This window comes from Lactococcus hircilactis (assembly GCF_009601015.1).
Taxonomy (GTDB): Bacteria; Bacillota; Bacilli; order Lactobacillales; family Streptococcaceae; genus Lactococcus; species Lactococcus hircilactis.
The window spans coordinates 1-57,671 of the sequence record NZ_WITJ01000011.1 but is presented as its reverse complement, the minus strand read 5'-3'; the positions used below and the strand labels follow the sequence as shown (position 1 = coordinate 57,671).

50 protein-coding genes and 1 other RNA gene (1 of these 51 running past the window's edge) are annotated in these 57,671 nt (G+C 37.5%); 4 read left to right on the top strand and 47 right to left on the bottom strand.

Annotated features, from left to right (window positions below; translation table 11 throughout):
* The 5 genes from GHI93_RS08660 to GHI93_RS08640 all read right to left on the bottom strand — a co-directional run.
* Nucleotides 1-204, bottom strand: the 5' portion of a protein-coding gene (locus tag GHI93_RS08660) for a Veg family protein (protein WP_153496662.1). The gene continues 45 nt to the left of window position 1, outside the view; 204 of the gene's 249 nt are visible here — the first part of the coding sequence; it begins with the start codon at nucleotides 202-204; its stop codon lies off the left edge, out of view.
* Between the two features lie 137 nt (nucleotides 205-341).
* Nucleotides 342-1,712, bottom strand: a complete 1,371-nt coding sequence (dnaB, locus tag GHI93_RS08655; RefSeq protein ID WP_153496661.1) for a replicative DNA helicase — start codon at nucleotides 1,710-1,712, stop codon at nucleotides 342-344.
* Nucleotide 1,713: 1 nt separating this feature from the next.
* Entirely contained in the window at nucleotides 1,714-2,166 is a 453-nt protein-coding gene (gene rplI / locus GHI93_RS08650) for a 50S ribosomal protein L9 (protein WP_153496660.1), read from the bottom strand.
* 43 nt (nucleotides 2,167-2,209) lie between these two features.
* The gene (locus GHI93_RS08645) at nucleotides 2,210-4,183 is read right to left on the bottom strand and encodes a DHH family phosphoesterase (protein ID WP_153496659.1); all 1,974 of its coding nucleotides are present in this window, start codon (nucleotides 4,181-4,183) and stop codon (nucleotides 2,210-2,212) included.
* Nucleotides 4,184-4,252: 69 nt separating this feature from the next.
* A complete protein-coding gene (locus GHI93_RS08640; RefSeq protein WP_153496658.1) occupies nucleotides 4,253-4,909 on the bottom strand; it encodes an HAD family hydrolase in 657 nt (218 codons plus the stop codon).
* 224 nt (nucleotides 4,910-5,133) lie between these two features.
* Here GHI93_RS08640 and GHI93_RS08635 point away from each other — a divergent pair, with 224 nt between their 5' ends.
* Nucleotides 5,134-6,486: an aspartate kinase gene (locus tag GHI93_RS08635; protein WP_153496657.1), complete on the top strand. Its 1,353-nt coding sequence runs from the start codon at nucleotides 5,134-5,136 to the stop codon at nucleotides 6,484-6,486.
* A 21-nt stretch (nucleotides 6,487-6,507) separates the two neighbouring features.
* On the opposite strand, the gene thrB is transcribed toward GHI93_RS08635, so the two are convergent.
* From thrB to GHI93_RS08595, 8 genes are all read right to left on the bottom strand, one after another.
* Nucleotides 6,508-7,386: a homoserine kinase gene (gene thrB / locus GHI93_RS08630; protein WP_153496656.1), complete on the bottom strand. Its 879-nt coding sequence runs from the start codon at nucleotides 7,384-7,386 to the stop codon at nucleotides 6,508-6,510.
* Nucleotides 7,383-8,774: a threonine synthase gene (gene thrC / locus GHI93_RS08625; RefSeq protein ID WP_153496655.1), complete on the bottom strand. Its 1,392-nt coding sequence runs from the start codon at nucleotides 8,772-8,774 to the stop codon at nucleotides 7,383-7,385. The genes thrB and thrC overlap by 4 nt, the downstream gene beginning before the upstream one ends.
* A 17-nt stretch (nucleotides 8,775-8,791) precedes the next feature.
* Nucleotides 8,792-10,066: a homoserine dehydrogenase gene (locus tag GHI93_RS08620; RefSeq protein ID WP_153496654.1), complete on the bottom strand. Its 1,275-nt coding sequence runs from the start codon at nucleotides 10,064-10,066 to the stop codon at nucleotides 8,792-8,794.
* 131 nt (nucleotides 10,067-10,197) lie between these two features.
* On the bottom strand, nucleotides 10,198-11,622 hold the full coding sequence (locus GHI93_RS08615; protein ID WP_153496653.1) for a flotillin family protein: 1,425 nt from the start codon (nucleotides 11,620-11,622) through the stop codon (nucleotides 10,198-10,200).
* A 128-nt stretch (nucleotides 11,623-11,750) separates the two neighbouring features.
* Nucleotides 11,751-12,107, bottom strand: a complete 357-nt coding sequence (locus tag GHI93_RS08610; protein WP_153496652.1) for a hypothetical protein — start codon at nucleotides 12,105-12,107, stop codon at nucleotides 11,751-11,753.
* A 50-nt stretch (nucleotides 12,108-12,157) separates the two neighbouring features.
* Nucleotides 12,158-12,409, bottom strand: a complete 252-nt coding sequence (locus GHI93_RS08605; protein WP_153496651.1) for a hypothetical protein — start codon at nucleotides 12,407-12,409, stop codon at nucleotides 12,158-12,160.
* Nucleotides 12,410-12,502: 93 nt separating this feature from the next.
* Nucleotides 12,503-13,552: an Rgg/GadR/MutR family transcriptional regulator gene (locus tag GHI93_RS08600; protein WP_153496650.1), complete on the bottom strand. Its 1,050-nt coding sequence runs from the start codon at nucleotides 13,550-13,552 to the stop codon at nucleotides 12,503-12,505.
* 165 nt (nucleotides 13,553-13,717) lie between these two features.
* Nucleotides 13,718-15,100, bottom strand: coding sequence for a Cof-type HAD-IIB family hydrolase (locus GHI93_RS08595; RefSeq protein ID WP_153496649.1), 1,383 nt, complete (start codon nucleotides 15,098-15,100; stop codon nucleotides 13,718-13,720).
* Nucleotides 15,101-15,290: 190 nt separating this feature from the next.
* Between GHI93_RS08595 and GHI93_RS08590 the strand changes: the two genes are divergently transcribed.
* Nucleotides 15,291-16,256: an asparaginase gene (locus GHI93_RS08590; RefSeq protein WP_153496648.1), complete on the top strand. Its 966-nt coding sequence runs from the start codon at nucleotides 15,291-15,293 to the stop codon at nucleotides 16,254-16,256.
* A 180-nt stretch (nucleotides 16,257-16,436) separates the two neighbouring features.
* Here the strand turns inward: GHI93_RS08590 and GHI93_RS08585 are convergent, their stop codons facing one another.
* The 18 genes from GHI93_RS08585 to ccpA all read right to left on the bottom strand — a co-directional run bounded on the left by GHI93_RS08585 (nucleotide 16,437) and on the right by ccpA (nucleotide 39,267).
* A complete protein-coding gene (locus GHI93_RS08585) occupies nucleotides 16,437-17,360 on the bottom strand; it encodes a DHH family phosphoesterase (RefSeq protein ID WP_153496647.1) in 924 nt (307 codons plus the stop codon).
* 67 nt (nucleotides 17,361-17,427) lie between these two features.
* The gene (locus tag GHI93_RS08580; RefSeq protein ID WP_153496646.1) at nucleotides 17,428-18,708 is read right to left on the bottom strand and encodes a DRTGG domain-containing protein; all 1,281 of its coding nucleotides are present in this window, start codon (nucleotides 18,706-18,708) and stop codon (nucleotides 17,428-17,430) included.
* Complete coding sequence (locus tag GHI93_RS08575) at nucleotides 18,684-19,301, bottom strand: GNAT family N-acetyltransferase (RefSeq protein WP_153496645.1); 618 nt, start codon at nucleotides 19,299-19,301, stop codon at nucleotides 18,684-18,686. Before GHI93_RS08575 ends, GHI93_RS08580 begins: the two co-directional genes overlap by 25 nt.
* Before the next feature lie 61 nt (nucleotides 19,302-19,362).
* The gene (locus GHI93_RS08570; protein ID WP_153496644.1) at nucleotides 19,363-22,359 is read right to left on the bottom strand and encodes a beta-galactosidase; all 2,997 of its coding nucleotides are present in this window, start codon (nucleotides 22,357-22,359) and stop codon (nucleotides 19,363-19,365) included.
* 229 nt (nucleotides 22,360-22,588) lie between these two features.
* Nucleotides 22,589-23,572 (bottom strand): UDP-glucose 4-epimerase GalE, encoded by a 984-nt coding sequence (galE, locus tag GHI93_RS08565; RefSeq protein ID WP_153496643.1) that lies wholly within the window; start codon nucleotides 23,570-23,572, stop codon nucleotides 22,589-22,591.
* A gap of 76 nt (nucleotides 23,573-23,648) precedes the next feature.
* On the bottom strand, nucleotides 23,649-25,130 hold the full coding sequence (gene galT / locus GHI93_RS08560; protein ID WP_153496642.1) for a UDP-glucose--hexose-1-phosphate uridylyltransferase: 1,482 nt from the start codon (nucleotides 25,128-25,130) through the stop codon (nucleotides 23,649-23,651).
* A 10-nt stretch (nucleotides 25,131-25,140) separates the two neighbouring features.
* On the bottom strand, nucleotides 25,141-27,321 hold the full coding sequence (locus GHI93_RS08555) for an alpha-galactosidase (protein WP_153496641.1): 2,181 nt from the start codon (nucleotides 27,319-27,321) through the stop codon (nucleotides 25,141-25,143).
* Nucleotides 27,322-27,340: 19 nt separating this feature from the next.
* The gene (locus GHI93_RS08550) at nucleotides 27,341-28,540 is read right to left on the bottom strand and encodes a galactokinase (RefSeq protein WP_153496640.1); all 1,200 of its coding nucleotides are present in this window, start codon (nucleotides 28,538-28,540) and stop codon (nucleotides 27,341-27,343) included.
* Nucleotides 28,537-29,574 (bottom strand): aldose epimerase family protein, encoded by a 1,038-nt coding sequence (locus tag GHI93_RS08545; protein WP_153496639.1) that lies wholly within the window; start codon nucleotides 29,572-29,574, stop codon nucleotides 28,537-28,539. The genes GHI93_RS08550 and GHI93_RS08545 overlap by 4 nt, the downstream gene beginning before the upstream one ends.
* Before the next feature lie 22 nt (nucleotides 29,575-29,596).
* Entirely contained in the window at nucleotides 29,597-30,430 is an 834-nt protein-coding gene (locus GHI93_RS08540; protein WP_153496638.1) for a carbohydrate ABC transporter permease, read from the bottom strand.
* On the bottom strand, nucleotides 30,427-31,296 hold the full coding sequence (locus tag GHI93_RS08535; RefSeq protein ID WP_153496637.1) for a carbohydrate ABC transporter permease: 870 nt from the start codon (nucleotides 31,294-31,296) through the stop codon (nucleotides 30,427-30,429). Before GHI93_RS08535 ends, GHI93_RS08540 begins: the two co-directional genes overlap by 4 nt.
* A 78-nt stretch (nucleotides 31,297-31,374) precedes the next feature.
* The gene (locus GHI93_RS08530; RefSeq protein WP_153496636.1) at nucleotides 31,375-32,682 is read right to left on the bottom strand and encodes an ABC transporter substrate-binding protein; all 1,308 of its coding nucleotides are present in this window, start codon (nucleotides 32,680-32,682) and stop codon (nucleotides 31,375-31,377) included.
* Nucleotides 32,683-32,804: 122 nt separating this feature from the next.
* Nucleotides 32,805-33,539 (bottom strand): MurR/RpiR family transcriptional regulator, encoded by a 735-nt coding sequence (locus tag GHI93_RS08525; protein ID WP_153496635.1) that lies wholly within the window; start codon nucleotides 33,537-33,539, stop codon nucleotides 32,805-32,807.
* 98 nt (nucleotides 33,540-33,637) lie between these two features.
* Nucleotides 33,638-33,952, bottom strand: a complete 315-nt coding sequence (gene trxA, locus GHI93_RS08520; protein ID WP_153496634.1) for a thioredoxin — start codon at nucleotides 33,950-33,952, stop codon at nucleotides 33,638-33,640.
* Between the two features lie 97 nt (nucleotides 33,953-34,049).
* A complete protein-coding gene (locus GHI93_RS08515; RefSeq protein ID WP_153496633.1) occupies nucleotides 34,050-36,377 on the bottom strand; it encodes an endonuclease MutS2 in 2,328 nt (775 codons plus the stop codon).
* A gap of 79 nt (nucleotides 36,378-36,456) precedes the next feature.
* A complete protein-coding gene (locus GHI93_RS08510) occupies nucleotides 36,457-37,017 on the bottom strand; it encodes a CvpA family protein (protein ID WP_153496632.1) in 561 nt (186 codons plus the stop codon).
* A 155-nt stretch (nucleotides 37,018-37,172) separates the two neighbouring features.
* Nucleotides 37,173-38,192, bottom strand: coding sequence for an NAD(P)/FAD-dependent oxidoreductase (locus GHI93_RS08505; protein WP_153496631.1), 1,020 nt, complete (start codon nucleotides 38,190-38,192; stop codon nucleotides 37,173-37,175).
* A gap of 79 nt (nucleotides 38,193-38,271) precedes the next feature.
* Nucleotides 38,272-39,267 carry a catabolite control protein A gene (gene ccpA, locus GHI93_RS08500; protein WP_153496630.1) on the bottom strand — a complete coding sequence of 332 codons (996 nt, stop codon included), beginning with the start codon at nucleotides 39,265-39,267 and terminating at the stop codon, nucleotides 38,272-38,274.
* Between the two features lie 258 nt (nucleotides 39,268-39,525).
* Between ccpA and GHI93_RS08495 the strand changes: the two genes are divergently transcribed.
* Nucleotides 39,526-40,614: a M24 family metallopeptidase gene (locus GHI93_RS08495; protein WP_153496629.1), complete on the top strand. Its 1,089-nt coding sequence runs from the start codon at nucleotides 39,526-39,528 to the stop codon at nucleotides 40,612-40,614.
* A gap of 60 nt (nucleotides 40,615-40,674) precedes the next feature.
* Here GHI93_RS08495 and GHI93_RS08490 read toward each other — a convergent pair whose 3' ends face one another.
* From GHI93_RS08490 to GHI93_RS08460, 7 genes are all read right to left on the bottom strand, one after another.
* Entirely contained in the window at nucleotides 40,675-40,896 is a 222-nt protein-coding gene (locus tag GHI93_RS08490) for a helix-turn-helix domain-containing protein (RefSeq protein WP_153496628.1), read from the bottom strand.
* Nucleotides 40,897-40,990: 94 nt separating this feature from the next.
* A complete protein-coding gene (locus GHI93_RS08485) occupies nucleotides 40,991-42,685 on the bottom strand; it encodes a cell division site-positioning protein MapZ family protein (protein WP_153496627.1) in 1,695 nt (564 codons plus the stop codon).
* 32 nt (nucleotides 42,686-42,717) lie between these two features.
* Entirely contained in the window at nucleotides 42,718-43,872 is a 1,155-nt protein-coding gene (locus GHI93_RS08480) for a THUMP domain-containing class I SAM-dependent RNA methyltransferase (protein ID WP_153496626.1), read from the bottom strand.
* A 115-nt stretch (nucleotides 43,873-43,987) separates the two neighbouring features.
* An RNA gene (gene rnpB, locus GHI93_RS08475) (RNase P RNA component class B) lies at nucleotides 43,988-44,384 on the bottom strand.
* A 25-nt stretch (nucleotides 44,385-44,409) separates the two neighbouring features.
* A complete protein-coding gene (gene gpsB, locus GHI93_RS08470) occupies nucleotides 44,410-44,802 on the bottom strand; it encodes a cell division regulator GpsB (RefSeq protein WP_153496625.1) in 393 nt (130 codons plus the stop codon).
* Between the two features lie 51 nt (nucleotides 44,803-44,853).
* Nucleotides 44,854-45,861, bottom strand: a complete 1,008-nt coding sequence (gene holA, locus GHI93_RS08465; protein ID WP_153496624.1) for a DNA polymerase III subunit delta — start codon at nucleotides 45,859-45,861, stop codon at nucleotides 44,854-44,856.
* 60 nt (nucleotides 45,862-45,921) lie between these two features.
* A complete protein-coding gene (locus tag GHI93_RS08460; protein WP_153496623.1) occupies nucleotides 45,922-48,186 on the bottom strand; it encodes a DNA translocase FtsK in 2,265 nt (754 codons plus the stop codon).
* 76 nt (nucleotides 48,187-48,262) lie between these two features.
* On the opposite strand from GHI93_RS08460, the gene GHI93_RS08455 reads away from it, so the two are divergent.
* Nucleotides 48,263-49,048, top strand: a complete 786-nt coding sequence (locus tag GHI93_RS08455; protein WP_153496622.1) for a Cof-type HAD-IIB family hydrolase — start codon at nucleotides 48,263-48,265, stop codon at nucleotides 49,046-49,048.
* Between the two features lie 72 nt (nucleotides 49,049-49,120).
* Here the strand turns inward: GHI93_RS08455 and GHI93_RS08450 are convergent, their stop codons facing one another.
* The 9 genes from GHI93_RS08450 to GHI93_RS08410 form a co-directional block, all read right to left on the bottom strand.
* Nucleotides 49,121-50,812, bottom strand: a complete 1,692-nt coding sequence (locus GHI93_RS08450) for an MFS transporter (RefSeq protein WP_153496621.1) — start codon at nucleotides 50,810-50,812, stop codon at nucleotides 49,121-49,123.
* Nucleotides 50,813-50,871: 59 nt separating this feature from the next.
* Nucleotides 50,872-51,249: a DUF3021 family protein gene (locus GHI93_RS08445; protein ID WP_153496620.1), complete on the bottom strand. Its 378-nt coding sequence runs from the start codon at nucleotides 51,247-51,249 to the stop codon at nucleotides 50,872-50,874.
* Nucleotides 51,246-51,671, bottom strand: a complete 426-nt coding sequence (locus GHI93_RS08440; RefSeq protein ID WP_153496619.1) for a LytTR family DNA-binding domain-containing protein — start codon at nucleotides 51,669-51,671, stop codon at nucleotides 51,246-51,248. The genes GHI93_RS08445 and GHI93_RS08440 overlap by 4 nt, the downstream gene beginning before the upstream one ends.
* 119 nt (nucleotides 51,672-51,790) lie before the next feature.
* Nucleotides 51,791-52,198, bottom strand: a complete 408-nt coding sequence (locus GHI93_RS08435) for a hypothetical protein (protein ID WP_153496618.1) — start codon at nucleotides 52,196-52,198, stop codon at nucleotides 51,791-51,793.
* A 92-nt stretch (nucleotides 52,199-52,290) separates the two neighbouring features.
* Nucleotides 52,291-53,259 carry a phosphate acetyltransferase gene (gene pta / locus GHI93_RS08430; RefSeq protein ID WP_153496617.1) on the bottom strand — a complete coding sequence of 323 codons (969 nt, stop codon included), beginning with the start codon at nucleotides 53,257-53,259 and terminating at the stop codon, nucleotides 52,291-52,293.
* Between the two features lie 124 nt (nucleotides 53,260-53,383).
* A complete protein-coding gene (locus tag GHI93_RS08425; protein WP_170272424.1) occupies nucleotides 53,384-55,078 on the bottom strand; it encodes a hypothetical protein in 1,695 nt (564 codons plus the stop codon).
* Between the two features lie 465 nt (nucleotides 55,079-55,543).
* Nucleotides 55,544-56,608: a PTS system mannose/fructose/sorbose family transporter subunit IID gene (locus GHI93_RS08420; protein WP_153496615.1), complete on the bottom strand. Its 1,065-nt coding sequence runs from the start codon at nucleotides 56,606-56,608 to the stop codon at nucleotides 55,544-55,546.
* 20 nt (nucleotides 56,609-56,628) lie between these two features.
* Nucleotides 56,629-57,456 carry a mannose/fructose/sorbose family PTS transporter subunit IIC gene (locus GHI93_RS08415; protein ID WP_153496614.1) on the bottom strand — a complete coding sequence of 276 codons (828 nt, stop codon included), beginning with the start codon at nucleotides 57,454-57,456 and terminating at the stop codon, nucleotides 56,629-56,631.
* Between the two features lie 18 nt (nucleotides 57,457-57,474).
* Nucleotides 57,475-57,671: PTS sugar transporter subunit IIB (locus tag GHI93_RS08410; protein WP_170272423.1), on the bottom strand; the 197-nt coding region annotated here is incomplete at its 5' end.

Sequence of the window (57,671 nt, the reverse complement as noted above, 5' to 3'; positions counted from 1 at the left end):
ATAAGATTCTGTGGTTTTTGGTCCACGCGCTGGAATATTTTCAATCACAAAGTGTGTCGCGTAAGCTTCAATCAAATTAACTTTATGACGATTTTCACGTTTCCGACCAAATTGAGAAGTTATTTCAATGGTTTGCCCTAAATGAGATTTGACTTGATTTCTAATATCAACGATTTTTCCGACTTCTTGATTTTGATTATCCATTTTCCCTCCGATAATTTGCAACGCAAATCTCTTTTGATTGAATATGCCTAGTTGGACCAATTAACATGTGATAAATCAAGTTAAGACGACACTTTTAGACAATTATATTTATTATAACACGAAAAGGCATAAAAAATCTAGTATGGCTCTCCATATCGCACATCAATATTATCAAAACTGCTATATTCTTTAATAAATGCAAGTTTCACTGTTCCACGACTTCCAGACCGGTTTTTTTCAATTATAACCTCAACTGAATTATCCGCAATCTGCTCCTCATCGTTTTCTTCATCCCCTTCACGTTCGTAATAATCTTCACGATACAAAAAGGCAACGATATCCGCATCTTGCTCAATTGATCCTGATTCACGAATATCAGAGAGTACAGGCCGCTTGTCTTGACGTTGTTCTACCCCACGTGAAAGCTGACTGAGCGCAATCACAGGAACATGCAATTCTTTAGCTAAAATCTTAAGTTGACGTGAAATTTCTGACACTTCTTGTTGTCGATTTTCTCGCCCTGTTCCTGAAATCAATTGTAAGTAATCAATCAAAATCAGTCCCAAATTTCCCGTTTCTTGCGCTAATTTTCGAGCACGTGCGCGAATTTCTGTAATCTTTATCCCTGGCGTATCATCAATATAAATCTCTGATTTGGAAAGTGCACCAGTTGCAATAAAAAGCGCATTCCACTCATCATCTGTCAATTGCCCAGTCCTGATGTGCTGAGAATCAATTCTTCCTTCTTTAGCAATCATCCGATTTACTAAACTTTCGGCCCCCATCTCAAGCGAGAAAATAGCGACAGCTTTATCTTGTTTAGTGCCAACGTTTTGAGCAATATTTAGTGCAAATGCTGTTTTTCCGACAGCAGGACGAGCAGCAATAATGATCAGTTCTTCATCATGAAGTCCTGTCGTCATCCGATCCAATTCGATATATCCCGTCGCAAGTCCTGTGACAACATTTTTTTCTTTGGAATGTTTATCAATCTCATCAAGTGACAGATTAATCACCTCAGAAATTTTACGAAAACCTGTTGTATTACGCCCTTGCTGGACATCAATCAATCCTTTTTCGGCTTCAGATAAAATCTCATCTGCAGAGGAGTCCTGTCGATAAGCTCTTTCTACACTAGAAGTTAATTTTGAGATGAGTTGCCGCAAAAGTGATTTTTCTGCAACAATTTTAGCATAATAAACGGCATTTGCTGCGGTAGGTGTTGCTTGTGCGAGCTGAGCAATATAAATCACTCCCCCGATATTTTCAATGTCTCCTTGACTCTCAAGTGCAGAACGGACGGTTAAAACATCAATGGCTTCTCGCAAATCAAATAACTTCTCCATCACCTTAAAAATAATTTGATGAGAAGTTTTATAGAAATCTTTGGAATTAATATGTTCTTTAACTTCAACCAACCGATCACTATCCAAAAAAATCGCACCTAAAACAGCCTGTTCAGCAGCTAAATCCTGTGGTGGAGCTTTTATTAAGTCAATTTCTGGCATCTTATTTTTCGCCGACCCTTACTTTGATTGTCGCAACAACATCTTTATACAATTTAATTGGAACTTCTTTTGTCCCTAACGCTTGCAATTTATTATTCAATTGAACTTTACGTTTATCAATTTCGACATCATATTGTACTTTTAGAGCTTTTGCAATATCAGCCTTGTCCACCGCACCAAAAGTGTGTCCTGTTTGACCTACCTTCATCCCGATTTCAACAATCACATCTTCTTTTTCAAGTTGAGCTTTTAAAATTTTTGCTTGTTCAAGTTGCTCAGCTTCTTCTTTTTCTTTTGCTTTTCTTTGTCCTTCTACTTGTGATACAGCTGCTGTTGTCGCAAGTTTGGCAAGGTTCTTTTTAATGAGAAAATTTTGTGCATAACCCGCTGGAACTTCTTTTATTTGACCTTTTTTTCCTTGTCCTTTAACATCTTGCAAAAATACAACTTTCATTTTATTTCCTCCATTTTTCAATCATTCTATTCTTTTATTATCATTAATGATTATCTTCGTTTTCAATTCTTTCTTCTAAAAAACGAATCAAATCTGCTTTCACTTCTGAAAGTGTTTTTTCGTAGATTTGGGTTGCGGCATTATTGAAATGTCCCCCTCCTCCCATTTGTTCCATCAAAGTTTGCACATTAAATCCATTACGAGATCGTGCAGAAATTGAAATGAATCCATTTGGATGAAGTGTCAATGCAAACGCTGCTGTCACACCTGCCATTTCGACCATTGTATCTGCTGCTTTTGCAGTTGTAATATTATCATATTTTTGATCTTTTTTGCCCATCCCAAGTACGATACCAGGAAAAACAATTTCTGAGTTGATGACAATTTCATTGACGATTTTGTATTTTTCAAAATCAGTCGCCATAATGACCTTGATCAAATCATTATCAGCGCCACGAGAGCGAAGATATGCAGCAGCTTCAAAAGTTCGTGCCGTCGTTGCTTTCGTGAAATTTTTCGTATCCATTTCGATTCCAGCTAAAGCAATACTTGCTTCAATCGTTGACATTTTTCTACGATTATTGTCGTGAAATTGAAGAATTTCAACGGTTAATTCACTGGCAGAGCTTGCGCTTGATTCGATATACGATAAAAGCGGTTGTTCTGGAAAGTCGTCATTTCGTCTGTGGTGATCAATGATCACTAATTTTTCAAAGGAGTGATAGAAATCAAAATCCAAGGTTTGTGTTGGTTTTGAGTGATCAACCATAATCAATAACGAATTTGGTTTTTTTAGCCGACGGGCAGTTTCTAATTTAACAATATGTGTGAACCCGTCTGCACTCTCATTCATCTTTTCGATTGCTCGAGCAACGTCTGGTAACAATTGTTTTTCATCATAAACAACGAAAGCCTCTTTTCCTGTCATATTGGCAAAAACTTTCATCGCAATCGCTGCTCCAAGTGCGTCCATATCTGTAAACCGATGTCCTACAATAAAAACATCTTCTGATTCAGAAATAATTGTACGCAATGCTGTTGAAATGGCACGCGCTCTTGTTCTGCTTTTTTGAGTACGTCCTTCAGAATTTCCACCAAAATAGACCGGCCTTGCTTGCTCGGAATTTTCACGCAAAACAACCTGATCTCCTCCGCGGACTTGTGCGAGTTCGAGGTTATTCATCGCAACATTTCCGATATTTGGGAAATCTTCCCATCCATATGATACTCCAATTGAGAGTGTCAGCGGGAATTCTTTTTCTGTTGATTTTGTTCTAAATTCTTTTAACACTTCAAATTTATCTTTAATCATTTGATCCAATACGCGATAATCACAGAAAAAAAAGTAACGACTGCTTGTGATACGGCGCAGATAAAAGGCATATTTATCGGAAAATTCTTCCAAAAAACTGGCGATAAAATTATTGATAACAGTCCGTCCACTATCTGAAATCAGATCTGTCGCATCATCATAATTATCCACATAAATCGCACCGATAACGGCTCTACTATCATTAAAATCTGATCTGAACGCGACCTCTTTTGTCGCATCAATCAAATAAATGAGATGTTTTTCTTCATCAACGTTCACCACATATTTTTGATTGCCAATGGTGACATACTGATCTTCAAGTTTCTTTTTCAAGATGAGTTTGATGTCTTCGCGTTTGATCACACTATCATTGCCTTTATAAATCATGTCAATGTATGGATTAAACCACTCTGGTTCTAGTGTTTTTTCATTGAATCGAATCACACCAATGGGCATATTATCAAGTGTCGCATTAAGGGAATTCTCAGCTTCATCATTGATTTTACGAATGAAATCATGCCTTCTCAAGGTATAATTTTTTGCTTGTGAAAGTAAGATAAAGGTGATGATTAAATTCAGGATAAACAAATATGCAATCGCCACATATCTTGAACTTGAACAAACTAAAAATAAACTTTCAAATAATTGAACAAGGATCATCATCACGATGATCATGCGTGGGGTGATTTGTTTTAAAAATTTCATATCAAACTCCTATATCTTATCATTTTACCATAGGATGAGACAAACATAAAGAGGAAAATGTCGTTTGTTTTAATTTTTTGGATGCTTAAGGATCTGAACAATTTCACGCAAGCTTGTAAAACGATAATCGGCCTTACTTTGGTTCATCCCAAAACGCGCGTCAGAAATAGCAAAAACGGTGGCTCCTGCAGCTTTTGCTGAGATAATCCCGTTTTCAGAATCCTCAATCACCAGTGTCTCATGTGGTAGAACACCTAATGTAGCCATCGCTGCTTCATAAATGGCAGGATCAGGCTTTGATTTTTTGAAATCTGCTCCAGATAATACAGCGTCAAAATAAGTTGCGAGATGATTCACAGATAAACATCGCTCAATGTCTGCTCGATTTGAACTCGAAGCGAGTGCTAATTTAACCTGCTGCTTTTTTAAAAACTCCAAAATGAAATGAGCATCTTCAAAAAGTAATTTTTCATAAGGAAGTGGGGTTTTCGCTTTAAAATCATTGTATTGTTTGATATAAGATTGGGCGCGCGTCGGTTCATATTGATCTTGTAAGATTCTTGGCCAAAGATCTTTCATGTTTCCCCCAATGAAATCACTTGGTTTAAGGTGTGCAATCGAGACATTAATCTGATCAAAAAATTGAGTTCGCCGCTTTGAATAATAATTTTCTGTATCGACAAGAACACCGTCCATATCAAAGATCACTGCTTTAAATTTTTTCATAACTCTATTATATCAGGATAAGGATGAAATAGGAGAAAAAGTTTTTTTCATTCTTATCTTTTGGCATTAAAAAATTAACATTTTTGTTATTTTATCCCTTCATTAGCACGTGAATCAAAAATCAACTTTTTTCATCTCGAGTTCATTAATTAATTGTAAATTATCAGAAAATTAGATATAATATATCGTATTATTGTATTTTTAAATAGGAATCAGGTCTTTTTATGAAAGTTGTTAAATTTGGAGGGTCATCTCTCGCGTCCGCTGGTCAGATTGAAAAAGTTTTTAACATTGTCAGTGCTGACAGCACAAGAAAAATTGTCGTCGTATCTGCGCCTGGAAAAAGAGAAGCAAAAGACACGAAAGTCACAGATGCGTTGATTGCTTATTACAATGCTTTTAAGCAACAAGACGTTCTTGATGCACATCAAGAATGGATTATTGAGCGTTATCGCTCGATTGCTTTGGCTCTTGGAATGGATGAGACAGTCATTGATCCAATCGCAGAAAATATCAAAGCGCTCGCTTCACTCGATGTCAAAAATAAGTTTACGTATGATACTTTTTTGGCAGCAGGTGAAAATAATAATGCAAAATTGGTTGCTCAATATTTTAAAGCGAAAGGTTTAAATTGTCGGTACATCCATCCTGCTGATGCGGGAATTATTGTATCGGCACAGCCTTCTAATGCCCGTTTGTTGAAGGATTCTTATAAAAAAATCAAATATTTGGCGGATTTGGAAGAAATCATCATTGTTCCTGGATTTTTTGGTGTGACAGAAGCTGGCGAGGTGTGTACGTTTTCACGTGGTGGATCTGATATAACAGGGTCAATTTTGGCAGCTGGTGTTAAAGCTGAGATGTATGAAAATTTCACAGATGTTGATGGGATTTTTGCTGCGCATCCTGGTGTGATCAAAAACCCCCACTCCATCAAAGAACTGACTTATCGAGAGATGCGTGAATTGGCTTATTCTGGGTTCTCTGTTCTTCATGATGAAGCTTTGGTTCCTGCCTATCGCGCCAATGTACCATTAGTAATCAAAAATACAAATAATCCTGATCATCCTGGCACGCGCATTGTCACTAAACGTGAAACTAAAGGTGCTCCTGTGGTTGGAATTGCTTCAAGTAACGGATTTGCTTCTTTGTTTATCAATAAATATCTCATGAATAAAGAAGTTGGTTTTGGACGAAAAGTTCTTTCTGCACTTGAAAATTTAGGCATTCGATTTGAACACATGCCTACTGGGATTGATGATATGTCCATTATCATTCGTGAAAAATATTTATCCAAACAGCTTGAAAAATCACTGTTGAAAAATTTGTCTGAGTCCCTTCATCCTGATGAACTTTACATTGAACATGGATTATCCATCATCATGTTGGTCGGGGAGGACATGAAAGAACACGCTGGAGTGACTGCACGCGCAGCACGGGCACTTGCGGTTCATGGGATTAGTATTAGCATGATTTCGCAAGGTTCAAGTGAAGTTTCTTTGATGTTTATTTTGGATGAAAAAGATGAAAAACAAGCGCTTCGTGCGATTTATGATGAATTTTATTTTGAAATTTAAAAAATCCCGTTTGGGATTTTTTTATACGATTCTAGCGCCATAAGGATCAACAGTCAACGTCAAAATATCTCCATTATGGCTGTGTTGAAATTCTTTTAGGGCATCAATAAAACTTGAGCTGTTATTTTGCGAGATCCACGTCATGATTGTTGATCCTGCACCTGATAAATATGTTGCAAATGCGTGGTGCTCATGTCCAAGCGCTCTAATTGCTTCAAGTTCTGGAATGAGTGACGCGCGATATTTTTCGTGAAAGAGATCAGATTCCATCATTTTACCAGCTAAAACGAGATCGCTCGTTGAAAGACTGGCAATCAAAACATTGGCTTTTGAAGACGCAAGTATGGCATCACTTTTTTTATACGCTTTAGGAAGAACACTTCTTGCAGCTTTCGTTGAGAGGGAGTAATCAGGAACAAACGCAATCATTTGACATTCAGGTTGTGGTAATGAAACAAAATCTAAATTTTTTTCCTCATCGTAAGAAGCAACTTGAAGACCACCTAAAAGTGCGGGAACCACATTATCTGGATGTCCTTCCATGTCACAAGCCAGTGCTAATTGTTCTGCAATCGTGAGCTTGACATCGCTCAATAAAAGTGCTAATTTGATGCCCGCAACGATGGCTGACGAACTTGATCCCAAGCCATGTTCAAGTGGAATCTGACTTGTCATCTTCAAATGATACGGTTTTAAATCTGTCACTACTGACAGCGCTGTTTTAATGATTAAATTTTGCTCGTCATTTGGAATATCTGCTCCCAAATCATGCTCTAAAAACCAGTGATCTAAAGGTTTAACAAGCTCGATTTCAAGGTAGCGATTGACCGCGATTCCAAGTGAGTCAAACCCACAGCCCAGATTAGCAGAAGTCGCAGGAACCATTATTTTTTTGCTCATAAGATCTCCTTGATGATGGTTCTGATCTGATCTTTTGTGACATGATAAAGTTGCGTGACGGGTTTTTTATCCAAACATTTCAAGGCATCAGGCATTTTATCTTCAGGAAGTTTTTGCTCAATCGCATCCTCCACAGTTTTTGCAAATTTATAGGGCGAAGCTGTTGCAAGAACGACTGTAAACCCGTCCAAATCTGCTTTTCTTGCTGCTGCATACGCAATCGCAGTGTGTGGATCCATCACATAATTTCTGTCAGTACTGACAGCTTTAATTTCTTCAATCGTTTCGTCATCATCACATTTTTCTGTGAGAAAATCCTTTTGTAATTGCTCAAAAACTTCCGCAGAAAGCTGATATTTTCCTTCTTTAACCAATTGCTCTTGTGTCGCTTGAGTGACTTTTGCTCCTGCAAGATGATAAATCAATCGCTCAAAGTTTGAAGAAACAAGAATATCCATTGATGGGCTGTTAGTAATGTAAAAATCACGATTACGATCGTATGTTCCTGTGGTCAAAACATCATACAAAACTGAGTTTTTATTCGTCGCACAAATGAGTTTTCCTACTGGCAGTCCCATTTTTTTAGCGTAATATCCAGCTAAAATATCGCCAAAATTCCCTGTCGGCACAGAAAAATTCACCAGATCACCACTTTTAATCTTGTCAGCACTGACAAGTTCACTATACGTCCAAAAATAATAAACAATCTGTGGTAAAAGTCGTCCAAAATTAATCGAATTTGCTGAACTAAAAATCTGATTTTCAGCGAATTGATCTGTGAATGCGTGATCTTGAAAAATTGATTTAACCGCGCGTTGTGCGTCATCAAAATTTCCTTCAACGGCGACTGCATGAACATTTTTCGCCGCTTGTGTCGTCATTTGTAAACGTTGTATGTCACTAATTCCGACTTCTGGATAAAACACGATCACTTGCGTTTGATCAACATTAGAAAAACCAGACATCGCCGCAGATCCAGTGTCTCCAGATGTCGCAGTCAAGATGATTGCTTGTCTTTTTTCACCGATTTTTTTTAATGACGTCGTCAATAAATAAGGCAAAAGTTGCAAAGCAACATCCTTAAAGGCAGCAGATTTACCGTGGAATAATTCAAGCACGGCCAAATTTTCTGTCAGTACTGACAGACTTACTGGCAACGCATTTTTGTATGCCGAATGAATCATCTCATCCAGATTTTCAAAATCAGGAAGATATTTAGATAAAATCAATCCCACCATTTTCTCATAATCTAATCCAAGAAATTCGTCAGTACTGACAGAAGGAAAAGTTGTGGGTACAAATAATCCGCCATCATCCGCTAAACCTTTTGCAATCGCTTGTTGCGCACTAAACGATACCTTATCGTTTCTTGTTGATGTAAATTTCATAGTATCCTCATTTCTTTCTAATTCATGACACGTAAAATGCACGCTACTTTTATTACTTCAGGTAATTTTTCTAATGCCAAAAGTGCTAATTCCAGTTTTTCACGCGCCACTTCATTTAGGATAAACATCATTTTAGCCGCATCTCCATTGACTTCTTGAGTTACACTTTCAATTGAAATACCATGCTGACTAAACGTTGTCGCAATTGCAGCTAAAACACCTGGTCGATTTGACACACTCAAGCGAAGGTAATAAGCGTTACTTCCCTCACCAAGATAAGTCAAATGCGAAGCCGAAATTTTGTTGACATAGCTATCAAATGCTGCATTCTTATCAATCGCGTTAGCAATTTCAATAATATCTCCAGCGACAGCACTTGCCGTAGGTAATCCGCCAGCTCCTTTGCCATAAAAGAGTAAGTCTCCTACAGCATTACCGTGAATAAATAAGGCGTTAAATTCATTTGCAACTGCTGCGAGCATATGATCTTTTGGCACCAATGTTGGTTGGACTGAGGCTTGTAATGATGTCTTTGATTTTTGTGCTGATGCGAGTAATTTTATTTTATAGCCCAAATGTGAAGCAAAAGCAATATCTTCTTTTGACAGCTTTGAAATCCCAATCGTTGCTATTTTTTCTATTGGAACGATTTCCCCAAAAGCAAGTGCAATCAGAATTGAGAGCTTATTGGCTGCATCAATTCCTTCCACATCAGCCGTTGGATCAGCTTCTGCGAATCCTTTTTCTTGCGCCATTTTGAGTGCTTCTTCATACGCCTGTCCTTGCTCAATCATCTGGGTCAAAATATAATTCGTTGTCCCATTAACAATCCCCGACACTTCTTCAATGTCATTTGAATTGAGTGGTGCTTGAAGCGCATCAAGAACAGGAATTCCACCCGCAACAGAAGCTTCAAAACGCAGCATCACATGATATTGTGCAGATGTTGAAACCAACGTTTCATAATTTGCCGCAACCGCTGCTTTGTTTGCTGTTACGACATGTTTACCAGCTTTCAGCGCTTGAAGCATGAAGCTTGACGCAGGCTCGATTCCACCCAAACACTCCACCACAATCTCAATATCACGCGTGTCTAATATCTCCTGATAATTCGTAGTCAGTAAAGATTCTGGGACAGCATAAGGTCTTTCTTTATCCCGCACCAAAATCTTACTAATTTCCAAAATTACACCAGTTTTTTGAGCAATTTGCTCTGCATTCATTTGCAAAATCTTATACGTTGCACCGCCGACTGTTCCACAGCCTAATAAAGCTATTTTTATTTTTTTCATTTTTATATTTTACCACAATTCCTTACAAATTCATACAATATTCTGACTATTCATTGTGAAAATAAAACCATCTTCTGATGATTTTATTAGATCACGTCAAATATCCAGTGCTTTTCTCGCCTATAAATGGATTACTCAACTTTTTCAGCTGTTTTCTTTCCAGTAAAATTATTGAGTAATTCTGGCACATCAATGCCCATTGTTCCCAAAACATCTAGCCCTTGTTTCAGACTTTCTTGAGACATTCCCAAGATTTTAGATGTTCCATCGCCACCATAAATATTGAGTGAATCAATCGATTTAAGATTATCAGATACGGATGCAACCACTTTAGGCAAAATTTCGAGTGCCATATTAAGCTTAGCCGCGTCATTCATTTTTGTCATGGCTTCTGCTTTTTTCTCAATCGATTCTGCCTCAGCTAGTCCTTTGAGTCGAATCGCCTCAGCTTCTGCCTTACCAGTAGCTTCAATCGCAGTAGCTTCTGCTAAAGCTTTAACTTCGCGTTCCCGTGCGTCAGCTTCGGCTTTTGCGATTTGTGCTGCTTTAGCAGCTTCTGCAGCTTTTACGACATTCGCTTCATTTTCTTGCGCTTTACGCAGTACTTCTTGTGTTTCAAGATCCGTCTCACGTTGTTTCTTGATGATTTCCACTTGCATTTCAGCTTCTGTGGTTTCTTTCTTTGAAATGGCTTCTTGAATGGCGTACGCTTGATCCGCTACAGCTTTCGCTTGATCCGCTTTCGCTTTCGCATCAGCTGTTGCAATGGCTTGATCTTGTTCATAGGCGGCCAAATTAATGGCTTTTTCTTTTTGAGCACTTGCAATTTGTGTGGCCGCTTCAGCTTCTGCTTTTTGTGCAAGTTGATCTGCATTCGCTTTTTGAATTCGCGTTTCTTTATCTGCATTCGCAACAGCTATCGCAGCTTCTTGTTGCACACGAGCGACTTCTTTTGCTCCCAACGCTTTAATATAATTTTGATCATCACGAATGTCATTAATGACAAATGAAACGATGGACAATCCCATTTTTGAAAGATCTGTCCCTGCTTGTTCTTGAACTTCCGTTGAAAATTTATTTCGATCTTCAATCAACTCAGAAACAGTCATCGTCCCAACAATTGCACGTAAGTGTCCTCTTAAGACTTGATCGGCCATCGCATCTCTTTGCTCATCTTTTTTCCCTAAAAATTGCTCTGCTGCAGTTGCGATATCTTGAAGTGTAGAGCCAACTTTGATCATTGCTGTCGCCTCAACAGTCACTGGAATTTTATCTTTTGATAATACTTTTTCAGTCTTAATATCAATCGCTGCTGATTGCAAGCTCAAATAGCGTGCATTTTGAAAAATAGGTAATACAAAAGTTCCCGATCCACGGACAACCTTCAATTTGTTGCCTTGAGAATCTTTATTGACTCCCTTAGCTCCCAGAGCTGAACCATAAACGATCAAAGCCGCTTGAGGCCCTGATTTTTTATAATTTGCAGCAACAATAGCAAACAAAATCACAATAACCACCACGATAGCGATGATTAAAATTTCTATGAAACCAAACATTTTTTTCTCCTTTTTATTTCTAAATTCCTGATTTTTATCAAAAAATCAAATCAATCGTGAACACTTTTGTAAATCATCCCTTTTATTTTATAAAAAGAGTGACTTGTCACTTTGAAGGCATAGCACCTTTAAAAGACCATTTCTTCATACGGAATCACATAAGCAATCCCATCTTTTGTTTCGACTATCAAAACGGATGCCCCTTTTTCTAGCGTTTCAATCCCTGCTTTATTTGGAATAAATAATCGAGCGGGCATGGTTTTTCGTGATTCTGTGACAAAAGTCGTCATGACTTCGCCTGTCGCTGTACGCGACGCAATGCCGACCGTCAATGTTCCTGTCAGCAGGTCTTTTTCATCTGCATGGTATGCTTTATCTGTCATCTTATTAAAAATCGCCATCCCTGGCAACAAAAAAAGCGTTCCAATGATTAGGACAATGACCACAAAAATGATAACCACAAAAATAAGTTGTATGGTTGACATTACTCCTCCTTTATTCAAAAAACTTTCCTTAAATTTTTTACTGCATGGACTTACAGCACCTGAAACTCTCGATGAAATCTTTTGCTATTGATTGCTTGAAAATCTTTCTCATCCGTTTTGATTAAATAAAAACCGATTGCTGCTGCACCACCAAAAATTCTTGGAAAGAGCAAAATGTGTTCATTGACTGCTGACCATTCTAAAATTCCCTGTTCAAAACATTGGACGACCCATGCTTCTTTTGGAGGATCGTGTGAAATTTTCCAGACTTCAAAGGTCTGATTTCCTCTTTGTGCTTTCATTCAGTCGCTCCTTTGAAATCTATACTCAAGCATCTCTTATTATAACATCTCTCTCACGTGTTTTTATCTTTTGTTTCAAGCTTGAAACAAAAATTATGTGATGTATTGATTTAATAAGCGACTGTACTTATCAGCTAAAATATCATCCCCTAAAAATCTAAAAATATGAATCACTTCTTTCATTTTTTCTAAAGCTTCTGTTGTCTGATGTTGCTTGTAATCAAGTAAACTTTCAGTAAATTTAAATAAACACCGCGTAAATTCATCTGTACTTTGCAAGATTTCTTTGGTTAAATATAAAAATTTTTCTGCTAAAGCAAGGTCATTTTTATCAAGTAAAGCAAAGCACGTCAAAACAACGGAGCGTACAATGCGAATGCGATATTCTCGATTATCTTGAAAATAAGAAAATTCCTTAAATAAATCAAACCAAATGGATTGAACCAGTGCATAACTGAGCTGAGAAACGGTATAATTAAAAACAAATAACTCCAAGTTTGTCCAGACTTCTACCCCAAACAAAAATCCTGAAACTTCTTCTAATTCTTCTTTTGTGAGCTGTTGATAGCACGCTTTTGTCGCAAGAGCAATCATGCGAAAATCATCATACAAGATTGCTTCCTCATACACGTTGACTAAAACTTCTTTATCGTCTGAAAAATAGGCATGATCGACTTTTTTATAGATTTCACTAAAATAATCCCCCTCTCCCTTATCTAAAAGGTAAGTGTATTCATAAAGTGGAATATGCATCATTTGAAGTGCGCTTTCAACTTGTGCAAAATCAAGCATAATCAACCCCTCTTCAAATTTTTGAATGGTCAGTTTTGAGAGATTGATGGTTTCAAAACTTTCCAACTCAAAGGCTCTTTGTTCACGTAAAAGTTGAAAAACTTCGCCATAACGACGATAAACAGGAACATTATCTGCCAAAAATAAAAAAGTGAAAATGGATAAATCCATGAGATGCAGCGCTTCTTCTAATTGATCAGGCGATAGTGTCGTTTGTCCTTGCTCAAAGCGACTTAACGTTGCTTTTGAAATGATGGATTTAAAAAAATCAAGCGAAAAACCTTGCTCTTCACGAATTGAGTGAAAAGCTTTTCCGTATCGCGGATTAATTAACTGTTTCTTTGCGACCATCTTTTCTCATTTCCATTCTGTTCTAAAAACAAACGATTGATATCGTTTGCAGTGTTGTTTCATGTTTTAGATTTCATCTTTTAATAGCTCTATTTTACGCTTATGCACAGCCATTTACAACTTTTTTTGAAGTAAATTCACTTTTTAATCGAACGCATTTCTTTTTTATCTCATTTTGCGTTCTGCCACTCGTTTTTGTCGTTCCAGTTCTTTCTTGATTTTTCCTTCTGGAGCGAATTTTTTTTCCCAATCTGAAGGTTTTAAAACTTTATGAGTGACGGGGTCAAAATGAGGGGATCCATCAGGAAAAATTTTTCCCATATTTGCTTCATGGACGCGATTGAAAATCTCATAAGGATCAATGCCCGATAAGACTAAACTCCCATAAGTAAGGTACAGTAAATCAATCATTGCATCTGCTTGTGCAGTCAGTGCATCTGTCTCTTTATCAGGTTTGGCATCAATTTTTTGAGTGGCTTTGTCTACATCACGATGCAGCTGCTCCACCAATTCATGAAAGCGTGCATCATCGCCATTGCTTGAAGCTTGGAGAAATTCAACGATTTCTTCCACTTCAAATCCTGCTCTAAAACCTGCCTCCATCGGTGTAAATGCTCTTGGAATCTGCTGCGTTTTTCCATCCATCAGCTGATGAAATGCCTTTACCTGATTAAAATTAGGATCTTTTGATACAAAATCTTTTCCATTCGTAAATTCAACGATCCCAAAATAATCAAATGCTTTTGCGATTCCGTCAGCATTATTATGATCGGTGACATAATTTGCTGCTTTTTTGACGGATTCTTGGGCATTTCCCATTGCAACACCTGTCCCAACACCTTGAATCATTGAGATGTCATTTTCAGAATCTCCAAAACACATGACCTCCTCTAAGGTAAAATCATAATGTTCGCCTAAAATTTGAATGCCTTTTAATTTTCCAATGCCTTGGGGAATGAGATCCACTGAATAAGGATTGGAGCGCGTGATTTGAAGTTCTGGAAATTCCTTTTCAAGCGTTGGAGTATCCGCTCTTGGTGCAATCATCATGACTTGATACACGGGTTCTTTGAAAATTTCTGAAAAATTGGCTTGCGGAAATACACGTCTAAAAATGTGTTTCATCCCAGATTTTGCGACATCAGAGGTTCCTTTTGGAAGGATTTTAGCTAATATTCCCGCAGTTCTTGTTTCACCAAATTTTAAAAGTCCAGAACCAACCACCCCTTTTGAAGTTCCAATCGAAATATCTCTGTGATATTCTAGTGCATAAGTGACAATTTTTTTTAACGTTTCTTCTCGAATTGGATTTTCAAAAATTACAGCTTTTGGGGTGAAAACATACTGTCCGTTGTAGGTGACTGCGAAATCCAACTTTAGGTCTTCAAGTAAAGGGAGCACAAAAGCTGGTCCTCGTCCAGTCGCAATGCCGACAAGAATACCAATTCTTTTAAGGGCTTCAATGGTTTTTTTAGTGGAGGCAGCAACCCCTCTCGTTGATGTAAATAATGTTCCGTCTAAATCAAAAAATACAGCTTTTGTTTTCATAATTTATCTTTTCTATGCATTTGACTGTTTCTACTTACAATTATACCTTAATTTCGTAGGGATTTCTTGATTTTTAGGCGATTGAGCGATTTTTTTTTAACTTTTTAGAGTTTTGTGCGCCAAGTGACGAAAATTGCTTCTTTTTTGGTATAATGGAGTGCACACAAATCAAAATGAATGAGGTTTTATTTTGAATCATAAGAAAAAAATATTAGTTTTACATACAGGTGGGACCATTTCGATGGCTGAAGATGAGCAAGGAAATGTTTCCCCTAACGCACAAAATCCACTGAATCGTTTAAATTTACCTTCAGATCAAGTCGAAATTGTTGCTGAGGATATTTTTAATTTACCAAGTCCTCACATCACCTTAGAACACATGCTGCTTCTAAAAAATCGGATCATTGCAGCGTGTGACGGAGATTTTGATGGCGTTGTCATTACTCACGGCACTGATACGCTAGAGGAAACAGCGTTTTTTCTGGATTCAACGATTCAACGGGGAAAGCCCATTGTCATTACTGGTGCTATGCGTTCTAGTAATGAATTGGGTACAGATGGCATCTATAATTTGAAGACTGCGATTCGTGTGGTTGCTGACAATGATTCTCACGATCGCGGCGTGCTTGTTGTCATGAATGACGAGATTCATTCTGCGCGATTCGTTACAAAAACACATACGACAAATGTCTCAACTTTTCAAACACCAACACATGGGCCACTTGGACTTTTAACGAAAAACAAAATCTTTTATTTCCATCGTGACAGTGAAAATCAACACCTTGATATTACTTCTGTCACTGGAAATGTCCCAATCATCAAATGTTATGCTGGGATGAATGGTGAGATTTTGGATTTACTTGATCCAAATCGGATCGACGGACTTGTCATTGAAGCGCTCGGTGCGGGAAATTTACCTCCTAGCACCGTTGCACCCATTGAGCGATTATTGGCCCATCACGTCCCAATCGTACTTGTTTCGCGCTGTTTTAATGGAATTGCTGAGCCTGTTTATGATTATGAAGGTGGTGGTTCTCGGTTGCATCACGCTGGCGTTTTGTTTGCTCCTGAGGTGAATTCACAAAAAGCACGAATCAAACTCATCATTGGACTTAATGCCAAGGTGAAAAATTTGGATGACTTTATGGAAAATTAACGCTTCTTTTTATTTTTGATCTGATTTTTCACTGTTTTATTTTCTGTCAGTACTGACAGAAAAAGCGTGGACATGCTTTCATCTCAAAATCATGCGAGATAACTCAACGATTCAGCACGCGCTCAGCTCTTTTCACTTTGCCAAATTACAAAAAATGCTGTCAGTACTGACAACATTTTTTTAATCCAAATTTTCTTGTAATTCATTCCAGATTTGCTCATTTTCTTTTTCTGAATAAGAATTTGCACCGCTCGCAAGCATGTGGCCACCCCCATCATGACGTTTTGCAATTTCATTAATCGGAGTTGTTTTTGAGCGCATCCGTACCCGATAATGTCCATCTTTTTGTTCCACAAAAATCGCCCATGAATCGATTGTTTTGATATTCCCCGGAACACCAACGATTTTTGAAGTTTCAGCATCCGACAAATTAAAGTGTTTTAAAATCGCTTGTGTCAATAACACGCGCGCAGCGCCATTTTCAGAAACTTGAAGATTTTCGTAGATATAGCCTTGTAATCGCGCAATTTTCATGTCAAATGAAGACATTTCTCTTCCCAAAACTGAGCGATCAAAATCAAATTCAGCCAATTTTGAGGCAATAAAGAGCGTTTTTGCTGAAGTAGCAGGATATAAAAACCGTCCTGTATCCCCGACAATTCCAGCATATAAAAGTCGCGCAGCTTCTGCGGTCATTGTGAGATTATTTTGGAAAGCGAAATCTGCAATCATCTCTGAGGCTGAACTTCTATAATCTTCGACCAAAAATAAATCCCCATAAGCATCATCATTAGGATGATGATCAATTTTGATCAGAAAATCTGCCGATTTCCATCGCTCATCATCAATGCGTGGGGTATTTGCCGTATCACAAACAATGCTTAAATAAGGTTCATTTTCATCCAAAACCACCTCATCCATCAGCGTCATAAATTCAAGCGTGGGTTCGTTAAATCCAACTGCATCAATTTTTTTCTCTGGAAAAGTTGCACGCAAAATCTCTCGTAACCCACACTGAGAACCAATCGCATCTGGATCTGGATTTTTATGTCGATGAATCAAAATGTGATCATACGCTTTTATTTTTTCTAATATTTCGTTCATTTTTTCTCTCTTCACATCCGTTTTTATTTAAAACTCTATTTATTATATCAAATTTTACAGTGATCACTCAACTGAGCTGTAAATTAACTAAAATTTTCCCTACAATACTATTTACACAATAAATTTCACAATCAATGAGCGCACCCAACCGACTTTCTGAGATAATTTTTGGATAAATTTCTAAGACGTTATCAATTTGTGCCGTGTTAAAAAAACTAGCATTCAATGATTCAATGATGACATTGCGTCTTCTGCGCTTTTCCATCACCCGTCTTGCAATTAAAGACACCATTTCAATATAAACACCGCTTGACACGGTTCCAACACTATTGATCATTGAAGGCTCCACTGTAATCTGAAAGGCAGATCCGGATTCTTTGAGATGATCTGAAATGTCGTCACTGAATGTTCTTGATACTTGACTTTCTTCTTGCGCTTTTTGCAAACTTTGAAGCAAATCTGATTTTGAAATAATCCCAGCATAAGTATGATCCGGATTGACGACTGGCATCATATCATAGCCTTCATAAATCATCTTTTGACTGCAACTTGCTACGGTCATCTCAAGTCCTGCAACATTTGGAAATGTCATCACACGACCGACCAGCGTATCATTTGGCACATGATTTACATCACGCATTGCAATCACTCCAACCACCACACGATAACGATTCAACACAGCAAAACGACTGCTGTTCGTTTTTTTGACCAAATCTAAAAAATCTTTGACTGTATCTTCTTCACGCAATGTCGCTCGTCTTTGATGATACACATCTGCAACCGTCAAAATATCCTTTTTGATCAATTCATTTGATAAAGCATGACTAATGCGACTCGCCACAGTAAACGTGTCATAGCTTGTTCTTAAAAGTGGAATTCCCATTTTATTTGCATAAGCAATCACATCCTCATCCACATCAAAACCACCTGTGACTAACACCGCATTTTGCTGACGTAAAGAATAAGCTTGAATGTCATGCCGATCTCCAACAATGACCAAACCATTAGGTTCCAAATAATGCTGGAATGCTTCAAGAGTCATCGCACTAATAACAAAACGACTAAACTCAACTTCAAGACCAGATAACCCCCCTAAGACATCCGCATTGGCCACGACCGCGAGCTTTCCAAAAGTCAAGCGATTGACAACTTTTTGTCCTTTATTTGCCACACGTACCGTTCCTGAGCGATCATTAATTGCAACCAACCCACGAGTTTCAGCTTCTTTTATTGCGCGATATGCCGTCCCATCTGCAACGGACATTCGATTGGCAATCCCTCGAACACTGACTTGTTTTCCAATTTCAAGACTTTCAATATAATTCAATATTTCTTCGTGCTTGGACATGACTCTCCTTTTTCATATTTAAAAAAATCTTCTTTTGTAAGTTGATAACTATAAAATTGACGAATCGCTCCTAAATGATTTAATTTGCTCATTTTGACGCGTTTAAAATTAAATTTTTCTGCTAATTTTTGAGAGAAATAATTCTCAGACTCAATCTCTAATTCTAAACTTTTAAGATGAAATTGTTCAAAACTAAACGCTACAATCGTTTGCAATGCTTCTGTCATAAATCCTTGATGTCCATACGCTTGATGAATCACATAACCGATTTTTGCTTTTTTTTGCGTTAAAATCAGCTGAGAAAAATGAATAAAACCGATTACTTTTTTCTCAGATTTTAATTCAATCGCCCAATTTCCTAACGGATTTTTCATCATTTCATCAACAATAAACCACTCACACGCTTCCATATTTTCACAAGGCAGCATCACGTAACGCATATTTTCCCACTTTTTCATAAAATCATAGCAAAAAATGCTGTCAGTACTGACAAAAGGGCGCAAAAGAAGACGCTGTGTTTCAATAACATTAAATCTTGCTAATCCTAACCAAATTTTCGATGACTCGAGTGATTCATTTTTTATTTTCATCATACCACTGTATTATAACACACAACAAAAAAGACTGCCTTAAACCTGCAGCCTTTTGATGGATTTATTGAATTTCAAAATTGATTTCGTAGTGATAATCTGACTCACGAAGCAAAAACTCATCTGCAACACTTGGACTCCAAGAATCATCTCCCCCAACACCCATATGAAAACCATCAATATTGAGCCATGTTCCTTCTTCTTCTTGTAACAGATGCACGTGATCCACTTGATTGAGTTGCTTTTGACTATAACGACTCAGATTAAAGTTCCAACTGTTTTGATTTGAAAAAGCGCGAAAACGGCCATAATTGAGCGATTGAACCTGAGTTCTTAACCCATTTTCACTTGGGAAAATATAAGGAGTAAATCCAGCACGAAGTGGCAAATCCCATCTTCCCATTTGTGCTGCACCTAAGCGATCTGGATAATTTTCTAGCGGACCAAAGCCATAATAATCAAAGCGTTCCTCCACTGTTGCTAAAGCAACACTGACCCCGATGCGCGCTGGACAAGGCAGCATTTGATTTCTTTGAACCTTAATTTGAAGATTTAAAGTTTCATCTGACCTCACCGAATAGACACGACGTGTCAAAAAGGCGACTTTTTCATGCGCCACATACGCCGTAAGGACTGAAACAACCACACGATCATCATACGTTTCAGTATTTATCGACTTCACTTGCGTGCTTAACTCATAAAATCCTGCTTCTTTCCATCGTTCAAACCAAGCGTTTGGATCAATGTGTTCTACTTCACTAATTCCAATATCATTATCTAATGCCGCACGTGTAAACTGCTCAGCCAAAGGACTTAAGAGCTGTTCTTCGTTTGAGACAACCCAGTGCTCCAAATTTCCTGTTGATAAATTAAAGCTAAACGACGATTTTCCAACTTCTACACTCAAACTGGTTTTATTTTCTTTAACAATCAGTGGACGCGGTGCTGTTTTTGGAGCGGTGATTTTCAATTCTTTTGCTAAAATAAATTGCTCATGCGCTTGTTCAAATGAAGCATCGTGCCATGCACTTTTATGTGCGGTGATGATTTGAATGTTCAAATACAAATCGCAGGAATCAAAATCATCAAGAGCGACAAGCTCAACATACTGCGTTTCACCAGCTGCAATTTCAAGAGGACGTGTTTCTTCTATCAAATTTTCTTTTCCATTACTCAACTGGAATTTTAAGATGTCCTTTGATGTTTTAAACAGATACTCACTCGTTATCCAAAATCCAATCGCCTGCCCCAACGTATTTTTTTCCAATTTAAATTGGTAATATTGTTGCCAATACTTTGCTTCAGCTAAAGCCGGTTTTGGCGTGCGGTCAGGAAATACAAGACCATTAAGACTAAATTGTCGATCATTAGGACGATCTCCAAAATCTCCACCATAAGTGAAATGTCCGTCTTTAAGTAGGCCTTGATCTGCCCAATCCCATATAAATCCTCCTTGCAATCGCTCAACCTGTCTAAAAGCCTTCCAATATTTGCCAAAACCACCTAAAGAATTTCCCATATCATGCGCGTATTCACACAAAATCAATGGACGATTTTCATTGGGAAGTCCCATCCATTCTTGTAGAGAATAAGGGGAGTTGGAAGTCGCATCACTAACTCTTGAGTACATCGGACAAATAATATCTGTGGCTGGTGTCATCGCTCTTGAATCATCATCGCCTCCTTCATATTGCGTTGGACGCGTTGGATCAAAATGCTTGCACCACTCATACATGGCTTGGTGATTGCGTCCATAACCCGATTCATTTCCAAGTGACCAAATCACCACAGAAGGATAATTTCGATCTCTTAAAACCATGCGCGTAATCCGCTCTGCCATTAAGGGTAAATATACAGGATCATCGGTCAGACGATTCATTGGCATCATGCCGTGTGTTTCAATATTGGCCTCGTCGATCAAAAGGAGTCCGTATTCATCACAAAGTTCGTACCAGCGCGTTTGATTTGGATAATGTGAACAGCGCACCGCATTGAAATGGTTTTGTTTCATCAACTGGATGTCTTTTATCATTTCTTCTTCTGTGACAGCATATCCTCTTTTAGCGCTGAACTCATGTTTATTCACACCTCGAATGAGTAAGGCTTTTCCGTTGAGTTTAAGTAATCCGTCAACCACCTCAATTTTTCTGATGCCGACAGCTTTTGTCTCTTTCTGAAGAACCTCCCCATTTTCATCCTGATAAATCAGTTCTAAGTGATAAAGATAAGGAATTTCATCAGACCAAAGTTTGGGATTTTTCACCTCTAAGTTTAGATCAAATCCTTCTCCTTTGGTCACCTCGCTTGAACCATCTAAAAGACGCACGTGAAGTTGCGTTTGATTAAGTTGTGTTGCTTGAGTTGTGACATGAATGGTTGCAAGATCAAAACGCTCATTTAACGTTGTTGTCACTACATAATCCAGTAAATGCGCTTCGTTTAGCTGTTGCAACCGGACCGATCTAAAAATTCCTGACAAACGCCACATGTCTTGATCTTCAAAATAAGATGCTTTTGACCACCGCAAAACGAGTACTTTTAACTGATTTTCTTTTATTTTAATCCACTTACTCACATCAAATGTTGCAGATAAACGACTGTCTTCTGAATAACCAATGTAATGTCCGTTGAGAAAAACGTAAAAGGCAGATCCTGCACCATCAAATGTCAAATGTGTTTTTCCTTTTACGATCCATGTCTCATCTAAATCAAATTTACAGCCATAAGCAGCAACTGGGTTTTCTTTTGGTACCATCGGAGGATTAACAGGGAATGGATAAGCGACATTCGTATAGATCGGAACATCTTTTTTATCATCATATTCAAGTTGTGGATGACTTGGTACTGGAATTTCCGTATCAAATGTATCACTTTCCACCCAATTATCAGGAATATCCTCTGGGGAGTCAAAATGACTAAATTGCCACATGCCATCCAACACCTTTTCTGCATTGAATTTCATTGGTGTGTGCATTGGAAGCCGATTCCAATTTGTAAGTGTGGGATTTTCCCAATCTTTGCGCTCTAAAATGCTTTTTAGATTCATTATTTTTCCTTCCATTCACGCTACCGTTAAACGCAATCGTTTGGTAGCTCTTTTTCATGGGCAGGTCGGGATTTCCAAAAGTGGGTTAATTTGAAGACGCGTTGAGGCGTTGAATGTCTCTCATAAAGTAACACATTCAAATTAAAAATGGGCAGAGTATCTTGTAAAAGCGTGCGATTTTTCTGTCCAATTTTCTCATCATGCGTGAGTATTTTAAATGCGGTGTACTCAAAACTTCAAATGTTTAATACCCATTTGGGTGCCCGGAATGCCAGTTCCATGCGTTTTTTATAATATGTTCAAGATCGTTTTCGACATGCCAATCTAAGATTTCGCCAGCTTTTGTACTGTCAGCAACAAGACTGTCAGGATCTCCAGGACGACGCGCGCCCATTTGACTTGGGATTTCTTTTTGAGTGACTTTACGTGCCGTTTCAAGAACTTCTAGGTTTGAGTATCCTTTTGAAGATCCCAAATTAAATTGGTCTGATTTACCACCAGCTTTTAAGTACTCCAGTGCTTTGATATGCGCATTGATTAAATCTTCCATATCAATATAATCACGCACACATGTGCCATCTGGAGTATTGTAATCATCTCCATAAATCGTAATGGTTTCTCGTTGACCAAGTGCCACTTGCAAAATAATCGGAATCAAGTGAGTTTCGTTTTTATGAGCTTCGCCAATATGACCATCATTAGATGCACCAGCAACATTAAAATAACGCAATGCGACATAAGTCATCTCCGTTGCTTGAGATTGCCAGTGCATCATTTTTTCCATGATAAGTTTGGATTCTCCATACGGATTAATCGGAGCTTGTGGGGTACGCTCTGAAATTGGACTTTCTTTAGGGATACCAAATGTGGCTGCTGTAGATGAGAATACAATGTGTTTCACATTAAATTCTTCCATCATTTCTAAAATCGTGATGCAACCACCGACATTATTGTCAAAATACATGGCTGGTTTTTCCATTGATTCGCCAACAAGACTATACGCACAAAAGTGCATGAGTCCTTCGATCTTTTTTTCTGTGGTAAAGACTTTTTCCATGAAGCTGCGATCACGCACATCCCCTTCATAAAAGCGCACATCATCTGGCACAGCTTTTCTGTGACCCGTCACCAAATTATCAACAACTGCAACATCATAGCCTTTTTCTTGTAACATCATGACGGCATGACTTCCGACATATCCTGCTCCACCTAATACTAAAACGGTCATTTTTTTACTTCCTTTTTCTTTTTGTTTCGTTTTACAGTTTTTAAGCTTTAAACAAACTGCTCCTTTTAGTATAGCGCTACTGGTTTAAAAATGCAATGAATCGCTCAAAACCAGCAGCTCCGCGTTCATCATCTTTGAAAACACCAGCATCTTGAAGGACTTCCATAAAAACATCTCCGAGGGCTTGACGGACTTTTTCTTCGACGTTTGCTTGAGTATAGTTACCTTCTCGTTTGAGTGTATCAGCCCACGCACGATGAATGTCTTTGATTTGATTGGGTTCATTGAGTAGATATTTTTCAACTTCTTGAAGTTCTTTTTTAAGTCGCGGCGGTAAAATGGCGAGCCCCATCACTTCAATCAACCCAATATTTTCTTTTTTGATGTGATGTAATTTGGGATGGGGATGGAAAATACCATCTGGAAATTCTGAACTGACATTATTATCTCGAAAAACCAAATCTAGCTCATACTGTCCTTGTCGCATTCTTGCAATCGGTGTGATAGTATGGTGCTGAACGTTGTCAGCACTGACAGCTTTAATTTGCAGCGTTTCGTCAGAATAATGTTGCCATTTTTCTAAAATTTCAGTGGATGCGCGTAAAAGTTCATTTTTGTCAGTACTGACAAGTCTCAAAACAGACATTGGCCAGTTCACGATTCCTGCTTTTATTTTAGGAAAGTGACTGAATTGAACTTCTTTTTTCAGCGCTGCCTTTGCCATCGGAAATTCGTGACGGCCCGCTTGATAGTGATCATGTGTTAAAATCGATCCCCCAACAATGGGTAAATCTGCGTTTGAGCCAATCATATAATGTGGAAATTGATCCAAAAATGCTAAAAGATTTGCAAATGCTCGTCGATTGATTGCCATGGGCTGATGCGTTTCATTTAATAAAATCGCGTGTTCATTAAAATAAGCATAGGGTGAATATTGAAAATTCCATTTTTCGCCATTTAATTCACATCTAATCATGCGATGATTCGTGCGCGCTGGATAATTCGTGCGGCCATAATATCCTTCGTTTTCGATACACAATTGACAACGTGGATAATGTGTAGTCGTCACCGATTTTGCAGCTGCAATTTTTTTAGGATCCTTTTCAGGTTTTGATAAATTAATCGTGATTTCTAGTTTGCCATACTTGGTTTCATGCTCAAATGCGATATTTTTGGCAATGTCCCGTGTTTTTACTTGATTCACTTGTCGCGCTAAATCATAAAAATACTGTGTTGCTTTTTCTGGACTTTCTTGATACTTCTCCCAAAAAGTTTGATTGATTTGATGCGGCAATGGTGTAATAAAGTTCATCAATGCTGCTTCATAATATTCTTCATCTTCTGGTGGATAAACTCCATTTTTTTGAGCCAGAAAAAGAAGTTGGTCCATCAATGAAAGTGAATTCTTTTCATGTGATTTTCCATTGGTCTCTTGCCAATCATTAAAGCCAAGAAAGTGAAGGAGTTGATTGCGCAGATAGCTCTCATCTTCTAGTGTTATCACTTCATTTTCAAGTGCCAAATTGAGAAAATCTTGTATTGTTTGATTCGTCAACATACTCTACTTTCTAATCTCTTTTTTGAATATAAATTTGTTCTGAATCCACATTTGATTTTGGCTGTTTGAGCTTCAATCCTGCACTCATCAAAACACTCCCTTTATAGCTCTTTTGAGATATTTCATAAACCGCGTCTTTTAAAAGTCCTTTTAACGTGATGTAGATAAATTCAGGATTCCCCTCGTTTTCTTTTACCACATAGGTCAACAAACTTTCTTTTTTATCTTTTGCCACCACTTGCCAAGCAGAGATTTTACGATCTTCTTTGATACGATAATAATCTCCTGTCATGATCAATGCTTGGTGAGTGTGATATGTTTTCGTCGCTAACTGCGCTTCTTTTTTCTCCTCACTTGTGAGCGTGCTAACATCCAACTCATAACCAAACGTTCCTGACATTGCAACATTGATTCTCGTTTTTAGTGGAGTGATGCGTCCGTTTTGATGGTTAGGAGAAACTGAAACGTGCGTTCCCATTGCTGAGATGGGATACATAAAACTTGTACCATATTGAATCGCCAAGCGATTGATTGCATCTGTATTGTCTGAGGTCCAAATCTGAGGGTGAAACGCAAGCATTCCCAAATCGAATCGAGCACCACCACTTGAGCATCCTTCAAATAAAACATCGGGATAGCGCTCAGTTAATCTTCCCAAGATATCATACAATCCCAAAATATAACGCGTTTGTAATTCTCCTTGACGATCGGCTGGTAAATCTTTTGAGTACCAATCAGAAAGTGGACGATTCATGTCCCATTTGAGATAGCTTATCGGTGCAGCGTCCAGTATTTGACAAATTTTCTCATACAAATACTCAACCACTTCTTTTCGTGCGAGATTTAAAACAAATTGATTTCGACCAAGCAGTGCTTTTCGATGGGGAAATTGAAGCACCCAGTCTGGATGTGCGCGATATAAATCACTGTCTTCATTCACCATTTCAGGCTCCATCCAAATGCCAAAATCTAAGCCCAACTGATGGATGGATTCAACGAGTTCTGCCAAAGTCATGCCAAGTTTTTCTTCATTTACCGTCCAATCTCCTAAAGCACGATTATCATCATACCGATTTCCAAACCACCCGTCATCCATGACAAACAAATCCACTCCGATTGGTTTTGCCGCACGAGCAATTTCAATCAGCTTTTCTCCTGTAAAATCAAAATACGTTGCTTCCCAATTATTGATGAGAACAGGGCGTTTTTCTTGTGTGAATTTACTGCGACAAAGATTTTTTCTAATGGCATCATGAAAGTTTTGTGAGAGCTTAGAAAATCCTTGATTTGAATAACTCATGACTCCTTCTGGTGCTTCAAAACTTTGTTCTGGTTCTAATTTCCAACTAAATTGATCATCTCCGATACCTAATGTGATTCGACTTTGTCCCAAACTTGCTTTTTGTGCCGTCGCTTCAAAGTTTCCACTATAAACTAAATTGAAACCGTAACATTCTCCTAAAAATTCACTCGCATTTTTTTTTGCTAATACAAATCCTGGATTTTGTTTGTTTCCTGATAGGCCATAATTTGATCCAAAGCTGATTTTGGCATGCTCGAGTGCTAATGATTCAATTTGACGCTCCATCGCCCATTTTCCGTGAAAATGAAGCAAATCAAAATCTCCAGTTGGAAAATCAAGCACTAAGCTTTGAATCTTATAGATTTGAATCGATTGAGTGCCATGATTTGTGATTTTTACTGTCCGTGTTATCAGATCTGATTTTTCAAACACCGCATAATAAAGCGTGATTTCAAGCTTTGAAAGGGCATCTTTTAATGTAATTTTCAAAGATTCAACATTTTCATCTTTGGTTGCATAAAAACTTGGAAAAGTTTCAAGATTATATTTTCCTTTGATAAGCTCAAAACTCGAATATCTCAAATCCAACACGTGTGTTCCATCTTGATGCATCACATCGAGCGCTATCGCACGTGAATCGCCTTGTCCTACTGTTGGAAATTCTTGCGTCAAAACATCCAATGATCCCTTACGCGCTGTATTTTCATAAGGATATGGTGCAAAATGGCACTCCCCATCAAATAATAGATAAGAAAGATCCTCAGCAGGAATTTTTTCTCCATAGTACGTATGCAAAAGTGATCCTGAGTCGTGAACAATCATTTGATAAGTCGTATGAGTGGTTTGTAGTGTAAAACTCTTTTTTTCTTGATTCACTTCAATGCTCATAAATTAATCCAACTTTCTTTTATTCAACATCCAATTTTCTTGCACCTGCACCGAGTTGAGCCACGTAAAAGCTTGCTTTATACCCTACAGTTTTTTCGTACGTTTCACCAACTATTTTCTCAAAATCTGCTACTTTATCATGTGCAACAAGGGCAATCGCACAACCGCCAAATCCTGCTCCTGTCATTCGAGCGCCAAGAACGCCTGGTTGTTTTTGAGCTGTATTGGCCAGTGTATCTAACTCGATTCCAGTGACTTCATAGTCATTTTTGAGAGAGGCGTGAGAGGCATTAAGCAATTTTCCAAATGCGACTAAATCTCCCGCCACAAATGCTTTTTGAGCGATTTTGGTTCGATTATTCTCATAAACCGCATGACGCGCACGTTTAATCAACAAAGGATCAGCAATCAGATGGCTATTTTCATCAAAAGTATCGTTTGAAAGTTCGCATAGCGCTGTGATTTTGAGTTTTGTTTGCAGACGCTTTAGTGCTTTTTGCGTTTGTTCAAAGCGTTCATTGTATTTTGATTCCGTCAGTGCACGAGGTTTGTTCGTATTCATGATGACGATGTCATAATCTTGAAGTTCAACAGGGACCATCTCATATTTTAAAGTGTTACAATCCAATAAAATCGCATGATTCACTTGACCAAATCCTATCGCAAATTGATCTAAAATGCCAGAATTTACACCAATGAACTCATTTTCAGTTTTTTGTCCTAATTGAACAAGCTCAAGACGTGGCACCGCAAGCTTAAACAAATCATCTAAAACGACACCTACTAAAAGTTCAAGTGACGCAGATGAAGATAACCCTGATGCCGTTGGAATCTCTCCGTGAATCAAAAGTTCAAAGCCGTGATCAATTTCGTAACCTGCTTTTGTGAGCATCGTAATCATCCCTTTGACATAATTTTCCCATCCGTCTCCTACTTTTTGATTTGCTTGTGAGAGATCAAAAGTGATCACGCCTAAATCTGGAAAATTTTCTGAAAATAGTTTTATTGTCATGTCCTTGCGCAAGCGTGCAATTCCTGTGGTGCCAATAGTGATAGAGGCTGGAAAAACATATCCGCCGTTATAATCTGTGTGCTCACCGATCAAATTGATTCGACCAGGGCTAAAGAAATACGCGACATCCTTAACGTCTCCAAAAATGGTGCTAAATTTTTCTGTCAGTGCTGACAGAATTGTTGAATGGTTTACAATATTAGTCATGATGTTTCTCCGTAATTTTTATCATTGAATTGATACCGTGTTGTTGAATGATACCGTTCCCCTTTTTTGAGTGTTATTTCACCAAGTTCTGGAATTTGCTGTGAGCCTGGTGCAACCTGTGTCTCAAAAGTAATTCCTCCATGATGAACTTGAGCTTTTCCGTGATAAATCGTTCCCAGATCTCCAAAATTAGCTGTAAATATCACAATACTTGGTCTGTCAGTACTGACAGAAATACTCAAATTTCCAAGCGACAAGTGCGCTTGGACCCGATTTTCATTGACCTCATCAAGTAAGAATGGATGATCAATGCCTCCAACCAACTGAATCTGAGTATCCTCACTCTTCAGTGCGTTTTCAAGGAGTTGCGTTTTTCTAAAATCCATCGCAGTTCCCGCCACATCCATCACATCTCCTCGGACAATCTCAGAATGATCCAGCAGTGGAATAAAGCGTGATGCAGCGATTTGTAAGCTGTGATTACTGACAGACTGACTCGCATCCCCATTCAAATTAAAATAAACGTGCCCTGTAGGGTTAAAGACCGTGTCACGATCGGATACCGCATCATAATCAATACTCCAACAAGAAGCCTCATCAAAAGTATGTGTGACTTCCACATCTAATTTTCCAGGGTAACCATTTTCTCCATCATTTGATGTCAAATAAAATTTAACCCGCACTTTATTTTTTTCCTCAAAAATTTCATAAGTCCACAATTTTGTATGAAAGGACGTTGCTCCCCCATGAATATTTTGCGGAAAATCATTTTGATTGAGTTGAATTTTTTGACCAGAAAGTTCAATAATTCCATCTTTGATCCGACCTGCAGTGCGTCCAATGGTTGCTCCAGGATACGGATCTTTTGTCAGGTACTCTTTTGCCGAATCGAATCCTAAAACAATCTCTTTTCCATCCACTTGAAAGCTTACGATGCGTGCTCCAAGATTTGTAAACGCAATCGATACTCCTTTTTCATTTGTCAAGCGAATGAGTGATGCACCAAGTCCAAAATCAGATGTTGCAATTTTCATGTTTCGCTCCTCTTTTCTTTTTTTATTTTACAGAACCAAGCATTCCTTGAACAAATTGTTTTTGGAGTACAAAGAACACAATCGCTGTTGGAAGTGTTGCAATAACAAGTCCAGTCATAATCATCCCATAATCTGGTGTGTATGACGATCCCATTGAAGATAAAAGTAAAGGAACGGTCCATTTATCCGTTGATTGCAATGAAACTAATGGCCAAAGATAATTATTCCAACTGCTCATAAATGTAATGATGGCAGCAGCAGCGTACGTATTTCTTTGTGTTGGCATATAGACTCTAAAGAAAATAGCGAGTTCTCCCAAACCATCCAAGCGTGCAGCTTCGACTAAATCTTTAGAAAATGCTTTTGCATTTTGCCTAAAGAAGAAAATCAGAAATGCCGTACTAATGCCAGGTAAAATAATTGCTCCAAAACTATTGATTCCAAAAGGAGTTCCGTTTAATTTCGTAAACATCCGATACAAAGGAATCATCTGAGCAGCAAAAGGAACCATCATAGATAATAATAAAATATTGAAAATATAATTTTTCTTTTTACTTTGATAAATTTCAAAACCATATCCTGCCGAAGATGAAAATAACAACGCAAGTACCGTAGTGATAATCGCTATCACAGCAGAATTAATCAAGGTTTGAGCAAAATTATAGTTCGCTGAAAACAACGTTTCAAAATTCCGAATCAACTGCGCACCAACTTTTATTTTCCCTGCAGTAATGTCAACTGCAGAATTCGTCATTCCTAAAATCATCCAAATGAAGGGAAAAATTGAAATAAAAGAAACAAACGATAAGAAAACATATTTTAAAATCGATCCAAGGTTAAATTTTTTCTTTTTCATTTTTTATCTCCTCCTAATTTCGTTTGAACGATGGACAAAATGACCGTAAAGAACACAATGACAAATGAAACAGCAGCCGCGTATCCAAAATCAGGCGTATAGCGGAAACTTAAATTGTAAATGTAATATGACAGTGTCGATGTTGCATTTGCTGGACCACCATTCGTGATATTTACCACTTCATCAAATAACTGAAGCGTTCCGATCGTTGATGTGATGGAAGTAAAGAGGATGATTGGTTTTAAATTTGGAATCGTCACTTTGATTAATTGTTGCCATTTTGTTGCTCCATCAAGTGATGCAGCTTCGTAAATTTCAGGATTAATGTTTTGCATTCCAGATAAGAAGAAAATCATATTGTATCCTGTCCACCGCCAAGTAATTGAGATGATAATCAAAACTTTCGCCCAAAATGGATCTGTCAACCACCCAATCGGAGCAGAAATAAAATGCAACTGCATTAACGTGTTATTGACAATCCCACTTTGCGCAAATAAAGTTTTCATGATCAAAGAATAACTGACCATTGATGTGATACAAGGAAGAAATATCGCTGTTCTAAACAATCCTTTCATTTTTAGTTTCTTATCATTCAAAAAATTAGAAATGATAATTGCTAAAAACAGCATGATTGGCACTTGAACAAGCAAGAAAATAAACGTATTCCCAAAAGCCTTCAAGAAAAGTTGATCGGATAACATTCTTTTATAATTCGCGACCCCATCAAATCGCATGGCCAAGGGTAAGCCCGTCTGAAAACTCGTAATCAAGGCAAATATCATCGGGACAAATACTAAAACAGTAATCAATAACACCGGTATCACTAGAAAAGCATTACCATTTCTAAATAAATCTTTCCTTTTCATCTTTTCCTCAAATCTATTTTTATCTTTTTTTAGAAAGAAAGCATAGACGAATTTGCCTATGCCTAACCCTTCTATTTTTTACTTCGCATTCGCTACTTGAGATTCAACTTGTTTTTGGTAGTCTGCTAAAACTGTATCAATATTTTTCCCTTTCATAACATCTTGAAGGGCGCCTGTCATGGTTGATTCAATTGCATAAGTTTGATCCCCATAATTGACAGATGGAACGACTTGCATCCATTTAGAAAAGTCCGCAAGTGTTTTTTGTCCACCATAAAATTCATTTGGTGTTTGATAAACAGAGGTGCTGGCAGCTGATTTCATGGTAGAAACTAAACCAATCTTGTTTGCTAGTGTTCCCATCAGCTCTTTATTGCTGGCAAATGTTTTTCCTAAAAAGTCTTCAGCAGTTTTTGCACCAGCAACATTTTTAAGCACGTACCATCCAGCACCGCCAGAGTTAGAAGCATAAGTTTGTCCAGCTTTTCCACCTAAACTTGCTGGAAGTGCTGGTGTTGGTGCAACTGCCCATTTTCCAGACAAATCTTTCGCAGCAGTGATGGTAGAGGAGTACCATGAGCCCGATACAGCTGATGCTGCAGCACCAGATTGTACAGCTTGTTGACCTGCTGTCCATCCTGAAACTTTATCTGCCAATCCTTCTTTAAGAAGTGTCGCTTCAAGTTGTAACCCGTATTTTAATGCGTCATTTCCTTTGATGGTTACTGTTTTACCATCTTTACCTGTGTACCATTTTCCATCTTCTTGCATGATTGTTCGAATCATTCCAAGATCTGACGGGTCAAGTGAAATCAATGCTTTTCCTGTTTTTGATTTCACATCTTTTGCCACTTGAATAAATTGATCCCAACTCATTTTATTCATATCCGCTGCAGTGTACCCCGCTTGTTTGAGCAAATCTGTCCGGTAGAACCATCCCGTAACACCTGAATCAAACGGTACACCATAAATTTTATCTCCAATAGAGTTTACCGCAAATTTATAAGTGGCAAAATCATCTTTTTTTACAATCTTCGTTAAATCTTTAAAGGCATCTGGATAAGATTTAAGATAACCTTGAATCCGATAATCTTCTGTCAATACAATATTTGGCAATCCTGCAGAACTTCCGCTGGCAAGGTCTGTGTTTAATTTTTGAACGATTTGATCTTGTGACATAGAAATAACTTTGACTTTAACATCTTTGTTACCCCAAACTTTTGCAGCTTCTTTCACTGCAGGGACATTATATGTATCATCCCATGCCCAAACTGTAATTTCTTTCACATTTTGATCTTTTGTCGCTTTTGATGCGCCACATCCTGCGAGTAATGTAATAGCAGCTGTACTGATTGCTACTCCAGCAATAACTTTTGATAATTTCATGTGAAATTACTCCTTTATTTTTTATTTTTTCAGTTCTGAAATCGTTTACATTAATAGTATAGCATAAAAAATAAAGAAAAGGTTTCCAATATTACGGTTTGAATTGGAAACCTTTTCTTTTTTTATTTATTTTTGTAAATGGAATACGAATCAAATAATATTCTGACAAGAAGGTAGAGCGGTAAGCGGCTATGCACATCCAGATCAAAGTAATTCACCTCGACTTGACTCTTATATCCAATCAAAGCAATGTCAGCAGATTGAGATAATGTCGAGCTTTCAGAAGCACTTAATACTAAAATCGTTGCTCCATTTTTCTTGGATAATATAACACTTTCGTTAAGTGCACGGCTTTCTCCAAAAAGCGAAATGGCGATGACTAAAGTTTTTTTTGAAACAAACCGTGAAAAATACTTCATGGTCCGATCTTCATCATACAAACTCACTCTTTTATGCCAAAGTTGCAATTTCTTCATCATTTCATTGGCAGCATTGACCGAAAGTCCTCTTGCAAATAAGATGATTTCATCGGATTCATCAATTTTTTTCACTGCCGCTTCAATTTGGCTTGAAGAGATATTATTGATGGTTTTGAGTAATTCTTCTTCATTTTTAGCAATCGCACCAAGGACCTCTTTAGAAAAGCCACTCACTTGCGGTAACGCATCTTTTTTTATAGAAAACTTGAATTCCCCATACCCTCCAAATCCCTTCTTTTTTACGGTTCGATTGATCGTGGATATGGAGACATGAGCCATCTGAGCGATATCTGAGATGGATAGGTTTGGAATTTTTTGATAATTTTCTTGGATGACTTGCCAAGCATAAGCCTCTGTTTCAGATAAAGCTTGTGACATTTTTACTCCTTTGTAAAAAATATATTCTCAAAACATTATACCATTTTATGTTGAAATATCCTGACAAAAAAAGCCAGCAGAGCTGACTTTTTAGAGGATTAACCGAGTTCTTCAACCAAAGCTTTTAATTGAGCTTTTGTGTGCACGCCAACGATTTGTTTGACGGTTTCGCCATCTTTTTTGAACATTAATGTTGGGATTGACATAATGCCAAAACTTTGTGCTGTCGCTGGATTTTCATCCACGTCCATTTTGCAAATTTTGAGTTCTGATTCATCGTATTCTTCAGAAAGTTGCTCTAAGATTGGTGCTTGCATGCGACATGGTCCACACCATGTGGCCCAGAAGTCAATAAGGACAAGTCCTTCTTTCGTTTCTTCTTCAAAAGTTGCATCAGTAATTGTATATTCCATAAGTCCTCCTGAGAAATTTTTCTTCTCAAATTTTATTATGCTTTCATTTTAACGAATTCTATTGAAGTTTTCAATCAATTCGTCTTTTGAGCTATCTTTATTTCAAAATCGCAAGCGTTGCACCACTTCCACCAGCGTTAATCGGAGCATAAGCAAAGGATTTGATGTGTCTGTGATTTTGAAGCTTTTTTTGAACCATTTCACGGATGACACCTGTACCAATACCGTGCACAATTGTGATTTGGATGAGATTGGCTAAAAGCGCTTGGTCGATGTAATTATCAAGTTCGAGTTCTGCTTCTTCATAACGCATCCCGCGTAAATCAAGCTGTGCTTTCACTTTTGAAGTGACTTTTTTTGTGACATGTGTCGATGTACTGGATGAATTTTCATCTTCCACTAAATCAAAAGCATCTTCAGACAATTTCGCTGAGATCGCGCCCATTTGTACCGTCCACCGTCCGTCTTTTTCAAGTCGAACTAATGTTCCAGATTGGCCATAAGCAAGCACAAGCACTTTTGCTCCTTGTTTTAATCCACGCTTTGCCTTTGCTTTTTTCAACACTTTGTTTTGACTAAAATCAATAGTGGGGGCAAGTGCTTCAAGTTCTGCTCTTGCAGCGATAACTTCGTGCGGTTTCAAACGTGATTTGTCATTGAGATTTTTGAGGATTTCTTGAGCTTCTTGACTGGCTTTTTTGACCAGTGCAGTGGCTTTTTCTTTTGCTTTATCAAGTTCATGAGCACGTTCGCGATTGATTTGATCGTAAGTGCGTTTTAAATCACGATAGAGGGTTTGATTTTCTTGTTCAATTTTTCTGATATTTGCAGCACGCGTCATCACTTCATGCGTTTTTTCTTCCAGACTTTCAATCATGTGATTCACATCGTGTTCACGATCAGAAATCTGGGCTGCTGCATTATCAATGATTGCTTCACTAAGTCCTAAACGTTTGGAAATTTCAAGTGCGTTTGACCGTCCTGGAACACCTAGTTGAAGCTGATAAGTGGGTTTCATTTGATCAATATCAAAAGCCATGCTGGCATTACTGACAGCTTTTGTTTCTACACCGTAAGCTTTGAGCTCTGGATAGTGCGTACTGGCCATCGTTTTGATGTTTCGAGTTCTCAAGTTCTCAAGGATTGAAATGGCAAGCGCTGCGCCTTCTTTTGGATCAGTCCCAGCCCCTAATTCATCAAACAAGACAAGACTTTTTTCATTGGCCTGGTTTAAAATCCGAACAATATTTGTCATGTGACTTGAAAAAGTGGACAAACTCTGCTCAATCGATTGTTCATCTCCAATATCCGCAAAAATCTCATCAAAAATATGGATGCGACTGCCCTCCTCCACTAAAATGGGAAGTCCTGCTTGTGCCATCAGTGTCAAGAGTCCAACGGTTTTAAGCGTGATCGTTTTTCCTCCCGTGTTTGGCCCTGTGATGACGATCGTGTTCAATGCATCTTCAAATTTAATCGTATTTGACACCACAACTTTTGGATCAATCAGAGGATGTCTTGCGTGGTAAAGGCAGATATTCTTGTCATTTTCAAGCACTGGAATTGTGGCGTGGTGCAAAATCATGTAATTTGCTTTTGCTTTTATAAAATCAATATGTCCTACAAGCCACGCATTTTGCTTGATCTCAGGAACGTATGGTGCCATTTCTTTTGAGAGCTGATGAAGAATTTTGGCCATTTCATTTTTTTCTTCTAATTTTGCTTGATTGAGTGCGTTGTTGAGTGTGACGACGCGATTGGGCTCAATATACAGCGTTTGTCCACTTGCTGACATATCGTGAACAACACCTGGAATCTTATTTTTACTGTCACTTCTGACGGGTAAAACTTGTCGATCATTTCTAAGTGTAATGATGGGTTCAGTCAAATTTGCCATGTTTTTGGTCAAAATTTCCTGCATGATTTTTTTGATTTCTGATTGTAAGCGCTTGATATTTGCGCGGATGTACAGTAATTCTTGCGTGGCATCATCCATCAAAATTCCACTATTATCAAAAATCTCTAATTTTTTTGTCAGTACTGACAGATCTGAAAATTTGTCAATCGAGCGTTGTAAGTGCTCAAATGTGACATTTTGGGCATTTTCAAAATAGCGAACAATCGTGATGCCTGCTTGAATGACTTTTTTTATTTCAAGAAATTCACGTCCTGACAAACTCGCATCCAACGCTAAACGCCGTAAATATTCTGTTATATCTGATGTTTTGGAAAATGAAAGTGTCCCATTTTCTTGAGTAACCAAAATAAATTCAGCTAATTCATCAAATAAAAGCTGGATTTTTTTCGGATCCGTCCATGCTGTCAGTACTGACAGCTCTTGTTTTCCTTGTGCTGTCGTCAAAAATGACGAAAACTGTTCTTTTACTTTATCAAATTCGAGAATTTGAAGAATCTTTTTATTCATATTTTTCTAATACTATTCTATTTAATCTTATTAAAATTTAATTTTTCTTAAAAAGCTCCTGAAAACAGGAGGATGACACTTATCCAAACGGATGAATTTTTGTGATGGTTTCAATAAATAAATTTTGTAAAAGTGCCGATGAGAATGGGGTGTGAAGTACCATTAATTTAACCAGCCCAGATTGCGCTAAATGGGTTTGAATCGTGTTGATTGGCACTAAACTGAGCGTTGTAAAAAACATTTGCAATCCAAAATAAGTCGCACAAAGTCCTAGAATTCCAGCAATAATTTTTCCATTTCGACCAAGTCGTGCACGCCCAAATCTTAAGAAAAGTCCAATTAAACGAATGACCACATAAGCAACGACAAAAATAATGATGAACGCAATCCCAGCATAAAATGCATCATCTAAATGAAAAAGCAGCGCATCACTAAAAATCAGTAAATGAGAACCAGATGTGGCACTCGAAAACGGAATCCATTGACTTAAATGCGTTGCCAAACCTTTATAACTGGCATTTGCAATCAATGCCGCAACAATCATTCCAATGCTATAAAGCACTTGTAAAATCAATCCACGTGAATATCCAATCATAAACGCCCATGCAAGGATTATGATAATGACAATATTTATTAACATCTTTTTCCTATTCTCTGATTTATTAAAATCAGTTCATTTTTCTTTTTTATACTTATTTTAATCCAGTTTTTATTCCCATTCAACTGCTCTTATATTATACCTTATTTCACAAAAAAACGCACCTCCACATTTTAATTCAGTGCGCGCGTCTTTTTTTATCCAAATAAACTCGAAGAATGTCCTTTTTTGAGTGCATGATCTAATTCAATTTGCTTACTCATCGCATTGATTGCAATGACTGCTTCCCCAAATCCAACCGAAATAAGTGGCACCTTTCCTTCATAATCCGCGCCGTCACCCGCTGCAAAAACACCAGCAAGATTTGTTTGCATTTCACGATTAACTAAAATCCGATTCGACCGCGACACTTCTAGCTGCTCAATCAAGTCCACCTGATTCGTTAAAAATCCATAATTGACCAAAATTTTATCCACTGACAGCACCTTTTTTTCATCCGATTTGACTTTATTTAACTCAATTTCATTTTCTGTCAGTGCTGACAGCGTATAAGGGATGTGAAGTTTTACTTGTGACTGCTCAAGTAAGGTCACTGTTTTTTCATGTGCACGAAATTTCGGACGGCGATGAATCAAATGCACTTCTTTTGCGACATTCAAAAGCATCAATGCCCAATCCAATGCTGAATCTCCACCCCCTAAAACAGCAACTTTTTTATCCTTAAAATCCGCTAAATTCTTAATAAAATAAGATATTTTCCCACTTTCATAATACTTATTTTCATCTTCTATCCCAAGTTTTCTTGGCGCAATCAACCCTGCTCCTGTCGTCAACAAAATGGCTTTGGACTGAAAAAGCTTGTCAGTACTGACAAGCGCATCATTTTCATCCGCTTGTTTGTATTTTTTATTTCTGTCAGTACTGACAGAAAATAAATCGTCCTGTTTTTGAATGTTCAACACTCTTTGCCCAGAAAAAATATCCGCTTTTACAAATTCCAATTGTTTCAAAAGATTTTCAATCAATGTTGCACCAGAAATTTCAGGCAAACCTGCAACATCATAGATTTTTTTTTCAGGATAAAGATGCTCAGGCTGACCACCAACTTGATCAAACGCCTCAATCAAACCGACAGAAAGTCCGCGCATTCCTGCATAAAATGCGGCATATAATCCCACAGGACCACCACCAACAATTAATAAATCATAAATTTTCATGACTAAATTATATCACATTTAGTCAAAAGTTCTTTACTTTTGAAACAAAAAAACAAGCAGCATGCTCGTTTTTCACATTTTATTTCGTTGAATGCCGTTGAATCAATTCATGCGCCAAAATTAATTGACTATCCGTCACTTCTTCTTTCAACATCAACTTCGTCAATAGACGCATTGAAACTGCACCTAGATCATACAAGGGTTGATTGACAGAAGTCAACGCAGGATAAGAGTATTGGGTCAATGGAGAATTGCTTCCTGCAATAATCTCAAATTGCTCAGGGACTTTAATTCCTTTTTCTTGAAGCGCATTCAATAAGCCCACAGCCACATCGTCAACAGATACAACAGCAGCACTGATTTTTTCATCTAGCAATTGCTGTGCCAAATTACGCCCATTTTCATAAGAATAATTCCCTTCAAATACTAAAGATTCATCAAAATCAACCTTCGCATCTTCTAGTGCTTCTTGATAGCCCACCATGCGCTCAACATTCTCAGCATCTCTCAGCGACCCAAGAATATATCCTACTTTTTTGTTATGTTCTAATAACTTCGCAGTAGATTCTAAAGCAGCCAAATGATAATCAATATTGACAGAAGCAAGCTCTTTATCTCCATCAATAGTCCCAGCCAAAACGACCGGTGTTCTTGCGCCAACTAACTGATTACGTACTGATTCTGACAATGAACTTCCCATAAAAACGATCCCGTCCACTTGTTTTGAAAGAAAACTTTCAATGACTTTTGCTTCTTTTTCTTCATCATTATCAGAATTCGCAAGCACGACATTATAATTATACATCGAGGCAACATCATCAATCCCACGCGCAATCGCTGCAAAATATGGGGAAGTGATTGTAGGTAAAATCACCCCTACTGTCGTTGTGCGTTTGCTCGCAAGTCCACGCGCAATCGCATTGGGACGATAATCCAACTCAGCAATCGCATCTAATACTTTTTGACGCGTTTTTTCTTTCACATTCGCATTTCCATTCTCAACACGGCTTACCGTTGCCATAGAAACTCCTGCGACGCGCGCGACATCATAAATTGTTGTTGTAGATTCAACCATACTCTATATTCCTCTTTCATTATTTTGATTCCGTTTTTGTGAAAACCATTTTCATAACGTATTATAACATGAACTGAAAGCATTTTCAATTATCAAATACATGATTTTTATTAAAAAATAGCGTAAAATAGTATTATAATATATTTATAGGTATTTTTCATCTCATAACTTCTTTTTTTTCTGCTTTATTTAATGCTATTAGTAAATATGAAATCATGATGAAAAAACCCTAGATCACCTTATTCCTTGGAGGAACACATGAATAAAATCGAACGCATTTCAAAATTTTTAGAAGCTAATGATGTGGACATGACTTTCATTACCAATCCCACAACCCTTCATTATTTAACTGGACTTGCTATTGATCCACACGAGCGCATCGCAGGATTGATTCTCTTTAAATCCGCACCTCCGCTCTTATTTACACCCGCCCTTGAAGTAGAAAAAGCCAAAGAAAAAACAACAGGATTTGACATTTTTGGTTATGAAGATGCTCAAAATCCTTGGCAAGTGATCCGCGAACACATCTCCATTTCAATTCATAAGATTGGTGTAGAATATTCAGACATTCCCCTCTCAAAAACAGAAGGATTAAAATCCCAATTTGGTACAATCGAATTTGTCAATCTCACACCTTTGATTGAACGGATGCGATTGATCAAATCCCAAGATGAAATTGAAAAAATGAAAATCGCAGGAGATTACGCTGATCGCTGTTTTGACATTGGATTTAAAGCAGCAGCAAAGCGCAATGGCGTTACCGAATCTGATCTCGTTGCAACCATTGAATTTGAAATGAAACGCATGGGAATTCCACAAATGTCTTTTGAAACGATCGTTTTATCTGGCAAAAGAGCAGCAAATCCTCACGGCGTCCCAGAGGAAGTTCAAATCGAAGAAAATAAACTCCTCTTGTTTGATCTTGGTGTCATGAGTAAAGGATATGCTTCAGATGCGACCAGAACCATCGCAATTGGAAAACCCAATGCGTTTGATGCTGAGATCCATAAGATCGTTCAAGAAGCTCAAGCGAAAGCGATGGACTTTATCAAACCTGGTGTCACAGCACACGAAATTGATGCCGTCGCACGAGATTTAATTACCAAAGCAGGATATGGCGACTATTTCAATCACCGTCTTGGTCACGGTATCGGAATGGACGTTCACGAATACCCATCCATTGTTGGAGGGAATGATCTTGTCATCGAAAAAGGCATGTGTTTCTCAAACGAGCCTGGCATTTATATCCCTGGAAAAGTCGGCGTTCGTATTGAGGACTGTCTTTATGTCACAGACAACGGATGTGAAAGTTTCACCCACACCAATCACGATTTAATGATTTATTAATTTTGAACACGTGAATTAATGAAAAACCGAAACTCTTATAAAAATAGAGTTTCGGTTTTTTTACTTGTTGATTTTTTTGCTGTTGCTTATTCCAAGCAAATAATCAGCAGAAACATCAAGGATTTTGGATAAGCCCACAAGGGACTTAAAGCTTGGTTCACGTTTTCCATTTTCCCAATTGGTGTAAGTAATGCGTCCTCTTGAAATCTGGTCAGCAATGTACTGTTGCGTAAACCCTTTTTTCAATCGTTCTTCTTTCAAACGGTCTGAAAATGCAGTCATCTTTTTTTCTCCATTCTAAAATTAATGTAGAACTTTACACCTATTTAGAAAGAAAATCACTCATTTATTAGGCGTAGTCTTTATTTTACTACTTTTATTCAGAAAAATCCAGTGAATGGTTGCTTGCATTCCCAAAAAAATAACCTGTTTTACAATTAATTGAAAATAGATAGTGACCAGATGGGTCATAAAGATTGTAATAGCCACTCCTAATGCCAGCAGGAGAACCATTTCCGTTAGTGGTATGAATCGCAACAGGAGCTAATATATAATTATCCCCTGTAATATATCCTCTACTGCGTGCTTTATCTAAAACGCTCTCTTTTACACCCGCTCCCCAAGAAAATGCAGGATCACTACTGTTTAAATTAGCTTGTGGCTGAACTCTTGAAAGACTATTATCCAACGTCACACCAGAAGCACTTAAACCATTTGGATTACTGGTTGTCGTGGTTGCTGCTGATGAAGCAGGAGTCGATTTTTCTGCTGAGGCTGCACTCGAAGCTTTTTGACTCGCTTCACTGCTTGCTTTTGCTTGACTTTTTGCTACTGAGGCCGATGTTTGTGCTGCTTTTTGATTTTTAGCATCCGTCATGGCTTCATTCAACAGTCGATTCAATTTTGCATTAGAAGTCGTAGGTGTCGCAAAAAGAGTCGCACCAGCTTTTAGTGTTCCATGAGATAATGTCCCATCATTAATCACATCATTTTCAAATAATCCATTAACTTGATTTATCGCATCCACCTGCGTTTTTAAAGTATCGTATTTTTTCTGAGCCTTGGAATGTTCAGAAGCGTTTGTCACTTGATTCATCTGATTGGACAATTGATTTAACTGAGAAAACTCACGATTTCGAAGCTCTGTTTGTGCTGAATCAATGAAGAAATTCTTATATTCTTGATTAAATTTAGACCAAGCCGAAGACGTTTTTGATGCTTGAGTCGTTTTTACAGGTTGCGTGTGATTTTTTCCGTTTTGAAGTGCGAGATAAGATGCCCCAAAAGCAATTAAAATCACCGCACACGCACCAACAATCAGAGGCCTCTTGTATGATTTTTTATGTGCAACCGACTCCTCTTTTTGAGGGAGTGTTTCACTTTTAGAGGCTTGCACGGACTCTTTTTCAGATGGGGCTTGTGTGCTTTTCACTGTTGACTCTTGCACTGTTTCTTGGGTGGATTCTTCCACTGCTTTTTTTAAAGTGGGTTCTTTAATTTCTGCTGCTTCTGATTCTTTTTGCACCTGCGCCTCTAAATGCGAAGCAACAGCAGGTTCATCCGCAAAAGTAACTGCATCAAACGTTGGTTCAAAGACTTTTAACTCTTTTTTTGGCGTTAATAATTCCGATACATCGTGAGAGAAATCATCCGATTTCACTTGTGTTTCTGTGGTTGAAGGTAAAGCAGGCTCTTCTTTGCCACGCTTTGATTCTTGTTCTTTTTTATCAGCTTCACGCGTGTCTTGCGTTTCACTCGCGACAAAATGATGTTGTGCATCGCCTGTTATCTCTGCCTCTTTTTGAGCCTCTTTAGGTTCATTTTTAGGTTGAATATTTAATTGGGAACGCTCAGATTTAATATAATCTTCAAGATCTTTATTTTTAGCTTCTTCAATCTCTGCACGATGTTGTCGAATATACTTATCAAGAACCGTTTCGGATTCATTATTTTCCTGATCCACACGTTTAGATTTTTCGACAATCTCTCCAATTGTAAACTGATTTAAATCTTTCAGTTTCAATGTCTTTTCACCGAATTTTTTTTCTGGATCTTTTTGATCTGTTGTCATTTTTCTCCCTCTTAAAATTTTAAGTCAAAAAATTATTTTATTCGCTTTCCAAAATACATATAAAGGTCTGTACGCAAAGTTCCATTATACAATTTTCTTTTTTTCGTTGCTTTCAAACCATAATGCGTCTCAAAAAGTAAATCACTCGTTAAAATATACTTACTCCACGTCTCAAGGCTTGCAAAAGTTTTTCCCATTTCTGAATAAAGTTTTACGACTGCTTCCTCATCTTCAAGACGAACCCCATAAGGTGGATTTGACACAAGCACACCATCTTCTTTTTCAGTTCTAAAATCTTGCAGACGCATCTGTTTATATTCTATCACGTCTTCAAGACCAACTGCAAGCGCATTGCGTTTAGAAATCTCAATCATTTTGGCATCACTATCAAATCCTTTAATGTCCAATTTTAAATCTGATCTTACTTGTTTTTTAGCACGCGCTTTTTCTTCGTTTAAAACCGCATCATCAAACCATGGCCAAGCACTAAAAGCAAACGCTCGATTCATTCCAGGTGCCATATTAAGTGCAAGCATCGCAGCTTCAATCGTAAACGTACCAGAACCACACGTTGGATCCACAAATGCTCGAGCTGGATTAGCTAACCAATTTGTTAACAAAATAATGCTCGCTGCCATATTTTCTTTTAATGGTGCTTCTCCTTTTTCTTGACGGTATCCTCGTTTAAAAAGAGAGTCTCCAGTCGTATCAATCGTAAGCGTAACAGTATCTTTATATAGCGCAACCTCAATTGAAAATTGAGCCCCGTTTTCTGGAATCGGGATGCCTTCAGGACGATGATAAGCCGTTTGCAATTTTTTGACAATGGCTTTTTTAGTAATCGCTTGAACAGAAGGTTCATTGTGTAGTGTTGATTTGACCGTTTTGGCTTTACTTACAGGAAATTGACACCCAAAAGGAATGATTTCATCCCATTCTAAAGCATAAACACCTTCAAATAATTCATCGAATGTTTTTGCTTTAAATTCACCAACAACAATTTTGACACGATCAGCCACACGAAGCCAAAGATTGGCTTTTGCAATCGTTGATAAATCCCCTTCAAAAAAAACGCGTGAGCGATCATCAATCGTCACATTTTGAATCTCTAAATTTCGAAGTTCTTTAGCGACAAGACTTTCAAGTCCTGCAGATGCGGTTGCCATTAATTTAAAATTATTTTTCATTTCTTTTTTCTATTTCATCTCTCTTTGCATCAAAATGTCCATTGATTTTCTGATGCAACCCTTTAGTACGATAAAAAAGAACTAGAGCATAACGCCCCAGCTCTTGTCATCAGTTTTCTATAAGCCAAGTTTTGTTCCAATCAATCCAATCAAGTAAGATTAATCTTCGATAACCATCTGTCTATTGCTTTTGCAATCTCCAGCACACCTTCAATTCGGTTGCTAGAATGCCCCTACCATATGTTTGGGTTGCTCGTTTGAGGGGTTTACCACGTTCCACTTCGCAAGTTTCCTTACGACATCGTCTCTTTGGCACTTTATAGAAAATTGAGCATAGCAAGCCTTAGCTCTCTTTTCCGCCGTTAGGAGTGACGCTCCTACTCAGGCTTATTGATTCGCCTGACACAATCACTGCGAGCATCTCAGCATCGCACGAGCCTGGACTTTCCTCACAACATCGGATCCTCAAAACAACTTCTGAGGATGACAAAATTGCGCAGTTATCCGAAAACTGTCATTTCATTTTTTTAAGAAGGATCATTCGCCTTCGTTTGTATTTCCATTTCTTCCAAAAACTGCTTGTTCCAAGCGGTTAATGCGTTTAAGCAAATCAAAATTGCTTGGCGTACGCATCTCAACTTTTGGTTTTGGTGCTGCTTGTGTTGTTGGACGGAAAATGTTTGTTTCAAATCTTTGTGTATCATCAAAATTAGCTTGATTAGGTTTAGAAACTTGCATTTCCAATTCAGCAATTTTTTTCTTCAAAAATTCATTTTCTTCTTGTAAGCGCAAAATTTCTGTTTGATAAGCTTCATAGTCCTGAATCACATCATCAAGCAATTCATCGACTTGTTCTTTGTCAAATCCGCGCATTTTAGTATCGAAATCAGCTTCGTAAATATCTTTTGGGGTTAGTTTGTAAGTTGGCATTTTTTCCTCTTTTATTCATTATAAAATGTCCATTTCAATGATACCAAATTTTTAATGTTTTTTCAAGGTTAATTTGATTAAAGTGACATCAAAGAGATAGAATTTGTCCGCAACGCTTTGTTTGATCTGATGATCCAGTGCAATAAGTTCGAGCAGAGCGTTTGAAAAATAGCTTGCAGGACTGTGTTTTACGAGTTGATTAGCTAACTTCACACGATAAGGATTAATCTTTAAAATTTGTGTTTGTTTACTCTCACTCCAGCCTTTTTTTTGCATGATCTTTGTTTGATAATAAAGACGATACGCATTTGTTAAAATTGCAGTTAACTTTATTACATCTTCACCTTGCAGTGTCAAATCATGCACTAAATTTCGAACTTCTTCAATTTTACCACGAATAACAAGTTCTGTCAGTAAAAATATATTATCTTGAAGTGATTTTGGGACAACTTTTTCAACATCTTCTACTGTGACGGTACGCTGAGCACTGTATGTCTTCAATAAAGCAATATTTTGTTTGATCATGCTAAATTGTTCATTGGACTTTTCCACTATTAGATTTAACACTGGAGTTGAAAGGTCAGGGAACAGTTGACTCATCACATTGATCAGCTCAAAACGTTTTAGCTTTGTTGCTTCAAGAAGTGTGGCTTTTTTTTTCAGCTTTTTAACGATTTTTAGACGACTATCCATTTTACCATGCAATATCATCACCAATTGAATAAATGGGTTTGGTGCATCAATAAAACTTTCCAGTCGATTCATTTGTTTTTCATCGAAAACAATTTTTTTATCGGTTGTCAGATTGTAGCAGTTCTCAAAAATCACTAATTTTGAGTCTGAAAAAAAGGGAAGCGTTTCTAATTCTTCTATGGCAAGTGCTGCATCTGCCTGATTTAAATCGAAAAATGATTGACTTAAATCGGTTGGATCAAAATGAACATCATTCAAAAATTGATCTTTTAGTTCTTGAACGAGTGATTCTTCTTCACCAAAAATCACAAGAAGCGCTGGAAATTTATCCTTTTTTAGGGCGGCGTATGTTTCAAAGACACTCATGTGTTCATCCTTTCATTACGAGATTTTGATCACTTCGACATCCATTATTGATGATGCTGATCATGCTTCATCATCCTCTAAAATTTCACCTTCTTTTGAAATCAAAACTTTTCGTGGTGTGGTGCCTTTGGCTGGTCCGACGATTCCTGACGTTTCAAGTTCATTCATTAAATCAGAAGCGCGGTTAAATCCAACTTTTAACGTGCGTTGAAGTTGTGCGGTTGAAGCTTTTTGAGCAGAAATCACCATCGCTTTTGCTTCTTCAAAAAGAGGATCCATCGCAGCATCAGAACTTCCCGAAGTGTTTCGCCCTTCTTCATCACTGACTTCTCCCGGATCAAAATTCTCTAAATCATACTGTGCTTCTGATTGATTTTTGATGAAATTAACGACCGCTTCGACATCATCATCACTCAAAAAAGAGCCTTGCAGACGAATCGGATGGTTTTCATCAATCGGCTTGAACAGCATATCTCCACGTCCAAGTAATTTTTCAGCACCATTTTGATCAATGATCGTTCTTGAATCAGTCCCCGATGACACCGCAAAAGCGACACGCGAAGGAACGTTTGCTTTAATTAATCCTGAAATAACATCAACAGATGGCCGTTGCGTTGCAAGAATCATGTGAATTCCAGCAGCACGCGCTTTTTGTCCGAGCCGAATAATTGCATCTTCTACTTCTTTACTTGCGACCATCATTAAATCTGCCAACTCATCAACAATGACCACAATTAGAGGGAGCGGAAGCATTTTTTGATCAGATTCTTGATTAAATCGTTCAATTTTTTCATTGTATCCGGAAATGTTTCTGACCCCAAACCGACTAAAAAGTTCGTATCGTTCTTCCATTTGGTCAACGACTTTTTGCAAAGCACGAGCTGCTTTTCGTGGGTTTGTAACCACAGGGATAAGTAAATGTGGAATATCATTATAAACAGAGAGTTCGACCATTTTAGGATCGACCATTAAAAATTTTACTTGACTGGGCAGAGCTTTCATCAAAATCGAAGTGATAATCCCATTCACAGCAACAGACTTCCCTGATCCTGTTGAACCTGCGATAAGTAAATGCGGCATTCTTGTTAAATCAAAAACTCTCATCGTGCCATCTAAGGACTTACCAAGAGGAATTTCAAGGAGTTTTGTGGGGTTCGTTTTGCTGTTTTCCCACATTTCACGAAAACCAACGGTCGCAACTTCTGCATTTGGAATTTCGACTCCGATAAGCGATTTTCCGGGAATGGGGGCTTCAATTCTGACATCTTTTGCTGCAAGAGCGAGAGCTAAATCATCGGATAAGTTGACAACACGTGAGACTTTAACTCCCGTAGCGAGTTTGATTTCGTACTTTGTGATGGATGGACCAACAACAGCGGATTCTACCGTCGCGGAAATTCCAAAAGATTTAAATGTTTCCTCTAAAATTCCAATGTTTCGTCGAACATTGTCGCGTTCTGCAGATTGATTTTTTATCGGAATTTCTGCTAAAAGATCAACTGTAGGAAGGCTATAATGACCTTCAAAAAGCGGACGATAAAATAAAATCGGCTCTTCATCTGTCTGCTGTGGTTGCGAGACTTCAGCTATTGCAATCGGGATTTCTTTTTCTTGTGGTTCAAGCGCTATCGTATTTTCATTTTCTTGAGGAGATTCTTGAACATCAGGAGCTATTTTTTCTGCTTCAAGTTGTGCCATGAGTGCAGCTTCTCGTTTTTGCTTTTCTTTTTGTTCTTTTTTCTCAAGATGTTTTGCTTTTTGAGCTGCAAGATTAGATTTTATTTTTTCTTTGACTTTTGGTGCTAATCCTGGTGCAAACAAATATAGAGCAATCAGCCAAAACAGGGCGACGATAAAATAAACACCGATGGTTGAAAAAAGTGATTTTGCTGGTCCAAAAACAAGTGCACCAAGCGTTCCTGCTCCTGCAAAATGAGTCACTTTTCCAGTCGTTAATTCTCGCCATACAAATGAAATGGTGTGCGCGTTACCATAAATTTTATCAAACTGTGCTTGAAAAACAAGAAGAAATCCTAAAAATAAGAGTAGGATCGCTGGAATGATTCTTTTATTGTTTTTTAATATTTCTTTTTTAAATCTTGTAAGGAACATAAAAAGGAGGCCGCCTAAAATCACTGGAATAGCCATAGATCCGACCAGTAATCTGACGAGATTATAAAGAAACATTCCAAAAACACCTAATCTTGCAAGCGCAAATATCATCAAGAGTAAAAGGATAAAAAAGCTAATCATTTTTCGATTGGCTGCTCTCATCTGTCTTTCTTTATTCGTTGGTTTTCTTTTCGTCTTATTTTTCGTTGCCATGTCTCACTCGTTATCTTTTCTAATGCGTTAGAATATTTATATTTACAATTATATCATAAATTGGTACAATAAAATTATGAAAAATATCAATGATTATAAGGCACTAGCCTTCTTCGACTTAGACGGGACTTTACTGAATGCTAAAAGTCAATTGGATTTAGACGTTGTTCAAGCAATTCATCAGATCAGAGCAAATGGCGTTCTTCCATTTATCGCGACGGGACGTGGAAATTTCGAGTTGCATGACATCATGAAACAAACAGGAATCACAGGTGCGATTGCAATGAATGGGCAATATATTGTCTTAGATGGAAAGACGATTTATAAAGAAGAAATCCCAAAATCAAGCATTGAAAAACTCCTTGTGGCAGCAAAACCTCACGAGGAGGCGTTATCTTTTTATGATGGGACGCATTATTGGGTCAATGAGATGACAGAAAATGCTCGAATTGCTTATGACTACACGCACATGCCTCTTCCAAATGTTGATCCGACGCGTTATTTAAATCAGGAAGTTAATATGCTTTTGGTTTTAACAAAAGCATTAAGTCAAGTGGATTATTATAAAGCGCAAGTCCCTGAGCTCAATTTTTTTAAGAATGCACCGAGTTCCATTGACGTGACAAACCGTGATACGAATAAGGGGACTGGCTTGAAACATATCCTTGAAGTGCTTGATTTTAAAGGTGAAACCTTTGCTTTTGGTGATGGAAGAAACGATTTAGACTTACTTTTAGCTGCGGATCACAAAACAGCAATGGGAAATGCGGTTAACGAACTCAAATCGATTGCAGATTTTGTCACAACAAAGAATACAAACCATGGAATTGTCAACGCATTTAAACACTGGGAAATTTTATAAAAGAGCTTTCCAGCTCTTTTTTGAGAGATAAAAATAGGTAATGACAACATACTAAGTTAAAAATCGTCGTCACTACATGATTCTTTCCAACTTGGATTTCCGTTTAAATAGAAATGAAACTCCCATAGAAACTCCAACAAAAAAGATAGATAAGCGATACAAACTGACAAAAGCATCTGAAAATTTTCCCTTCGTACGAGCAACAATCCCTAAAATCGTGTCATTTATATCTGAATTAATTTTCTGAATTTTTTTATTTACCTCAATTGTTACTTCCTGTAGAATTTTTTCTTTTTTAACTTGTGGTAAGTTAGAATTGTTAGCGAGCATTTGATTATAATGCTGAAGAATTAATTCTTTCTTCTGATTCGCCGAAATATGATTTTGAGAAAATGTTGCGGTATTTTTTTCTTCCTGAATTTGTTCTGTCACTTGATTAGTCATTTCTTTTTTCTGCTCATTAGGAATACTTAATTTTTCTATTTTTTGTTCGGCATATTTAATAGACTGAAGTTTAGCGCTATTCACATTGCTATACAGGCCTGTAACAAAAATTGCAACAGCAAGAACAACTCCCACTTGTCGTAAAACTCCAGCTACGCTTTGTGACGCTGTTAATACCTCACCAGTAAAGTCTGAAGCTGCAAGCACGACAATTGGTCCTGCGATAATCCCATATCCAAATCCTAATAGTAAACAGGTTCCAACAACTTGAATAATGTTATCCATATTTATTGTTGAAAATAGAATATAGGAAATTGTCATTGATAAAAAACCCGTTGCAATTACGATTCTCGCTCCCAACTTTTGAATGAGCACCGCTGCAATAGGAGAAAAAACAAAAATCATCGCAGATATAGGAGTAACCAAAAGTGCCGCAATGAATTCATTCTTTCCTTGTATTTTTGTAAAATAAGTGGGCAAAACAACCGTTACAGCGACAAGAAATAAATTACTCAATACAATGGTCAATGCTGCGCCATTAAATTGTTGGTCTTTAAATAAAATCATTGGAATCATTGGTGCTTCAGCGTGTCGTTCATATATAATAAAAGTAATTATTGAAAGAAGACTTATACTAAATAATGAAATGATTAAAATGCTTCTCCACCCCCACGATTGCCCTTGTACGAGAGCAAGTGTAAGTGTAAACAATGCAATAATACTTAAAATAGCTCCGACACTGTCTATTTTGACACGACTTCTTTTTTCATGAAAATTCAAATTCATCATGGATAGTACTAACGAAATAAGAATGAACGGAATATTTATTAAAAAAATCCATCTCCAACTGGAAAATTGTGTCAATAGCCCTCCTATAGTTGGTCCTAAAGCAGCTGCTAACCCCTGTGTTACTCCTAATGCCGCAATCACACGTGTTCGTTTTGAAGAATCTACCGTCGAGATTCCAATAACCATTGATAAAGGGAAAATCGTTGCTGCTCCCAAACTCTGAACAACTCGACCAACTATAAGAAATGAAAGCTCTGATGCGGTAGCAGATAAAACAGACCCTATCAAAAACATCAGTAATCCCAATAGAAAAAACTTATGCATCCCCACTCTTTCGGCAATTCTCGATAAAGGAATCGTAAGCGCTGCAAAAACAATGACATAAGCGTTAATCGCCCAAGATAAATCATCTAAATTTGAATGAAGTCCATTCTGAATAGCGGGTAGGGCAATGTTCATAACTGTCGTGTCTAACATGCAAAGAAAAATACCGATACAACATATAACAAGCGTCAAAGTTTTTTTATTCATTGTGAGTCCTCCTATTTTTGTATTTATTTTTTTGAAAGTTTCTTGACGGTGTGTTCATTTTACTGTTTCTTCTCCTTGAGGTAGTGGTTAATTCTTTTTGCTTCTGTTCTATTTTTTATGTAAACATAGATAAAAATAATAATCCAAATTAAAAACCATAAAAGTGAATAAATGAATAAATTAGGATGTTTAAAAGATTCTGGGATTGCCAGAAAACAGGTGAGTGAAAGTCCCCAACTTCCTATCATTTGAATCAACATTTTGAAGAGATAGGGTAATTTGCGTTGTGTATAAATAAATTTTGATAGGATTCCTTGCAACGCAGATTGTATGATTAGTACACTAAAAAAAAGAGGTGCAAAAATATACGAAAACAAAAGAACTACAACTGCTCCAATCAGAATTCCTATACCAGCAATTTTTATATATTCTTTCATTTTTCTTCCTCCATTCGATCATATAAATTTTTTAAATAAGTTCGCGATATTGGAATTTTAAGTCCAGCGACTCGGGCAACCATCCCGTTCACAAAATCAGCTTCAACTGCCGTTAAATAGTTATAATTGATGAGATAAGATCTGGAAACTTGAATAAAATCCTCACCAAGTATTTCTTTTATTTTATAAAGCGGCAAGCGCAATGTATCAATATGATCAGTAGTGTGAATTTTAAGATAATTTCTTAATGCTTCGACGTAAATCACGTCACTTCTTTTCATCAAACGAATTCCTTTTGTGGTGTTGATTCGGACGCGATCATCAAAACACTGAATAATTTTTTCAGCTTCTCTTTCATTCCATGTTTCTATAATAAGGGTGGTTTGTTTTTTGTCTGGATCAATTTTCTTGATGATTTTCATTCGTTTACTCCACTTAGCGGTTGATGTTCTTATTTTATCACTTCAGTGATTTTTAGCAATCGTTTTTGGGACGAACTTTATAAATTTGGGGACGAAAAAAGGACCGCTCACAGTCCTTTTTAATTTTTGTCAGTACTGACAGAATTTTTATCTTCCTTTTTCTTGAAAACAAAAACTAGAATAAAGCAAATCGCAACGGGTAGTGTTACGATAAGTCCTGCACCATTAATCATCGATGCAAAAACGTAGAATATTCCGATTGCTAAAAAATAACGTGACCATTTTTTACTTTTATTTAATCGAGCAAATCCAATCCAATTTAAGAGTGTTAACAAGAAAAATAAGCCATAAGCAATACTCACTGACACGATGAGTTCTTGATTTGTCAATCCTTCTATATTCATCATGCTAAGCATGTCTTGAGTTGACGTGGTCATAAAGGCCATCATGATCATTAAGATGCCTAAGACCGCAAGCACTGTAAAAATAATCGATCCTACAAGTGCAGCTATTTTTGATTTTTTCATAACGCTCCTTTTTAAATGACTTCTCTTATTATAACATGATTTTGTCTGTCAGAAAACAAAAAAATTCTGTCAGTGCTGACAGAATTTTTTTATCATAATGCTTGCGCTGCCGTAATGATGGCAAGTTTATAAACATCTTCTTCATTACATCCTCTTGAAAGATCAGAAATTGGAGCATTTAATCCTTGTAAAATAGGACCAATCGCTTCAAAGTTCCCCAAGCGTTGAGCAATTTTATATCCAATATTTCCTGATTGGATATCTGGGAAAATAAAGACATTAGCTTGGCCTGCAACAGGTGATTGCGGTGCTTTTTGAGCGCCAACACTTGGAACAAAGGCGGCATCAAATTGCAATTCTCCATCTAAAGCAAGTTCTGGATGAGCTTCTTTTGCGAGTTTTGTCGCTTCAACCACTTTATCAACATCTTCTGATTTTCCAGAACCCATCGTTGAAAATGAAAGCATTGCAACTTTTGGATCAATATCAAACAATGTTGCAGTCTGAGCTGAAGCAGCTGCAATATCTGCAAGCGTCGCAGCATCTGGTTTAATATTAATTGCGCAATCGCCAAAGACAAAACGTTCGTTATTACGAACCATGACAAAAGCGCCAGATACAGACTTTACGCCTGGTTTTGTTTTGATGATTTGAAGTGCTGGGCGAACAGTATCCGCTGTCGAATGAATTGCTCCTGAAACCATACCATCAGCAATACCTGTATAAACCAACATCGTTCCGAAATAATTTGGATCACGTAACATTTGACGTGCTTGTTCTTCTGTCACTTTTCCATTTCTGCGTGCAACAAATTTTTCAACTAATTCGTCAAAGCGATCACAATTATCTGGATCGTTAATTTGGAACCCCTCAACATTGAGGCCGCGAGCAGTCAAAGCTGCGCGAACTTCAAAAACGTGTCCAATCAAGATTGGCGTAAGTAACCCTTCAGCATAAAGCCGAGCAGCAGCACCCAAAATTCGTGTTTCAGTCCCTTCAGGGAAAACAATTTTTAAGCCTTTTCCTTTGATTTTTTCTTTCAAAGATTCAAACAAATCCATTTTAAATAACCCTTCTTTTCTATATGTTCATTGTTCTCTCTAAGTATATCACATTCTAAACAATAAAGTAAGCATTATCATCACTTCTCTAATCGGATTTTCGATACTTTTTCTTGTTTTTATTTTAACGCGTCACTGTCCTAGAAGATAAATATGCGCTATTCCATTTGATAAACTCATTCCACTGCTCTTTAGAAAAGGTCAAATTATCCTGTTCATCTCGATATTGAAAAGCTAAACAGAATGCATGAAATAAATCCAATTGAACCTCTCCCTCAATTCCAAAAAACTCAATTTTTTTTACTTCCTCGCCTCCCATTTCGATACTTAAAGTATCGGAAACCTCAACTAAATTTTCAAGAATTCCAGCATAATTCATTTTATTTCTAAGAATATTTTCAAAATCAGCAACTGCAAAATTTCTGATTTCCTGTTGTCTTCTTTTTTCGATGTATTTAGGCGTTTCGTTTGCAGGCTTTTTTATAAAGAATTGTGAAAAACAGCCCTTCCCTTTCCCTAAAAAAATGTGATCTGCATTTTCTAATAGTGCATTAATATAGATGTGATAATTTTGCTTACGTAAACGAACTATTCTTTTTACTAATCCAGATTCATGTCTCCTAAAACGCTTAAATTTAGCTGATTCGGGAAAGTTTTCTCTTTTCTCGTTTTTATAATATTCCCTAATTTTCCCATTTCTTTTAGGTTTATTACTTCTTCCATGATAAATGCTTTGAAATTCTTTTTGAAGTTCCAAAAAAGTCAATGATTTCCCCTCTGCAAAAAAATGGCACTTACTATTTTTCAATTCTTCGAACGATCCTAAAAAGGCTTTTCCATCAAAGGAATAGGAATGTTTTTCAAAAAAAGCTGGGAAGAGCATTTGAACGCCCCTTACCCCATCTTTATTGATTGACCATGTCGCAATCGTCGAATGAGTCAGAGATATTCCAGCTCTCCCTCTCCCAATTTTTTTAATCTGCTCAGGAATGCCACGATACGTAATCTGTAATTGAAAGTTTATTGCACCAGACCGATTGACTTTACGCACTAAAGTTGGATATTTAAAAAACCAATATTTTTTGTCGCCCGTTTTCTTAAATTGATCAATTGAAAAGAGTTCTTTTAATATCAACTTTTCTCTATATGTATCAAATTTATCCATTTTTATTACATGCTTTTCTTTTCCAAGCTTTTTTTGATTCTGATTATCTTTTCTTCTTGAAAAATAAAATTGAACAACTTGATTTTGAAAATCGATAAGAAAAGGAGTTGTTACTCGTTGCCCCCCAACAAATGGGCCGCATTGTAAACTATTGAATTCGTTCATTTTTTTAGCACGAGGTAAAATATATTGCCGACTCCATTTACTTTTTGTTTTTTCAACTTTACGATCGAAAACAGAAAGAATGGAAGGAACAATAAATTTTAAAATAACGAGTTCTCCCACAGTTGCTGTGTACATATTCATGTGTGTTTTATATTCTTTAGTAAGTGGCTTTAATAGACCTCGGACATTATTTTCTACAGCAACTCCTGTTCCCCCGTTTAATTGATAGCGATTTAAAATACCAAATTTTATCGTTTTTAATTTTGTCAGAACTTCTTTTTGATCTCGTTGGGTAAATGCTTTTTTTTCATCCCATGTTTGTAACGAATGAATAATTTTTTGATAACGGGTTTTTTCCTTCTCAATCTCCTCATCCGTTTTTTTAGCATTTCCTTGTATCTTTTTTAGTGTTCTCTCATGCTGACGTTTATACTCTTGACTTAAATATTGTTTTATTTCATTGAGAGTTAAAATTTCATTTTCTTTCATCTCTTCAATTGATTTAAACTCACCAATAGCCCGTGCAGATCTGACCATCATCACAACCGTTTTCCATTCCTCTGAAGCATACATTTCTTTCATTCTTTTTCGTACAATTTGAATCGCTTCAAAATAAAAGTGATAATAAAGATCAAAATACCGTGTCAAGATTCTTTTTTGTTTTGGCGTAGGTTTCAATTTAAATGATACTACTGATGTCATGGCATTCTTTTCTTTCTTTGTTTTTCGTTCGGACATTATAAATTGAGTAACCTCCTAGTTTTAGTATTATACATGTTTCACACGCATAATGGCGGAATAGCAATTGGACTCGCCCACTGCTGTTTTAACCATTTTATTTAAAGTCGCCACTAAAGGAGCGACTGTATATTTTGTCAATGGAGGTTTTTATTTTTAAGAAATCACCATTGACAAAATAGTAGCCCAAATCAAACTGAGGCTACCTTTGTAAATTTAAGCTAATCCTGCAACGTGAAGCAGAATTCCAAAAATAAATAAGCCGATAATAATGACTAAAGAGGCATTCCGGTTCTTCCATTTACGAAGAATAAAAATAACTAAGAAAGTCAAAAGCAATGCTGCAAATCCAGGAATGAGAGAATTGAACACTTGATTGAGAGTTTGTTGCTTGAATGGATTCATGCCAAGTCCAGCAGCATTCTGAGCAAATGTACTATTTAATAAATTTCCAGTTACATTTTTTAAATTTCCAAGATTAGAGAGTGCTGCAAAGTGAGCATCTACTGTTCCCTGCGCTACAACACTTGAATGTGCCGTTGCTTCCCAGACTGGATTACCAACTGTTCCAATATTATGCGCATGTGTAATCCATTGACCGTTATAAGCACCATCTGCCAAAGGTTGTTTTGGTAACATCGCATTTGGTCCAGCCAAGTTAACATTAACCCAACGCTGGATCAACACACCAAGGATGAACATTCCAAGAATTGAAGCTCCTTTCGTCAATTTTTGAAGAATTCCACCGCCCAGATCAGATGTTATAGCTGATCCTTGTTTGTAGGCAAATTCTTGCGTGTACCACAAGAAGGCAAGACGAATCACATTCCATACAACAAAAAAGAAAATTGGACCCACGATTGAACCAGAAACGGCTAAACTTGCTGCAATTGCTCCTACAATTGGACGAACAGTAAACCAAAAGACTGGATCACCGACACCAGCAAGTGGACCCATCATTCCAACTTTTACCCCATTAATTGCTGCTTCATCCACTTCGACACCATTTGCTTTTTCTTCTTCAAGCGCTAAAGTAACTCCAATAATAGGTGCGGTTGGGTACGGATGGCAATTAAAGAATTCCATGTGACGTTTTAATGCTGCCTTCGCTTCGTCAGAACCAGAAGGGTAAAACTTTTTCAATGCGGGAATTAATGCAAAAAGAAACCCTAAATTTTGCATCCGTTCATAATTCCATGATCCTTGTAAAAGTTGTGAGCGCCACATGATACTAAATCGTTCTCTTTTAGAAAGTGAGAATTTCTTGTTTGAATTTTCCATGATTATTTTTCCTCTCTTTCTCAATAATCGTTCAAAATATCGCCGATAGGATCGCCAGAACCTGACACAGTCCCGCTGGATCCTTTTTTATCACTCAAAGCGAGATAAATTAATGCGATAACAACACCAAGAATTCCCATTCCAATCAATGTAATTCCATCTGCAGAACCCGTTGCAGAAGGTGCTAGTGGTGCCAGTACAAAACCAAGGAAGAAGAATGGCCATAATTCAGCAGTTGCCATGATGTTAATAACCATTGCATAACCAACAACGACAACCATACCACCACCAATTGCTAACCCAGCAGAAAGCCAACTTGGAATCGCATTTAATGCTGTTGTAACCGTCTTTGCAGGAATAGCCAAAATCAAGGCTGCTGGCAATGCAATACGTAATCCTTGAAGTGAGAGTGCAAAATAATGCCATCCTTGAACACCGGCGTAAGAACCACGTTCAGCAGCAGCGTCGGCTAAATGAATCGTACCAACGTTGATGAAGCGGACAATAGTTGTTAAAACAAGACCAGCAGTTGCCAATAAGATTCCAGCAGGAACAATTACACCAGTAATGTGTGCAAGATTAAAGTTTCCACCTTGAACCATTAAAATAGTAGAGGCTACGGCAGCTAATGCAGCATCTGGTGCAACTGCAGCTCCAATATTAGCCCAAGCAAGAGCAATCATTTGTAAGCTTGCTCCTAAAATAATCCCTGAAGTCAGATGACCTGTCACAAGACCGATCAGCGTACAAGCAACAATCGGTTGGTGAAATTGCCATTGGTCCAAAATACCAGCCATCCCAGCGATAAACGCGACAAGGATGACCAAAATTACAGATATAACACTCATTTTAGTTATTTCTCCTTTTTATTTAACATTTGCTTTTTGAATCAAAGCAAACAAGTCAGCTTTAGAGTCGCTTGGTACTTTACGGACGTCAAACGTCACGCCAAGATCGCGCATTTTTTCAAATGTAGCGACATCATCCAAATTAGCTGAAAGAACATTATTCAACATCGTTTTACCTGTTGAATGAGCCATCGATCCAACGTTAATCGTTGAAA

Bases quoted from the DNA above. Each gene is read 5' to 3' on its own strand.
- GHI93_RS08635 (WP_153496657.1), top strand. From the start codon at position 5,134: ATGAAAGTTGTTAAATTTGGAGGGTCATCTCTCGCGTCCGCTGGTCAG.
- GHI93_RS08555 (WP_153496641.1), bottom strand. From the start codon at position 27,321: ATGAGCATTGAAGTGAATCAAGAAAAAAAGAGTTTTACACTACAAACC.
- dnaB (WP_153496661.1), bottom strand. From the start codon at position 1,712: ATGCCAGAAATTGACTTAATAAAAGCTCCACCACAGGATTTAGCTGCT.
- rplI (WP_153496660.1), bottom strand. From the start codon at position 2,166: ATGAAAGTTGTATTTTTGCAAGATGTTAAAGGACAAGGAAAAAAAGGT.
- GHI93_RS08490 (WP_153496628.1), bottom strand. From the start codon at position 40,896: ATGACTGCATTTTCAGACCGTTTGAAAGAAGAACGATTGAAAAAAGGG.
- gpsB (WP_153496625.1), bottom strand. From the start codon at position 44,802: ATGCCAACTTACAAACTAACCCCAAAAGATATTTACGAAGCTGATTTC.
- GHI93_RS08415 (WP_153496614.1), bottom strand. From the start codon at position 57,456: ATGAGTGTTATATCTGTAATTTTGGTCATCCTTGTCGCGTTTATCGCT.
- pta (WP_153496617.1), bottom strand. From the start codon at position 53,259: ATGGATTTGTTTGAATCTTTGAAAGAAAAAATCAAAGGAAAAGGCTTA.
- GHI93_RS08605 (WP_153496651.1), bottom strand. From the start codon at position 12,409: ATGAAAGCACAAAGAGGAAATCAGACCTTTGAAGTCTGGAAAATTTCA.
- GHI93_RS08515 (WP_153496633.1), bottom strand. From the start codon at position 36,377: ATGAATAAAAAGATTCTTCAAATTCTCGAATTTGATAAAGTAAAAGAA.
- GHI93_RS08615 (WP_153496653.1), bottom strand. From the start codon at position 11,622: ATGTTTGGTTTCATAGAAATTTTAATCATCGCTATCGTGGTGGTTATT.
- GHI93_RS08530 (WP_153496636.1), bottom strand. From the start codon at position 32,682: ATGAAATTATCAAAAGTTATTGCTGGAGTAGCAATCAGTACAGCTGCT.
- GHI93_RS08505 (WP_153496631.1), bottom strand. From the start codon at position 38,192: ATGAAAATTTATGATTTATTAATTGTTGGTGGTGGTCCTGTGGGATTA.
- GHI93_RS08600 (WP_153496650.1), bottom strand. From the start codon at position 13,552: ATGGTCGCAAAGAAACAGTTAATTAATCCGCGATACGGAAAAGCTTTT.
- holA (WP_153496624.1), bottom strand. From the start codon at position 45,861: ATGAGTGTCTTTGAAACATACGCCGCCCTAAAAAAGGATAAATTTCCA.
- GHI93_RS08435 (WP_153496618.1), bottom strand. From the start codon at position 52,198: ATGAAAAAATCAAAAATAGCTGCACTTGTAGGATCGATTATTTTTACA.
- GHI93_RS08425 (WP_170272424.1), bottom strand. From the start codon at position 55,078: ATGAAAGAAAATGAAATTTTAACTCTCAATGAAATAAAACAATATTTA.
- GHI93_RS08575 (WP_153496645.1), bottom strand. From the start codon at position 19,301: ATGATGAAAATAAAAAATGAATCACTCGAGTCATCGAAAATTTGGTTA.
- GHI93_RS08460 (WP_153496623.1), bottom strand. From the start codon at position 48,186: ATGGCAACGAAAAATAAGACGAAAAGAAAACCAACGAATAAAGAAAGA.
- GHI93_RS08610 (WP_153496652.1), bottom strand. From the start codon at position 12,107: ATGTCAACCATACAACTTATTTTTGTGGTTATCATTTTTGTGGTCATT.
- GHI93_RS08595 (WP_153496649.1), bottom strand. From the start codon at position 15,100: ATGAAAACAAAAGCTGTATTTTTTGATTTAGACGGAACATTATTTACA.
- GHI93_RS08485 (WP_153496627.1), bottom strand. From the start codon at position 42,685: ATGACAACAGATCAAAAAGATCCAGAAAAAAAATTCGGTGAAAAGACA.
- GHI93_RS08495 (WP_153496629.1), top strand. From the start codon at position 39,526: ATGAATAAAATCGAACGCATTTCAAAATTTTTAGAAGCTAATGATGTG.
- GHI93_RS08420 (WP_153496615.1), bottom strand. From the start codon at position 56,608: ATGGAAAATTCAAACAAGAAATTCTCACTTTCTAAAAGAGAACGATTT.
- GHI93_RS08585 (WP_153496647.1), bottom strand. From the start codon at position 17,360: ATGAACGAAATATTAGAAAAAATAAAAGCGTATGATCACATTTTGATT.
- thrB (WP_153496656.1), bottom strand. From the start codon at position 7,386: ATGAGCAAAAAAATAATGGTTCCTGCGACTTCTGCTAATCTGGGCTGT.
- GHI93_RS08450 (WP_153496621.1), bottom strand. From the start codon at position 50,812: ATGAATAAAAAAACTTTGACGCTTGTTATATGTTGTATCGGTATTTTT.
- GHI93_RS08645 (WP_153496659.1), bottom strand. From the start codon at position 4,183: ATGAAATTTTTAAAACAAATCACCCCACGCATGATCATCGTGATGATG.
- GHI93_RS08510 (WP_153496632.1), bottom strand. From the start codon at position 37,017: ATGTTAATAAATATTGTCATTATCATAATCCTTGCATGGGCGTTTATG.
- GHI93_RS08580 (WP_153496646.1), bottom strand. From the start codon at position 18,708: ATGTCCAAGCACGAAGAAATATTGAATTATATTGAAAGTCTTGAAATT.
- GHI93_RS08455 (WP_153496622.1), top strand. From the start codon at position 48,263: ATGAAAAATATCAATGATTATAAGGCACTAGCCTTCTTCGACTTAGAC.
- GHI93_RS08535 (WP_153496637.1), bottom strand. From the start codon at position 31,296: ATGAAAAGGAAAGATTTATTTAGAAATGGTAATGCTTTTCTAGTGATA.
- thrC (WP_153496655.1), bottom strand. From the start codon at position 8,774: ATGAAATTTACATCAACAAGAAACGATAAGGTATCGTTTAGTGCGCAA.
- GHI93_RS08640 (WP_153496658.1), bottom strand. From the start codon at position 4,909: ATGAAAAAATTTAAAGCAGTGATCTTTGATATGGACGGTGTTCTTGTC.
- GHI93_RS08525 (WP_153496635.1), bottom strand. From the start codon at position 33,539: ATGTCACAAGCTTTATCTGAAACAGAGGCTTATGCTTGGCAAGTCATC.
- ccpA (WP_153496630.1), bottom strand. From the start codon at position 39,267: ATGGTTGAATCTACAACAACAATTTATGATGTCGCGCGCGTCGCAGGA.
- trxA (WP_153496634.1), bottom strand. From the start codon at position 33,952: ATGGAATATACAATTACTGATGCAACTTTTGAAGAAGAAACGAAAGAA.
- GHI93_RS08480 (WP_153496626.1), bottom strand. From the start codon at position 43,872: ATGAAAAATAATTTTAAATTAATGGCAACCGCATCTGCAGGACTTGAA.
- GHI93_RS08550 (WP_153496640.1), bottom strand. From the start codon at position 28,540: ATGACTAATATTGTAAACCATTCAACAATTCTGTCAGCACTGACAGAA.
- GHI93_RS08620 (WP_153496654.1), bottom strand. From the start codon at position 10,066: ATGAAAAAAATAAAAATAGCTTTATTAGGCTGTGGAACAGTCGGCGGT.
- galE (WP_153496643.1), bottom strand. From the start codon at position 23,572: ATGACCGTTTTAGTATTAGGTGGAGCAGGATATGTCGGAAGTCATGCC.
- GHI93_RS08445 (WP_153496620.1), bottom strand. From the start codon at position 51,249: ATGAAAGAATATATAAAAATTGCTGGTATAGGAATTCTGATTGGAGCA.
- GHI93_RS08570 (WP_153496644.1), bottom strand. From the start codon at position 22,359: ATGGAAGGAAAAATAATGAATCTAAAAAGCATTTTAGAGCGCAAAGAT.
- GHI93_RS08545 (WP_153496639.1), bottom strand. From the start codon at position 29,574: ATGAAAATTGCAACATCTGATTTTGGACTTGGTGCATCACTCATTCGC.
- GHI93_RS08440 (WP_153496619.1), bottom strand. From the start codon at position 51,671: ATGAAAATCATCAAGAAAATTGATCCAGACAAAAAACAAACCACCCTT.
- galT (WP_153496642.1), bottom strand. From the start codon at position 25,130: ATGTTGACGAATCAAACAATACAAGATTTTCTCAATTTGGCACTTGAA.
- GHI93_RS08540 (WP_153496638.1), bottom strand. From the start codon at position 30,430: ATGAAAAAGAAAAAATTTAACCTTGGATCGATTTTAAAATATGTTTTC.